The organism is Streptomyces plumbidurans, assembly GCF_019857225.1.
GTDB classification, from domain to species: domain Bacteria; phylum Actinomycetota; class Actinomycetes; order Streptomycetales; family Streptomycetaceae; genus Streptomyces; species Streptomyces plumbidurans.
On the sequence record NZ_JAFJSY010000006.1, the window covers coordinates 168,611 to 224,556 of the forward strand.

The window sequence follows — 55,946 nt, forward strand, 5'->3', positions numbered from 1 at the left end:
GCCCCTCCGCGGTCGTACGACAGTTTTGCTGCTAGTTCGATAACCGTGCCGCTCGATGGGGTGAAAGACCGATAAGCCATAACCCGGATGGTTCGCCCGCGTTTTAAACCATGCGGGCAGGTGCCCGCTTCTCCGGCGCGGGGTACGTGCCCGCGACCATGTCTGGAAGGCAGGGAACCTATGAGAAGGGTTACCCGAAACGGTCTGATCGCCGTCGCCGCTGCGTCGGGCGCGATGGCGCTGACGGCGCCGGTGACGGCCTTTGCGGCCGACGGCGCCTCCGCGAACGGTGCCTCGGCCGACTCGCCCGGCGTGATCTCCGGCAACACCGTCCAGCTCCCGGTGGACGTCCCGGTGAACGTGTGCGGGAACACGGTGAACGTGGTGGGGCTGCTCAACCCGGCCGTGGGCAACAGCTGCACCAACAAGAGCACGGGCGATGAGCACGCGACGGACGGCGCCGCCCGCGGCGGCAGTTCGGCCGAGGGAAGCGGAAAGGATTCGCCGGGCGTCGTCTCCGGCAACACCGTCCAGCTGCCGGTTCACCTGCCGGTGAACATCAGCGGGAACAGCGCGAACGTGGTCGGCGTCGGCAACGCGGCCACCGGCAACGAGTCCACCAACGCCTCGGGCCACCACTGCACCGAGCCCACCCCGCAGCACTCCGCCCCGCCCAAGGCGCATCCCCGTCCGGTGACCGCCCAGCACGCAACCCCACCGCGCCCCACGGCCACCCTCGCCCACACCGGCACCGACCGCACCCTGCCCACCGCGGTGGCGGGCGCCGCGCTGGTGCTGGGCGGAGCCGCGCTCCACCGCGGGGTTCGGCGCCGGGTGATGCGCTGATCGCGCGGCTCGCGGCAGCGGTCGTCGAGGGGCCTGTCGGTCGTGATGGCCGGTGGGGTCCTTGGTGGTCGTGGACTGGGCGGGTGTCGGGTTGATGGCCGGGCGGTGTCTGCCGCGGTGGTGGGTGTCGCGCTGGTGTTTGGCGGCGCCCTCGGCCGTGGGGTTCGGCGCCGGGTGATGCGCTGATCGCGCGGCTCGCGGCAGCGGTCGTCGAGGGGCCTGTCGGTCGTGATGGCCGGTGGGGTCCTTGGTGGTCGTGGACTGGGCGGGTGTCGGGTTGATGGCCGGGCGGTGTCTGCCGCGGTGGTGGGTGTCGCGCTGGTGTTTGGCGGCGCCCTCGGCCGTGGGGTTCGGCGCCGGGTGATGCGCTGACCGCGCGGCTCGCGGCAGTGGTCGTCGAGGGGCCTGTCGGTCGTGATGGCTGGCGGGGTCCTAGGTGGTCGTGGACTGGGCGGGTGTCGGGTTGATGGCCGGGCGGTGTCTGCCGCGGTGGTGGGTGTCGCGCTGGTGTTTGGCGGCGCCCTCGGCCGTGGGGTTCGGCGCCGGGTGATGCGCTGACCGTGCGGTTCGCGGCAAGGGTCGTGGAGGGTCCTGTCGGTCGTGATGGCTGGCGGGGTCCTTGGTGGTCGTGGACTGGCCGGGTGTCGGCTTGAAGGCCGTGCGCTGTCCGTCGCGGTGGTGGGTGTCGCGCTGGTGCTGGGCGGCGCCTTCCGCCGTGGGGTTCGGCGCCGGGTGATGCGCTGATCGCGCGGCTCGCGGCAGTGGTCGTCGAGGGGCCTGTCGGTCGTGATGGCCGGCGGGGCCCTTGGTGGTCGTGGACTGGTCGGGTGTCGGGTTGATGGCCGGGCGCTGTCCGTCGCGGTGGCGGGTGCCGCGCTGGTTTTGGGCGGCGCCTTCCGCCGTGGGGTTCGGCGCCGGGTGATGCGCTGATCGCGGTGCCCGCGGCAGTGGTCACGGAGGGTCCTGCCGGTCATCAGGCCCGGCAGGACCCTCCGTGGCCATAACGCTGCCGGGCATCGGCTCAATCCCACCGTGACGCGTTCGTCAAGATCCGCAAGGATGCTGCGGGCGCGGTCGATCACCGCGCGCCGGATTCGCCGTCCCGCCATGGAATGGAGCGCACGCATGACCGCCGCCGCCCTCGAAGACCTCGTCGTGACCCAGGCTGGTCCCGACGACTGGCCGGTCATCGCCGGATGGGCCGCGGACGAAGGCTGGAACCCGGGCGTGGCCGACGGACCGGCCTTCTTCGCGCAGGACCCGGAGGGGTTCTTCCTCGGCCGGATCGACGGGGAGCCGGTGTCGGCGATCTCCGTCGTCAACTACAGCGACGGCTACGCCTTCCTGGGCTGCTATCTAGTACGGCCTGACCTGCGCGGGCGCGGACACGGCCTGACGACGTGGAAGTCCGCGCTGGCCCACGCGGGCACCCGCACCATAGGACTCGACGGGGTGGTGGCCCAGCAGGACAACTACCGCCGCTCCGGCTTCGAACTCGCCCACCGCACCGTCCGGTTCACGGGCGTCGCGTCCGTCACGGACGTACCGGCCGACGTCCACATCCTGCGGCCCGGCGACCACGCCGACGTCACCGCCTACGACGGCGCCTGCTGCCCGGCCGACCGCCCCCGCTTCCTGGCCCACTGGCTCACCGGCCCCGGGCACTACGCCGTCGTCCGCCGCGCACGCGACCGTGTCACCGGCTACGGCGTGCTCCGCCCTGCCCAGGACAGTCTCCGTATCGGCCCGCTCTTCGCCGACACCCCCGAGGACGCGCAGGCGGTGTTCGCGGCCCTCGCCGCCGAGGCAGCCGGTCGGGAGGTCGCCTTGGACGTGCCCGGGACGAATGTGGCAGGCATCGCCCTGGCGGAGCGGGCGGGGCTTCGGCCCTCCTTCGAGACGGCCCGCATGTACACGGGACCGGTCCGGCCGCACGCCCGGGAGCGCGTCTTCGGCGTCACGACGCTGGAACTCGGCTGAGGGTCTGAACTGCGGCGGACGGTAAAGGCGTTGCTCCGGTGGCCCCCGGATGCTGGAGTGAGGCCATGGACCATGAGGCTGTGCTCTCGCTCTTCGACCGTGACATGCGCGAAGGCGCGCAGCCGGACGGTCCCGACGCGCGCGTCGAGCGGATCGGCGGAGTGGTTCGCCAGGTCGCCTCGGCCCGCGGCTGGAACGGGGTCGTGTGGTCCGACCTGGACGAGACCGACGCGGACGCGGCGATCGCCGCGCAGGTCGCGTACTTCTCCGGGCTGGGCCACGAGTTCGAGTGGAAGGTGTACGGGCACGACCGGCCCGCGGACCTGGGGCAGCGGCTCGGGGCCGCCGGCTTCACGCCCGAACCGGAGGAGACGCTGATGATCGCCGAGGTCGCGGAACTCGACCTCGACGCCGAACCGCCCGAGGGCATCCGTCTGCTTCCGGTTACCGACGCGGCGGGCGTGGACCTGGTGGCGGACGTGCACCAGAAGGCCTTCGGCACCGACGGCTCCCGGATGCGCGACCAGTTGCTGGCCCGGCTCACCCGGGAGCCCGACACGGTCGTCGCCACCGTCGCGCTCGCCGGTGACGTGCCGGTGAGCGCCGCGCGCATGGAGTTCGTGCCCGGCACCCGCTTCGCGGGCCTGTGGGGCGGCGGCACCGTGGACGCCTGGCGTGGCCGCGGCATCTACCGCGCCCTGGTCGCCCACCGCGCCCGCACAGCGGCCGACCGCGGTTACCGCTACCTCCAGGTCGACGCCTCCAACCAGAGCCGCCCCATCCTCGAACGGCTCGGCTTCGAACCGCTGACTACGACGACTCCGTGGGTGTATGTGCCGTAGGGGGCGGGTCCCGGGTAGGTCCCGGGTTTGACCGGGGCGCCTGGTTCGTGGCGCCGGCCAGGATGACGGCTGTTGCCAGGCGTACGGCTGTCGCCGGGATGACGTGCTCGTACGGGCGTCGAGTGCTGGGGTGGAGGTGCCGCGTGCGGCGCGGTGTGCTGATCGTCCGCTGGTCGATGGAGGTTCCCGGGGGCGGGGCGCCGGGAACATGAGGGCCGACGCAACGATTACGCCCGTCGGTCCGGTGGCGTGCGCGTCGCCCTGAACGTCGGCCGTCGCCGGGGCGGTGAGCGTCAGCGCGGCGGCGCTGTCCGCCCGTTGCCTCTCGTCGGGTCCGCGCTAAGTCGCCGCCCGCACGGCGCCTCTCGCCGAGTCGGCGCAATGCTGCCGCCCGCCCGCTCGTTGCCTCTCGTTGGGTAGGCGCAATGCCGCCGGTTGCTCGCGCGCCGCCTGTCGTCGGGTCGGTGCAATACAGCTGTCCGCCCGCCCGCTGCCTCTCGTCGGCTCGGGGCAAAGCCGCTGCCCGCTCGCACGCTGTCTCTCGCGGGTCGGCGCAATGCTGCTGTCCGCCCGAACGCTGCCCCTCGTCCGCTCGGGGCAAGCCGCCGCCCGCCCGCACCGTGCCTCCCGTCGGGTCGGCGCAAAGCCACCGCCCGCCGGCCCCCACCCGCACGGCACAAAGCCCCCGACCGCCCGCCGGCCCCCCCCCATCCGCGCAGCGAAAAAACCACCGCCCGCCCGCCCGGCACCCCTATTCCACCCGGCGCAAAAAACCACCACCCTCCCCCTCAATCCAACCCAAACGCATCCCCCAGCACATCCATCTGCGCCGTGAGCAGGGTGTCTCCGCCATGGCCCATGCCCTCGAACTGGCCGGAGACCTCCAAACCGATGGCCCCGTGCATATGGGACCAGGCGAGAACGGCACCGGCCAGGGCGACGCCCGCCGATCCGCCGGGCGTCCGGGGGCGCGCCCACTGTGCGACGGTCGTGTCCCGTTCGGCCCAGGCCGTCATCTGCTCGACCACGGGGCGGACGGCAGCAGACGGTTCGGCCCCGTCGAAGACCGCCAGGAACGGTTCGAGGACAGCTCGCGCGCTGTCCAGCGTGTCGGCGGGAGCGGTGTAGCCCGGCACCGGCGTGCCCTCGATCAGCAGATAGCGGTGCGGCTGCGCGACCGCCCAGGCGCGGCAGGCTCCCGCGAGTGCCCGCGCCCTGGCGCGCGGTGACGTGTCCGGGGGCAGGGCGTCCGCGGCTGTCGAGACGGCTGTGGCCAGGTCCGCGTAGGCGTCGCGGATCAGGTCGGTCAGCAGCGCGTCGCGGCTGTCGAAGTAGCGGTAGAGAGCGGGCCCGGACAGGCCGACCTCCTTGGCGATCCGGACCAGCGCCACCGCCGCCGTGCCGCCCTCGGCGAGCTGACGGAGCGCGACCTCCTTGATCTCCGCGCGTGTCTGCTCGCGGTAGCGGGCTCTGGGGCTCTGTGCGGTTCCGGCCACGGACGGGCTCCTCTCTGGGCGGGTGACACACCTTAACTACGGGCCGGTCGTCCCACTCTTGCTAGCTCCTATCGGAACAGTTACAGTCTATAACGCAAGCTATAGACAATAACGAACGCGGGAGTTGACCCATGACCACTTCCACCTCCGACCCGCACGCCCAGCACACCCACCGCACCCAGCACACCGTCCTAGGCTCCGGCCCCGCGGGTACCGCCCTCGCCAGGGAGCTGGTGCGCAGGGGTCACTCCGTGCGCCTCGTCGACCGCAAGGGAGACGGCCCCGACCTGGACGGCGTCGAGCGCTTCGCCGCCGACGTCGGCACCGTCGAAGGGGCTCGCGCCGCAGTCAAGGGCGCCGAGGTGGTGTACCACTGCGTGAACGTCGCCTATCACCTGCAGGTAGAGGTGATGCCCCGCATCCAGGAGGCGGTGCTCGGCGCGGTCGAGGCCGAGGGCGCCCGCCTCGTCGTGCTCGACACCCTCTACCCGTACGGCGAGACCGGGGGAGCGGTCATGACCGAGGACTCCCCGTGGAAGACGACCAGCCGCAAGGGCCGTATGCGCGCCGAACTCGACGAGAAGTACCTTGCCGCGCACCGAGAGGGCCGCGCCCGGGTCGTCCTCGGCCGTTCCGCGGACTTCGTCGGCCCCGGCGTGCTCAACTCCACCCTCGGCGCGACCGTGTTCCCCGCCGCGCTCACCGGCGGAGAGGTCCTCGGCTTCGGCGACATCGACCTGCCGCACAGCTACACCAACATCGAGGACGTGGCCGCCGCTCTGGCCACGCTCGGCGAGCACCCCGAGGGCGACGGCCGGGTCTGGCACCTGCCGACGTCTCCGGCAGTCAGCACCCGCGCGATCCACACGATGATCGAGGAGCGGATCGGCCGGCCGCTGAACGTCGGCGTCCTGGCGGAGCCCCGCCCGGTGGGGCCCTTCGACGAGCAGTTCATGGCCGAGTACGCGGAAATGTTCTACCAGCACACTGAGCCCCAGATCATGGACTCGTCCGCGTTCGAGCAGACCTTCGGTGTGGCACCGACGCCGCTGGGGGCGACCCTCGACGCCACCCTCGCCTGGTACGGGGAGTGGCTCGCGCAGCAGCGGTGACCGAGGTCCCGTGCGCCCGGATGTCACATCCGGGGCCGCCCGATCCGTCGCAGGGGCATGACGACGAGCCAGAAGAACCAGAGCATCCTCCTCGCGGGCGCGAGCGGCGTCCTCGGCGGCCACATCACCCGCGCCCTGACCGAGGCCGGGCACAAGGTCACCGGACTCGGCCGGGGCGCGGCGAACGGCGTCCGGGCCGACCTCATGGACCGTGACGCGCTACTGAGGGCCGTGGACGGTCGGCACTTCGACACCGTCATCCACGCCGCGACCGCCCTGCGCAAGCCACCCATGCGCCACCGCGACATGTACGCCACCGACGCGCTGCGCACCGCCGGCACCACCCACCTCATCGAGGCCGCCCGCGCCACCGGCGCCCGGCGCTTCGTGGTGGAGTCGATGGTCTTCGGCTACGGCTACGGGGACTTCGGCGACCATGTGGTCACCGAGGACGACACCTTCGGCCCGCGGGGCACCACGGTGCAGCTGGAGCGGCACCTGGAGGGCATGCGCGTCAAGGAGCAACTGACCTTCGAGGCAACGGGGTTGGAGGGCATCGCCCTGCGCTTCGGCCTCTTCTACGGCCCCGGCGGCACCGATGCGCTCCTGCCCATGCTGCGCAAGCGGCAGTTGCCCCTTCCCGGCGACCACGGCCGGGTTCTGCCGTGGGTCGAGCTCACCGACGCCGCGCGCGCGACGGCGGCCGCGGTCGAACGCGGCCGCCCCGGCCGGGCGTACAACGTCGTGGACCGCACGCCGCTGGGGTTCCGGGCCCATGTCGTGTGTGTGGCCGAGGAGTTCGGCGTGCCGAAGCCGATGACCGTACCCCACTGGATGACCCGCCCGATGCCGTACGCGCACACGATGATGTCGTCGAGCATGCGTGTCTCGTCGGCGAGGGCGGAGCAGGAACTGGGCTGGACGCCGCGCTACACCTCCTCCCGGGAGGGTCTCGCGGCGCTTGCGGCCCGGAGTTGACGGCCAAATTGCCCGTGCCGTCACCGTGGCCCCAGGCACGGGGCGGCGGAGTGCGGAATGCGGCTGCTGTACGCCGATTCCGGGCAGCCGTCGTCGCGGCCGGGCAGGGTGCCGGCGCACCCCGTCCCGGCCGCGAACAAGGCCGTCAGCGACGGGCCTTCGACCGGTCCAGTGCGGCGACGCCGAGTGCGGCGAGGCCGATCTGGATGAGCCATTCGATCCAGTCGATGCCGTTGGTGTCGGCCACGTCGAAAGCGTTGGCGATCGCCGAACCGATCAGCGCGGCCACGATGCCGACGAGGATCGTCACCAGAATGCCGATGCGCTGCCGTCCCGGGACGACGAGCCGACCGAGCACACCGATGACGATGCCGATCACGATGGCGCTGATGATGCCTGAGATCTCCATCTCCGCCCCTCTTGGTCAAGTCCCCCGCACTATCCGGATGCCCGCTGGAGACGGGGACAGTCCGTTCCGTTTCAATCCCGGGTCTCCGGCTGGGGTCAACGGCGGGTCAATCTCCGGCCCTGTGCGCCCCATGACGCCTGTTCACACCTGTCCCTGCCATGTACCGTTCAACCGTTCCGCCGCACGGCAGTCGTACGGCTGAGCTTCTACGCGCGCAGACGCCTTGTTTCTACGCGTGTAGGTCCGGCCCCCCACCGCACTGCCCCCCGCACTTCCCCCACCCCACACGGAGGTACGCCGGATGCCCGGACCCACCCCATCGCGCCACAGACTCCCCACCGCTCTCGCCGCGTTCGGCCTGCTCGCCGCGGCTGCCGCCGCCCAGGCAGGCGTCACCGCGACGCCCGCCCACGCGGCCACCACGCACCGCGTCCTGTTCGACGACGGTCACGCCGAGGAGGCCGGCAACGCGGACTGGATCGTCTCGACCAGCAAGCCCGACCCGCTGGGCCAGGACTCCTCGCCGTCCTCGGAGACGGACTGGACCGGTGCGCTCTCCTCCTGGGGCGTCGCCCTGCAGAAGACGGGCGACTACAGCCTCAAGACGTCCACCGGCGCCCTCACGTACGGCGGTTCGTCCTCGACCGACCTGTCCAACTTCGACACCCTGGTGCTGCCCGAGCCCAACACCCTCTTCACCACCGCCGAGAAGACGGCGATCATGAACTTCGTGAAGAACGGCGGCGGCCTCTTCATGATCTCCGACCACACCGGCGCCGACCGCAACAACGACGGCGAGGACGCGGTCGAGATCCTCAACGACCTGATGACCAACAACAGCGTCGACTCCACCGACCCGTTCGGCTTCTCCATCGACACCCTGGACGTCAACTCCGGCTACCCGGCCGCGATCAGCGACAGCAGCAACCCGGTTCTGCACGGCTCCTTCGGGACCGTCACCAAGAGCCTGATCGCCGACGGCACGACGGCCACGCTCAAGCCCTCCGACAACTCGTCCGTCAAGGGCCTGGTGTACCGCAGCGGTTACTCCGGGAACACCGGCGCCTTCTTCGCCACCAGCACCTTCGGCAGCGGCCGCGTCGCCTTCTGGGGCGACAGCTCGCCGATCGACGACGGCACGGGCCAGTCCGGCAACACGCTCTACGACGGCTGGAACGACACCGGCGCCACCAACGCCGCGCTCGCCCTCAACGCCACCGCCTGGCTCGCCGGTGACGGCACCAGCGGAGGCGGAGGCGGGGACGGGGGCGGCGGCTCGGACACCTGCACGGCCGGCCAGCTGCTCGGCAACAACGGCTTCGAGTCGGGCAGCACCACCTGGAGCGCCTCCAGCGGTGTGATCACCAACTCCGGCGACGAATCGGCCCGTTCGGGCTCGTACTACGCCTGGCTGGACGGCTACGGGCAGGCCACCACCGACACGCTCTCCCAGTCCGTGACCATCCCCTCCGGCTGCACCACCGCCGCGCTGAGCTTCTATCTGCACATCGACACGGCGGAGACCACCACCAGCACGGCCTACGACACCCTCAAGGTCCAGGTGCTCAACGGCTCCGGGACCGTCCTGGGCACCCTGGCCACCTACTCCAACCTCAATGCCACGAGCGGCTACACCAAGCGCAGCTTCAGTCTGGCGGGCTACGCCGGCCAGACAGTGACCCTGAAGTTCACCGGCACCGAAGGCTCCACACTGCAGACGTCGTTCGTCGTCGACGACACGGCACTCGACGTCGCCTGACACCTGTGGGGCCCGGCCCGCGCCGGGCCCCACAGCGTCATTCGCCGGGCACCGTCCGCTCGGGCGTGTTCCAGCCGGACACCCGCACCCGCGGCGCCGAGCCGTGCAGATCCGCCGTGCGGTAGGTGGCGGTCAGGGTGACCGACTCACCCGGCCACAGGCTCACCTCGTTGTCCGACCACCGCACCGGCAGCACGGGCCGGTCCTTTGCGTCCACGAGGTGCACGTCCGTGAACAGCGCGGGCGTCTTCCCGCGCCCGGTGTTGCGGAGGGTCACCGTGGTGGTCGCCGTGCCACCGGACGTCGAGGTCGACGCCGTCGCCGAGACCGGTACCTGCGCCATCGAACTCAGCCCCGTCAGATCGGCGTAGCTCGTCGTCGGCGTGTAGTACCAGTCGGTGTTCGCCCAGTCGAGCGTGTCCGGCTCGGTGGACAGCCAGTAGACGTTCCGGTCGATCTCCCTGCCCGCGGCGTCCGTCAGCGTCAGCCGCACCAGATAGGTCTTCGACACACCGCTGATCGAGGCGGGCAGCGTCAGGGCGGTGGTGTGGGCGCCGTCGCCCTCGACCCTCACCCCGGTGACGACCTTGTCGTACTTGCGGGTGCCGTCGGTGGTGAACACCGTGGCCCGGGCGGTGAGTCCGGAGACGGCCGCGTGCCGGTTGTCGGTCACGACCACGGAGCGGTCGTCGTACGAGTACTGCACATGCAGTGGCTCGTTCGCCTTCTTCGCGCCGAAGTACGCGCCGCCCTGGTCGAGATAACGGTCCATCAGCTGCCAGTGCAGGGAGGTCCAGCCACTGTTGAACATCCAGTAGACGACACCGGTCGAGGGCTTCGAGGCGTCGGTGGTGTTGCGCCCGTACGCCTCGAACTGGGCGCGCACGTTCTCGTACTGCGCGAGCTGCGCCTTGCGGACGTAGTCGGTCAGGCTCGTCGGGGCGCCGTAGCGGCCGGTGAGGGCGTTGTCGTAGATCTTGAGCGTGCCGAAGGTCGACGACGGTGAGCGGTGGTACTGCTTGGCGTCGGGGTCCTTCCAGAGGGTGTCGAGTTCGGCCGGGGTCATCATGCGCCGCAGGGTGTCGAGGGTGGGGATGTCGGGGCCCGCGCTGGTCTCGGAGTTGAAGCCCGTGGCACCGCCCTCACGCTTGGCGTACCAGTAGCCGGGCGGGACCCACTCGTAGGGGCCCGTCATCTTCATGCCCGAACTGCCTGACTGGGGCGAGGAGTTGTCGGAGGCGGCGGCGACGACCGGGGTCGGCCAGTCGGCTGCCTTCAGTGCGTCGAGATAGTTCTTCTCGATGGTGGCGTCGGGCGCGAAGTCGCTGCCGATGAGGAACGAGATCACGCTCGGGTGGTCGCGCAGCCGGGCGGCCTCTGCGGCCATCGACGCCTTGGCCACCGGGTAGTCGGCGGCGGTCCACTTCTCGCCGGACTCGTCGCCGTTGACCTGGCCCTCCCACTTGTCGCAGCACTCCCAGCCCGGCAGCGTGAGGATGCCGTAGCGGTCGGCGAGGTCGAAGAACTCGTCCGGTTCCAGGTGGCCTTCGAGGCGGATGGTGTTCAGGCCGATGTCGACTGCGTACTTCAGCCGGTCCTCGACGTACGTCCGGTCCCAGCGCAGGAACTCGTCCGGCGACCAGCCGCCGCCCTTGATCAGCAACTTGCGGCCGTTGATGCGGTACTGGCGCGCCCCGTCGGAGTCGAGCGGCGCCCGGACGTCGCGGATGCCGAAGGTCTCGTGCGCGATGTCCGAGACGGTGCCGGTGACGGACGCGGTGAGCCGCAGGCCGTACAGGGGCTGCCCGCCCATCCCGGCCGGCCACCACACCTTCGGCGAGGTGAGATGGAGACCGGGCACGTCGGACGGGGTGAAGGAGACGGGCCTCGTCTCGTGCGCGGCCAGCGTCACGGTCTTCGCGAACGTCGTCGGGCCGATGCGGCCGGAGACCGTGGTCGTCACCGGTGCGCCGGTCTCGTTGCGGGCCTTCGCCTTCACCGTCAGATCCGCCGAGGCGAGCGAGGGCACGTCGAGCTTCGTCACGACGTGCGCGTCCCGCAGGGCGACGGGGCCGCCGCGGCGGACGAGGACGTCGCGGACGATGCCCATGTTCTCGTCGGGCGGCGGCCGGAGCCAGTCGATCCAGCCCATGGTGAGGTTCTTGTTCGGATCGTTGGGCTGGATGCGGAAGGCGACGGTGTTGGTGCCGGAGCGGACCAGCGAGGTCACGTCCAGCTCGTGGTGGGTGTAGGCGCCGGTGACGTCCTGCGCGGTGGCGATCCGCTTACCGTTGACATAGACGTCGGCCGCCGAGATCACACCGCTGAAGTCAAGGTAGGTGCGCTCGGAGGTGTCGGCGACCGTGAAGTCCGAGCGGTACCACCAGGGCACCTGGAAGTCGGCCTTCGGGATCTTCCGCTGGTTCGTCGAGCGGAACGGGTCGGCGTACACGCCGTCGGCCAGCAGGGCGGCGAGGACGGTGGAGCGGGGGCCCGCCTGATACCAGCCGGAGGCCGGGTAGCCGGGGGAGGAGACGTCCGCAGCCGGGTCGGAGACCTTGGCCGTCGACTGCACGGAATAGCCGGCGAGCGCGGTCGAACTGCCGGGCGCGGACGAGACCTTGGTGCGTCCGCCCGGCGGGGCGGTGGATCGGTGGCCGTCGGGCTCGGCCCAAGCGCCGGCCGTCAGCGAACCCAGGAGACCCAGGACCACGGCGGCCGTGGTGAGACGGTGTCTGATCACGGAGGTCCAGCCCCTTCGTAAAGTTAGGAAACTTTACTAATTCTCGGTCACGCTAGGGTGCCGAGGTAAAGGTGTCAATCACCCCGGCCGGGCCGGGACTTGATCAGGACTCGGCCGAGCGGCGCTCGAACACCACGTCCCGTGCGGTCCCGAGCGCGGTGGCCACGGCGCCCAGCAGCACCGCGTCCTCGCCGAGCCGACTGGGCGCGACCTTCGGCCGCAGCGGTGTGAGCGCCTTGAGGTTTTCGCGCACCGGGTCGAGCAGCAGATCCACGCTGTGGCCCACGCCGCCGCCGAGGACCACCAGATCCGGGTCGAGCACGGCCGCGGCCGCGGCCACCGTATGAGCGATGCGCTCGCCCTCCAGCCGGACCGCCCGGACCGCGGCGTCATTGCCCTGCCGGGCCGCGTCGAACACGTCCTTCGCGGTGAGCTGCCCGCCCATGCCGAACCTGCGTGCCGCCTCCACGACCGCCACCCCCGACACGGCGTCCTCCAGCCGGTCGGGCTTCTGCTGCCCCGGCCAGGGCAGGAACCCGATCTCCCCGGCCAGCCCGTGCGCGCCGGTGAACAGCCGCCCCTCGCTGACCACGCCCATGCCGAGACCAGTGCCGATCAGGATGTACGCGAACAGCCTGCTGCCCGCGCCGACGCCGTAGGTGTACTCACCCAGGGCCGCCAGATTGGCGTCGTTGTGCACCTCCAGCGGTACGCCCAGCTCCTCGCGCATCCGGTCGAAGAGCCCGGCCCGGCCCCAGCCCGGCAGGTGCATCGCGTAGCGCACCCGGCGCCGCCTCTCGTCGTAGACACCGGGCGTGCCCACCACCGCGTGCACCACCTCGTCGGGCGCCACGCCCGAGCCGTCGACCACCTGGCGGGCGGTGGACACCACCAGCTCCGCCATCGCGCCCGAACTGCGCGCGCGGTTGCGCACCTCGGAGCGGGCGACCACGGAGCCGTCCAGATCGGCCACGGCGACCCGCAGCCAGCCGCGGCCGACGTCGATGCCGAGGACATGACCGGCCGCCGGGTCCGGCGCGTACAGGACGGCGGTGCGACCGCGCTCGGGGGCCAGTGTGCCGGCCTCGCGGACCAGTCCGGCCTTCTCCAGTGCGGCGAGCGCGCTGGAGACCGTGGGCTTGGACAGCCCGGTCTCACGGGCCAGTTGGGCACGCGACGCGGCGCCGCCGCTGCGTAGTCGGTCGAGGAGCAGACGCTCGTTGGTGCTGCGCAGCCGTCTGCGGTTCCAGGGCTGTGCCTGCTGGTCTACGGCATCAATGGCTGGCATCGCACCATTCTCACGTATCCGCTGGGACCTCTTGACGCATCTAGTAAGGCTCCTTAACTTTATCGGCCAACAGCCTTGCCGGGCCAGCCATGGGCAGCCCAGCGCCCGGTGCTTCAGGAGACCCCATGTCCGGTAGTCCGCCACCCACCGGTGGCTTCGTCCGTCGCGTCGGCCTGTTCCAGGCCACCACCATCAACATGAGCCAGATGTGCGGCATCGGGCCGTTCGTCACCATCCCGCTGATGGTCGCCGCGTTCGGCGGCCCCCAGGCGGTCATCGGCTTCGTCGCGGGCGCGGTGCTCGCGCTCTGCGACGGACTGGTGTGGGCCGAGATGGGCGCGGCGATGCCCGGCTCCGGCGGCAGCTACGTCTATCTGCGCCAGGCCTTCCAGTACCGCACGGGCCGGCTCATGCCGTTCCTGTTCGTCTGGACGGCGATGCTGTTCATCCCGCTGATCATGTCGACCGGCGTGGTCGGCTTCGTCCAGTACCTCGGCTATCTCGCCCCCGACCTGGGCCAGACGTCCGGCGACCTGATCGGCCTCGGCGTCATCGTGCTGGTCGTCCTGCTGCTGTGGCGGGGCATCGAGCACATCGCCCGGCTCACCGCCGTGCTGTGGGCGATCATGATCACCTCCGTCCTGCTGGTCATCGTGGCCGCGGCGACGGACTTCAGCGCGCACCTCGCCTTCACCTACCCGGCGCACGCCTTCGACCTGACCAGCAACCACTTCTGGATCGGCTTCGCGGGCGGCCTGACCATCGGCATCTACGACTACCTCGGCTACAACACGACCGCCTACATGGGCGCCGAGATCAAGGACCCCGGACGGGTGCTGCCGCGCTCGATCGTCTTCTCCATCCTCGGCATCATGGCGATCTACCTGCTGCTGCAGATCGGCACGCTCGGCGTGATCGACTGGCATCGCATGTCCGACGCGAAGGACATCGCGTCCACCTCGGTGGCCTCGGCGGTGCTGGAGGAGACCTGGGGCAAGGGCGCCGCCGACACGGTGACCGTCCTCATCCTGATCACGGCCTTCGCCTCGGTCTTCACCGGTCTGCTGGGCGGCTCGCGCGTGCCCTACGACGCGGCCCGCGAGCGGGTCTTCTTCCGGCCCTACGCCAAGCTGCACCCCAAGCACCGCTTCCCGATGCTGGGCCTCGCGACGATGGGCGTGATCACGGCCGTGGGGTTCCTGATCGGCCGGCACACGGATCTGGCGACGCTGATCCAGCTGCTGACGACGGTGATGGTGATCGTCCAGGCGCTCGCCCAGATCATCGCCCTGACGGTGCTGCGCAAACGCCAGCCGACGCTGCGGCGGCCGTACCGCATGTGGCTCTACCCGGTGCCGAGCATCCTCGCCTTCGTCGGCTGGTGCGTGATCTACGGCTACGCGGACAAGAACTCGCCCGGCCGCCATCCCATCGAGTGGTCGCTGGCCTGGCTCGCCCTGGGCTGCGTGGCGTTCGTGCTCTGGGCGCGGTTCGAGAAGGTCTGGCCGTTCGGCGAGAAGGAGATCGCGGAGGAGTTCCTGACCCCCGCGGAGCCGGACGCGTCACCGGCGAGCACGTGAAACCGCGGCCACCCATGCCACGCCTGCGCTAGAGTCCCGTCATCCATGAAGCCTCCCCGGCCGGACAGTTGTCCGCCCGGGGAGGCTTTTCGCATGCCCGAAAGTCCCCTCCCGGGACCGGTCGAGGGCGAGTTCGCTGATGTCTCCGGCGGCCGGCCGGTCGTGCTGTCGAACCTCAAGTCCCTTCTGGAGACGGGCAGTCCGCTGCCGCAGGACCCGTGGGCCATGCCCGGTCACTGACGCCCGGGACGGTGAGGACCGAGGCCGGGGCAGGGGAGAAGGGCCGGTCCGCCCTGTGCGCGGACCGGCCCTTCCGTCGTCCTTTCCCGAACTGCTCCCTACGGCGTGCGGGTGCTCCTCGCCGCCGTGACGGCGCACATCAGCCCGAGGATCACACCCAGGGCACCGATGATGACGTTGTTCAGCACGACACCGGTGTCCGGGCTGGTGCCGACCACCCAGGGCGCGATGATCATCCAGATCCCCACCGCGCAGAACGCCCAGCTGAGGCCGTACATGCGTTCCGGGGCCCGGGTGAACCCGAGCGCCAGCAGGCCGATCGCGATGCCCACGATCAGGTTGTGGGTCACGAGCGGGGGCTGGCTCGTCGTGTAGTGGAGTATCCAGGGGGACGCCGCGCAGTACAGGCCGAGCAGGAACACCGGCCCGTCCATGAGCGCCACGTCCCGACCGCCGAGCATACGGGCGTAGCGCGCCCGCATTTCGGAAACATCAGGGTGACTCGTGATGTCACCACTGGTGTGCGAGACATCGGCCATGACTCGTCTCCTTCTTGTAGCAGGCCCGACCGCGTGCGGTGCAGTGCGGTGTGCGGTGAAGCGCCGCTAACCAGCATTGTGCTCTTATTTCGTCTTTATGTGTAGAGGCCAAAGACGTGCCGAGCCCGGGCGACAGGGGTCGGCGCCGACTGCTCTCCGCCGCCGACCCACCGGCGCCCCCGGGGAGCGCCGACGCTCCCCGGAGGCCGTCGGGGAGAGAGGGGTCCCGACCGGTGGGGTCCTTCAGTCGGCTCCCCGACTCACCGGCACTTCCTGCGCGGACGGCGCGGCGGATGCACCACGGCGCGGAAATCTCCGGTACAGACGGGCGAGCACCAGGACCCCGGCGGCCGCCGCGAGGAGACCTACGACGATCGGGACGGCGGATGCGCGTCCTTCGGCGGGGTTCTGGGCGAAACCACCCTGCTCACGCAGTTGTTCGACGACGGCCGTCCATGCCCGGGCGGGAGGCTCGGTCGTCGCGTCGGCCGGTCGCGCCCAGCGGCCGGCCGCCACGGCCCGCAGCAGTGCGGCCAGCGCCGTACTGCACTGGACGCACGCGACCACGTGCTCCTCGGCCGCGACGATCTCCCCGGACGGGTGCAGCCGGTTGCCGTCGAGCGCGATCGCCGCGAGGACGTCCGGATGGACATGACCGTTCTCGTACGGGCCTGACATCCGCCACCTTCCCCTGCCGTAGCTCGGTAGCTCGGTAGCTCGAGTGCCCTCCCTCGCGTGCCCCGTGAGCGCACTGTTTCTGCATCGAAAAGAGGTGCGAATGAGGTGGACGGGGTCTCAGACGCACTCCTGCTGGAGGCAGCGCCGCAACTGGTGCAGGCCGCGGCGGGCGTGGCTCTTGACCGTGCCGAGCGGCCAGCCGGTGAGTTCCGCGATCTGGGTCTGCGTGAGGTCCTCGTAGAAGGCCAGCCGCAGCACCCGCTGCTGGGCGGAGGGAAGTTTGGCCAGTTCGTGCAGGACGAGGACGCGGTCGAGCGCCGTGTCGGGCTGCCGTACGACGGGGTCGGACAGGATCAGCGAGGATGCGGCGGAGACCACCAGGGCCAGCCGGCGGGTGCGGGCGGACAGCGCGTCTGCGATCTTGCGCCTGGTGATGCCGACGATCCAGCCGCCCAGCGTGCCGCGCTCGGGACGAAAGCCCCCGCGCCCGCGCCACACTCCGATGAACACCTGCTGGGTGACGTCCTCCGCCTCCCTGGCGTCGCCCAGGGAGCGCCGGGCCAGCGTGTACACCAGGGCCGACCAGCGGTGGTACGCCGCCTCCAGGCAGCCCTCGTCACCTGCGGCGAGGCCCCGGGCGAGATCCTCGTCGGCGAGCGACGCCTCCACCGGAGCCGACACGGGTGACCGGGGCGCCGGTTCCGGTCCTGACACCACGGGGGTCGGGGCGACGGCACTGCGCTGCGGGCTCATGACGACGGCTCCTCACGTCGACGGCGTCGGCGCCGGGCTCCCGCGCCCGGTGACCGGTGCGCTCATCGTCCGAGCCGGGATGAAAGGTCATCAACTTGCATTGTTTCTGCGTCGTATAGTCCCTTCATGAGCCGCTCGTCCGATTCCGGAGACTCCGCGCCGGGCGTGCCCCTGACCACCGGAGCCCTCGCCCGACGACTCGGGGTGTCGCCCACCACGCTGCGTTCCTGGGACCGCCGCTACGGCATCGGGCCCGCCGTCCGCGCCGACGGACGCCACCGCCGCTGGACCCCGCAGGACGTGGCGGTGCTGGAGGCGATGTGCCGGCTGACCTCGTCGGGGGTGCCGCCCGCGGAGGCGGCCCGCGCCGCCAAGGAGTCGGCCGGTGTGTTCCCCGCACAGAGCCCTCCCGTGGAGCCGCCGGCGCGGGACCGTTCGAAGGCGTCCGGCACACTGCCGCTCGGCGATGTGCGCCAGGAGTGCCGGGGGCTGGCCCGCGCCGCCGTGCGGATGGACGCCCCGGCCGTCGAGGAGCAACTGGCCGCCGCCGTACGGCAGTACGGCGTCGCCGTCGCCTGGCAGGAGGTGATGGTGCCGACCCTGCACGCGGTGGGCCGCAAATGGGCCTCGTCCGGCGACCGTTACGTCGAGGTTGAGCATCTGCTGTCCTGGCACGTGTCCACCACCCTGCGGCGCAGCACCCCGCCCCCCCTCTGTGGCGGCCGACGCGTCGGCCACCGGGCCGGTCGTCCTGGCCTGCGTTCCGGGGGAGCAGCACACGCTGCCGATCGAGGCCCTCAACGCCGTCCTGGGCGAACTGCGCCTGCCCACGCGGATGTTCGGAGCCGCCGTACCCGCGGAGGCGCTCGGCACGGCGGTGCAGCGGCTCGGGCCGTCCGCCGTGGTGCTGTGGGCGCAGGCACGCTCCACGGCGAGCCTGCCGCTGGCCCGGCACGTGGCCGGCACCCAGTGGGGAGTGAAGGGCGCGCGCGGCCGCCCCATGGTCGTCCTGGGCGGGCCCGGCTGGTCCGGCCCGCACGCCCGCGGGATGCACCGGCCGCCGACCCTCAAGGATGCCGTCGACCTTCTGTCCGGCCCGTACGGGACGGAGGCGTACGCGACCGAGGGGCACGCGAACAAGGCGCGCCGGGAGCAGCCGTAGGAGAAGGAGGCGTCCGGCGAACGGCCCTGATGGTTCGCCCGGTGGGTGGACGCGGTGCGGTGCGGCGCATCCGAACGGCGCGCCGCACGGGAAGTACCCCACACACCGCCGCCCCGCACGCCGCCGGGCGGCCCGAGACCCGAGGGGCTCCCATGTCCGCGCCCGCCCACACTCCCGACGCTCTGGTGATCGGAGCAGGTGCCGCCGGCCTCGCCTGCGCGCACGACCTTCTCGCGGCGGGCCTCGACGTCCAGGTCGTCGAGGCATCCGACGCGGTCGGCGGACGGATGCGCTCCGACCGGGTCGGGGAGTTTGTCGTCGACCGCGGCTTCCAGGTCTTCAACACGTCGTATCCCCAGGTCCGGCGGCGCCTGCTGCTGCGCCGCCTGGGCCTGCGGGCCTTCACGCCGGGTTTCCTCGTGCACACCGAGGAGGGCAGGGTCCGCTTCAGCGATCCCACGCGGCGTCCGCGCAGTCTGCCCGACCTGCTGCCGGGGCGGCTCGCCGGGCCGCGGGATCTCGCGGCGCTGGGTCTGCTCTCGGCCCGGGACATGCTCGCCCCCGTGCGCCTGGTGAAACGGTCGCAGGACCGCACCACGCGCACCGCGCTCGCGGACGCCGGGTTCTCCGAGGGCTTCGTCGAGCGGTTCTTCCGGCCGTTCCTGTCGGGCGTGTTCCTGGAGGACGGACTGGAGACGTCCAGCCGCTTCTTCCACCTCGTCTGGCGCAGCATGCTGCGCGGCACCCTGTGCCTGCCGACCGCGGGCATCGGCGCGGTGCCCGCCGCGCTCGCGGCCCCACTGCCCACCGGGGCCGTACGCTTCGAGACCCCCGTGACCGCACTGACCGACGACGGCGCCGTCACAGCCGACGGCACCGAACTGCCCGCACGCACCGTGGTGGTGGCCACCGGCCCGGGCCCGGCCCCCGGTCTGCTGCCCGGACTCGAACTGCCCGCCTACCGGACGGTGACGACGTACTACCACGTCGCCCCGCGCTCCCCGCTGGGCGAGCCGACCCTCCTCGTCGACGAGCGCCGCCGCTTCCTCAACACCTGCGTCCTCAGCGACGTGGTCCCTCAACTCGCCCCGCGCGGCTCGGCGCTCGTCGCGACCTCGGTGCTCGGTACCGACGGCGAGCAGCGCGAGGGGGCCGTGCGCGAGGCGGTGGCGGAGGCGTACGGCACGGACACCGCCGGCTGGGACCTGCTCACCACCCGCACCGTCCCGGACGCGCTGCCCGCCATGCCGCCCCCACTGCCGCTCAGCCGAACCACCCGCATGGCACGAGGCCGCTACGTGTGCGGCGACCACCGCGCCACCGGGTCGGTACAGGGCGCCCTGGCATCAGGAGCGCGCGCCGCCCGCGAGGTGCTGCGGGACCTGCACCGCGCGCGGCCGGCGGGGAGGTGACGGGCCCGGAGGGCAAGCTCGTCACGGAAGGCCGCCACCCGTCATGGAGGGTCGTCCCCTCGTCGTCCCTGCTCGCGCAGCAGTTCGTCCAGGTCGGAGAGGCGGTCCAGGCCGCGTACCGCCTGCGTCATTCGTGGATTGCCCTCCAGGCGGGCACGGTGGCGGTGCAGGAAGGCCCAGTAGCCCGCCGTGAACGGACAGGCCCGGTCGCCGACGCGCTCGGTGGGACGGTAGGCGCACGGGCCGCACAGATCGCTCATGCGGTTCACGTAGGCGCCGCCCGAGGTGTACGGCTTGGTGGTCATGCGCCCGCCGTCGGCGTACTGGGACATGCCGACCACGTTCGGCAGCATCACCCAGTCGTAGCCGTCGACGAAGCAGCGGTGGAACCAGTCGGTCACCGCCGCCGGGTCCCAGCCCCGCTGCAGGGCGTGGCTGCCGAGCAGCATCAGCCGTGGGATGTGGTGGGTCCAGCCGGTGTCGCGCACCTGCGCCAGGACCGTGGCCAGACAGTGCGCGGTGACCGCGTCGGCGTCCAGCTCCAGGAACCACCGGGGCAGCGGCGTGCGATGGTGGAGCGCGTTGCGGTGCCGGTAGTCCTCGCCGAAGTACCAGTACAGCTGCCATACGTACTCGCGCCATCCGGCGATCTGCCGTACGAAGCCCTCGACGCTGCTGACCGGCGCCGACCCGGTGCGCCACGCATCCTCGGCACGTTCGACGCACTCCAGCGGATCCAGCAGCCCGAGGTTGAGCGAGGAGGACAGCAGGCTGTGGCTCATCACCGGGTCGGCGGTCAGCATGGCGTCCTCGTACGGCCCGAAGGCGGCCAGCCGGTGTTCCACGAACCGGCCGAGCGCGGCCAGCGCCTCCCGGCGCGAGGCGGGGAAGCGTCGCGGGCCGTCCCGCCCCAAGAACCGGATGCCCTCGTCGCGCTCCCACCGGTCGAGGTCATCGCGGACCTCCTCGTCCACGTCGTCCTCGCGCGGCCGGTAAGGAGCCGGAACCCCCAGCTTCTTCGCCCCTTTCGGCGGGGGTTCACGGTTGTCGTGGTCGTGGTTCCAGCGGCCGCCCGCGGGCTCAGCGCCGTCCATCAGCAGGTCGTGCCCGCGCCGCACCCAGCGGTAGAAGTCCTCCTGGCGCAGCCGCTGCCCGCCGTGTCCGTCCGCCCAGGCGCGGAAGTCCTCGTGCGGGACGAGGAAGCCGCGCGCGGGCAGCACCGTGAGACCGGGGAGTGACGACACCAGCCGCAGCGCGGCCCTCGACGTGGGGTGATGAACCGTCAAAGGCCCGTCGCCGACCGCCTTTTGGAGCGCCTCGCGGTACGTCTCGGCCTGCACGTACCGCACCCGGTCGCCTAGTTCGGCGGCGCGGTGCCGCATCGCGGACAGCACCAGATGGGCCTTGGCGCGGTGGAAGCGCCGACGGCGGAAGACCGAACGGGCCTCGACCATCACGACCGGTGCGCCACGATCGGGTCCGTCCTCGCCCGCGGCCAGGAAGTGCGGGCCGAGCTGGTCGCCGAACAGCCAGTGGGGGGTGGCCATGTGACGACTCCTCAGTCCCGGCCGCGGGCGTGCCTGAAGCGGGCCAGGCCGTCGGGGAGTTCGATGATCGGGGCCGGGTAGTCGCCGAGCGCGGCACGGTCCAGGCCCTGAAGCTTCCACGGCTCGTGCACCAACGGGCCGTCGATTCCCGCGAGTTCGGGCACCCAGCGGCGGACGTACGCGCCGTCGGGGTCGTAGCGCTTGCCCTGCGTGACGGGGTTGAGGACCCGGTTGGGGCGGCTGTCGGTCCCGGTGCCCGCCATCCACTGCCAGTTCATCTGGTTGTTCGCGATGTCGCCGTCGACCAGGAGCTGAAGGAAGTGGCGGGCGCCCACGCGCCAGTCGACGTAGAGCGTCTTGGTGAGAAAGCTCGCCGTCAGCAGGCGGCCCCGGTTGTGCATCCAGCCCTCGTGCCGCAGCTGACGCATCGCCGCGTCGACGACCGGGTAGCCGGTGCGGCCCTCCTTCCAGGCCTCGGCGTCCTCGTGCGCCTCGCGCCCGGAGCGCCAACGGTCGTGCTGGGTGCGGTAGTCGGACGTGGACGCGGCCGGCCGGGCCGCCAGGACCTGGCGGTTGAAGTCGCGCCAGGAGATCTGCCGTACGAAGGCCTCGGCGCCGGGGCCGCCCGCCTTCCGTGCCCGGTGCACGAGTTCGAGGGGGGAGAGCGTGCCGAAGTGCAGATGCGGCGAGAGACGGGAGGTGGCGTCGCCGGCCAGGTCGTCGTGGCGGTCGTCGTACGCGCCGATCCCGCTCCGCAGCCAGGAGGACATCCGCTTGCGGCCCTCGGCCTCACCGCCGCGCGCCAGGCCCTCGGACAGCCCGGTCAGCCCCGAGCGGGAGAGGAGCTTCTCGGAGCCGACACCGTCGGGTACGCGCACCGCGCGCGGGGCCGAGAACACGTCGCGCAGCCGGACCTGGGACCACTGCCGGAAATAGGGGGTGAAGACGGCGAAGTGGTCCGAACTCGCCGGGGTGACCTCGCCCGGCGTGACGGCCGTGGTCACCGTGTCGTGGACGTGCAGCCGCCGCCCCTGCGACTCCAGGGCCCGCCGCAGCCGCTGCTCGCGCAGGTGCGCGTAGGCGCTGACGTCGCCCGCCATGTGCACCTCGTCGGCGTCCGTCTCGGCCACCACCTTGCACACCTCGTCGACGACGTCCCCGGAGCGCACGATCAGCCGGCCGCCCCTCTCACGCAGACCGGCGTCGAGGTCGTGCAGACAGTCGGCGAGGAACGCCAGCCGGTTGGGCGCGGCGAAACCGGCGTCCGTGACGCCCCGGTCGCGTACGAACAGGGGCACCACCTCGTCGGCCCCGCCGGCAGCCCGCAGCGGGGGATGGTCGTGCAGGCGCAGATCGGCGGTGAAGAGGACGACCGAGACGTTCATGGTGCTTCTCCCGGGAGAGAGGAAGGGGCGGCCGGGGTGCGTGCGGCGCGGCGGATACGGCCGTCAGCCGCCGGCCACCTGTTTCTCGGCCCGTGCCGAGGGGGTCCGGGCCGCGGCGAGCGCGATGTTGCGGGCCATGCCGCCGAAGACCACGCCGTGGAAGGGGGAGATGCCCCACCAGTAGGCGTGGCCCGCGAGGCCGCGCGGGTGGAACAGGGCCCGCTGGTGGTAGCGGACGCGGCCGTCGTCGTCGGTCTGCGCGTACATCTCCAGCCAGGCGAGCCCCGGCAGCCGCATCTCGGCCCGCAGCCGCAGCAGCCGGCCGGGCTGGATCTCCTCCACCCGCCAGAAGTCCAGTGAGTCGCCGACCCGCAGATGCGCGGCGTCGCGGCGCCCCCGGCGCAGTCCCACGCCGCCCACCAGCCGGTCCAGCCTGCCCCGGACCGCCCAGGCGAGCGGGAAGGAGTACCAGCCGTTCTCCCCGCCGATCCCCTCGATCACCCGCCACAGGGACTCGCGCGAGGCGTCGACCGGCAGCTCCCGCTCGTCGGTGTACAGGCTGCCGCCCGCCCAGTCGGGGTCGGTGGGCAGCGGATCGCTGGGCGCGCCGGGCACCGAGGCCGACGACCAGCGGGTGGTGACCTTCGCCTCGCGGATGCGCTGCAGGGCCAGCCGTACCGCCTCGTCGAAGGGGATCGGATGCCCGTCGGAGTCGGGCACGTACCGCGCGATGTCGTGTTCGCCGCAGACCACCTCGTGGCGCAGCGACTCCGCCAGCGGCCGGGCGATCGACGCGGGGACCGGTGTGATCAGCCCGACCCAGTGACTGGACAGGCCGGGCGTCAGCACCGGCACGGGGAGGATGAGGCGACGCGGCAGGCCCGCCACCGCCGCGTAGCGCAGCATCATGTCCCGGTACGTCAGCACGTCCGGCCCGCCGATGTCGAAGCCGCGGTTGACGTCGGCCGGCATCCGGGCGCTTTCCACGAGATAGCGCAGCACGTCCCGCACGGCCACGGGCTGGATGCGGGTGTGCACCCAGCTGGGGGTGACCATCACCGGAAGACGTTCGGTGAGGTAGCGCAGCATCTCGAAGGAGGCGGAGCCCGAGCCGATGACGACGGCCGCGCGCAGCACGGTCGTGGGCACGCCCGAGTCCAGCAGGATCCGGCCCACCTCGGACCGCGACCGCAGATGCGGCGACAGCTTGCTCTCCGGCACGCCCGCCGGCGTCAGCCCCCCGAGATAGACGATCCGCCGTACGCCCGCCGCCCGCGCCGACTCCCCGAAGATCCGGGCCGCCTCGCGGTCGGTCTCCTCAAAGCTGTCGCCGGAGCCCAGCGCATGGACCAGGTAGTAGGCGACGTCGATGCCGCGCATCGCGTCGGCGACGGAGTCGGCGTCCGTGACGTCGCCCTGCACCACCTCCGCCTTCCCGGCCCACGGATGATCGCGCAGTTTGCCGGGGGAGCGGGCCAGGCAGCGCACGCGGTGGCCCGCGTCGAGCAGCTCCGGCACCAGCCTGCCGCCGACGTATCCCGTCGCGCCGGTCACCAGGCAGTGCAGGTCCGAACCGTTGTCGTCAGCGTTCATCAGCTCCGGGTCCTTCGCGTCGGCCCCCTCTGCATCACTTCCACGGCAGCCGCCGCCGTATCGGATGAGGGTGGTGTGTGACCTGCCGAGTACCCCCGCGCCGGTCGATCAGCACTTCCGCACGGTGCGAGTACCCGAAGCGATCCTGGCGCCGCGAGGACATGCCGGGGCGGATCGCGGGCAGCCGGGCTGCACGACAGTGAGCGTGCGGGGACAGAGGTAGCCATGGAGGTGTCGGCCGTTATGGGCGAGAAGGTGTTGGAGCGGTTTCCCGCGGGTTCTCCGCGCGGATCGTGGCCGGCGGAGGAGTACGCGGCTCAGTGCCGGGCCGAGGGTGAGTCCGCGACGGTCGTCATGGATCTGCAGTCCGACGCGTTCCTCGTGGTGATCCCGGCGGGCGACGACGACTGAAGGCGGCCGGCGCTCCCGGCGAGGGTGCCGTGCTCGATTCGGCGGTGTGTCACACCTTCCCGCCGAAGAAGACCTGCACCTCCCGGATCAGTCCGTCCCGGACGGTGATCGCCTCGACGTTGCGGTGCCGGTCGCCCGTCGTCAGCTCGTACAGGTAGTACACGAGGACGAGTTCCTCGTCGGCCGGTACGACGTGCAGCAGCCGCTGTTCCTTGAACCGCCCGGCGGTCGGGAAGCATCGCTCGAAGAAGGCCGACTTGTCGATACGGTCGTCCTGCGGACTGGTGAAGGTGAAGTCGTCGGCGTAGAGCGGCCAGGCCGCCTCCCTCTCCTGGGCCCGGTAGTGCCGGAACGCCGCTTCCACGATCTGTGTCGGACTCTCGCTCATTCGGGCTCCTCGGCCGGACGACGGGCCCCCGCCCCGTCACCGTAGGCCGCTCCATGTCGCACACGCATCAGATCCGGGCGAGTGCGGCGAGATGGGCCCGGCGCACCTCGGCCGTCTGCCCCTGCACCAGGAGGAACATCCCCTCGCGGGCCAGGCGCTGGGCGGTGCCGTCGAGCTGCAGGGCACGGCCACCCCCGGCCACGACCGCCGCGGTCGTGGCCGCGCGCATGACGTCGTAGGCCCGGGTCTTGAGCGCCACCCGTTCCTCGATGCGCTCGTGCGGCACGGGGTGCTCGGCCAGCTCGTACGCCCCCCGCCGCACCTCGTCGAGACGGTCGCGCAGGGCGTGGGCGGTCTCGGTCTCCCCGGCTTCGTCGAGCACGCGGAGCGCGGCCTCGGCGACCCCGAAGACGGCGGGGGAGGCGTTGGTGTTGCGGGGCCGGTCGACGACGGCGAACTCGGCCTGCGGGGTGCGCAGCACTACCGACTCGTCGGGCAGCCACAGGCCGTCCAGCTCCAGCGACACCGTACGGGCCGCGGTCAGCGCCGCCAGCCGCATCGGCGGCGAGGGGCGCAGCCCCGGCTGCTCGCGGGCCTCGGCGAAGGCGAACACCACCTCGTCCGCCTCCGTCACACCGGCCAGCAGCATCACGTCGTTGAGCCCCCAGCCCGTGTACCAGGGCACCGTCCCGTCGAAGCGCCAGCCGCCCCGCTCGGCACGCGCCCGCACCGGCACCCGGGGAAAGGCGCGCACATGCGCGTACGCGATCCCGGCCATCAGCTCACCGGTCGCCAGCGGACGCAACAGCCGCTCGCGCACCGGGAGTTCGGCCCGCGCGAGCAGTTTCACCGGCGTGTGGTGCTGGGTCTGCACGAACCAGGTCGAGCAGCAGGCCCCGGCCAGGATCTCTGCGACCTCCCGCGCCACCGCGTCGGGCGCTCCCGCTCCGCCGTACTCCTCGGGCGCCGCCACCCCCAGCAGCCCCGACCGCCGGACGGCCTCGACATGGCTCACCGGCACGCCCTCCCGGTCGACCCGCGCCGCGTCCGGAGCGAGGACGTCCTCGGCGAGGGACCGGGCGGCAAGAACGAGAGGGTGCGATGCGGGGGCCATGGAAAAGATTCTCCCGATCTCTTCGTGTGCCGTGTCGATCCGGGGGTGCGCCGTTCGTGTAGGAGGTGAGAGAACGAGACAACGGGGACAACGAGGAGGACGTCATGACGCACTACCTGCTCAGCGTGGTCACACCCGCCGACGGACAGCCGCCGACGCCGGAGCAGCTCGGCGAGATCATGCGCAACGTGGAGGCGTTCAACCAGGAGCTGCGCGATGCCGGGGCCTGGGTCTTCGCCGGCGGTCTGCACGGCCCCGACACCGCCACCATGCTGCGCCCCTCGGGAGACGACGTGCTGATCACCGACGGGCCGTACGCCGAGGGCAAGGAGTATCTCGGCGGGCTCAGCCTGATCGAGGCCCCCGATCTGGACGCGGCCCTCGAATGGGGCAGGAAGGCCGTGCGGGCCACCACCCTGCCCATCGAGGTGCGGCCCTTCATGGACCAGCCCTGATGCCGGACGCCTCCGAGGTCGAGGCCGCGTTCCGTGCCGAGTACGGACGCGCGGTCTCGGTCCTCGTCCGCTTCCTCGGCGACATCGACCTCGCGGAGGAAGCGGTGCAGGACGCCTTCATCACGGCACTGCAGAAGTGGCCGCACACGGGCGTCCCGCCGAGCCCGGCCGGCTGGATCATCACCACCGCACGCAACCGTGCGATCGACCGGCTGCGCCGGGAGGCGAAGCGCGACGAGCGGCAAGCCGAGGCCCTCCTGCTGCACACCGCCGACGCACCGCCCGAGGAGGGTCCCGTGCGCGACGAACGGCTCCGGCTGATCTTCACCTGCTGCCACCCCGCCCTCGCCCCCCAGGCCCAGGTCGCGCTGACCCTGCGCCTGCTGGGCGGGCTCACCACCCCGCAGATCGCCCGCGCGTTCCTGGTGCCCGAGCCGACCATGGCCCAGCGCATCGTGCGCGCCAAGGCCAAGATCCGCGACGCCCGGATCCCGTACCGCGTACCCCGTGACGCCGACCTCCCGGACCGGATCAAGGGCGTCCTGGCCGTCATCTACCTGATCTTCAACCAGGGCTACGACGGCACGTCCGAGCTGACCGCGGAGGCCGTACGGCTCGGGCGGCTGCTGGCCGCTCTGATGCCGGACGAACCCGAGGCCGTCGGCCTGCTCGCGCTGATGCTGCTCGTCGACGCGCGCGGGGAAGCGCGCCGGGGCAGTGGCGGCGAGTTCGTACCGCTGCCCGAACAGGACCGGGCCCGCTGGGACGGCGAGCTGATCGCCGAGGGGCAGGCGCTGGTGCGCCGCTGTCTGCGCCGTGGACGGCCCGGGCCGTATCAGATCCAGGCCGCCATCCAGGCGGTGCACAGCGACGCGGCCACCGCGGACGCCACCGACTGGGGCCAGATCCTGCGGCTGTACGACCAGCTCATGACCGTCGCGCCGAGTCCGGTCGTGGCCCTGAACCGGGCGGTCGCGGTGGCCGAGACCGAGGGCCCGCGTCAGGCCCTGGCCCTCGTCGACGCCCTGGACCTCGACGCGTACCACGTCTTCCACGCGGTCCGCGCCGACCTGCTGCGCCGCCTGGGCCGCGGCACCGAGGCGGTGCAGGCGTACGAACAGGCCATCGCGCGCAGCGACAGTGCCGCCGAACGCGGCTATCTGGACCGACGAAGGCGGGAACTGGTCCAACGGGTCCGTGGGTGAGGCCGGAATTTATTTGGGTACATGAAAGGTTGGTATATACACCCGACAGTCGGAGCCGTTCCGACCCTTCTGACCGTTCGGGCAGTTCCGACCGTTCCGCATCCCCCCGTGAGGCACCGTGAACCACCCCGCCCCCGAGCAGCCCGCCGACGTCGTGGCCCGGCTGCGCGCCACCTTCCGCACCGGTCGCACCAAGCCCGTCGAGTGGCGCACCGCGCAGCTGCACCGGCTGCGCGAGATGCTCACGGACAGCGGCCCGGAGCTGGCCGCCGCCCTCCACGCCGACCTGGGCAAGAGCACCGCCGAGGCTCAGCGCACCGAGATCGGCTTCACGATCCGCGAGATCGACCACACGCTGGACCACCTCACCGAGTGGCTGCGCCCCGAGCCCGCCCCGGTCCCGGCCCACCTCGGCGCGGACGCGCGCGCCTGGACGCAGTACGACCCGCTCGGTGTCGTCCTCGTCATCGCGCCCTGGAACTACCCCGCCCAGCTCCTGCTCACCCCGCTGGTCGGCGCGCTCGCGGCGGGCAACGCGGTGGTCGTCAAGCCCAGCGAGATGGCGCCCGCCACCTCGGCTGTGCTCGCCCGCCTGCTGCCCGCCCACCTCGACACCGACGCGGTCGCTGTCGTCGAGGGCGGCGTCCCGGAGACCACGGCCCTGCTGGCCGAGCGGTTCGACCACATCTTCTACACCGGCAACGGCACCGTCGGCCGCGTCGTCATGCGCGCCGCAGCCGAGCACCTCACCCCGGTCACCCTCGAACTCGGCGGCAAGTCCCCGGCGTTCGTCGACCGCGGCACCGACCTCGACGTCGTCGCCGACCGGCTGGTGCGCGGCAAGTTCCTCAACGCGGGCCAGACCTGTGTCGCCCCCGACTACGTCCTGACCGACCCGGAGACGGCTGCCGCCCTCGAACCGAAACTCGCCCGCGCCGTCGAGGCCGTCTACGGCACCGACCCTGCGACCGGTGACGAGTACGGCCGGATCGTCAACGAACGCCACTTCGACCGGCTCGTGGGCCTGCTCGACTCGGGCCGCGTCGTCGTCGGCGGTGACAGCGACCGTACGACGAAGTACATCGCACCGACCGTGCTGGTGGACGTCGATCCCGCGGCGCCGGTGATGCGGGAGGAGATCTTCGGCCCCGTCCTGCCCGTCGTGACCGTGCCCGACCTGGACGCGGCGATCGGCTTCATCAACGACCGGGACAAGCCGCTGGCCCTGTACGTATTCTCCGAGTCGGACGGGACGCGCGAGCGGATCGCCGCCGAGACCTCCTCGGGCGGCATCGGCAACGGCCTGCCGCTCGCCCATCTCACCGTCTCCGACCTGCCGTTCGGCGGGGTGGGGGAGAGCGGCATGGGCAACTACCACGGCCGCTACTCGATCGAGACGTTCAGCCACCGCAAGGCGGTGCTGGAGAAGCCGCTGCGCTGAGCCGGCCTCCGATGGCGTATCGGCTGTCGCTTATATAAGCGGCAGCTGATACGTTTGCCGCATGCACGCCTTCGATGTGCTCGGCGATCCCGTGCGCCGGCGGATTCTGGAGCTACTGGCCGACGGGGAGATGACCTCCGGCGCGGTCTGCGAGGTCATAGGAGAGGAGTTCGGGATCTCCCAGCCCGCGGTGTCGCAGCATCTGAAAGTGCTGCGGGAGAACGGGTTCGCGACCGTGCGCCCGCAAGGGACCCGGCGGCTGTACGCGGTCAACGCGGAGCCGCTGCGGGACATAGACGCCTGGCTCGACCGCTTCCGCCGTTTCTGGACCCCGCATCTGGACGCACTGGCCACCGAACTGGCCCGCGGCAGGCGTGCGCGCCGCCTCGGTGGCGGAGACGAAACCCCGAGGAGTACCTCATGACCGACGTGACCCACGACATCAACGACGTACGCCGACAGGTCGGCAGGCGCACCTTCAAGGCGGGTGAGGCGCGCGTGGTGACCGTGAGCAGGTCCTACGACGCGCCACTCGACGACGTGTGGGACGCCTGCACGAACGCCGAGCGCATCCCGCGCTGGCTGCTGCCGGTGTCGGGGGAGCTGCGGCTGGGCGGCCGCTATCAGCTGGAGGGCAACGCCGGTGGTGTGGTCGAGCGCTGCGATCCGCCCAAGAGCTTCTCCGCGACCTGGGAGTACGGCGGGGAGACCAGCTGGATCGAACTCCGGCTGACACCCGAGGAGGGCGGCACCCGCTTCGAGCTGGACCACATCGCCCATGTCGACGACACCAAGTGGGCGGAGTTCGGCCCGGGTGCGGTCGGGGTCGGCTGGGACCTGATGGTGCGGGGTCTGTCCCTGCACCTCGGCAGCGGTGGTGCGGTCGTCGACCCGAAGAAGTTCATGGCCTGGATGGTCTCGGACGAGGGGCGCCGCTTCGTGACGGACAGCAGTGAGGCCTGGTACGCGGCCAACGTCGCGGGCGGCGAGGACGAGGGGGTGGCGCGCGAGGCGGCGGACCGCACCACGGCCGCCTACACGGCCTCCGAGGACGCCGGCTGACACAAAACAGGGCAACAGGGCTGCACCGAGCGGTACTTGTCATTGTGGGGCGCCCGTCGTGCACGGCACGACGGGCGCCTCTGTGCACATTTCGGATCGGGAACAGTGATTGACTGGTCTACACCCTTGACTGGTACAGACCAAGGCGGTTGAGTGTGCTCCACACCCCCCACCACGGCCGTACCCCTTGCCGGGTGCGGCCGTGCTCCGTAGAGGAGTTGGTCTGTTTTGAGGCGCCGTATCGCCGCAATCCTGTCCTCGCTCGCCCTCGGTGGCGCCGTCGTGGCGCTCCAGCCGGCCCCCTCGGCCTCGGCCGCCGGCTTCGTCGTGAGCGAGTCGCAGTTCAACCAGATGTTCCCGAACAGGAATTCCTTCTACACGTACAGCGGACTGACGGACGCGCTGAGCGCCTACCCGGCCTTCGCCAACACCGGCAGTGACACAGTGAAGAAGCAGGAGGCCGCGGCCTTCCTCGCCAACGTCAGCCACGAGACCGGCGGGTTGGTCTACGTCGTGGAGCAGAACACCTCCAACTACCCGCACTACTGCGACGCGAGCCAGCCCTACGGCTGTCCGGCCGGACAGGCCGCCTACTACGGGCGCGGCCCGATCCAGCTGTCGTGGAACTTCAACTACAAGGCGGCGGGCGACGCGTTGGGCATCGACCTGCTCAACAACCCGTACCAGGTGGAGCAGAACGCGTCCGTGGCCTGGAAGACGGGCCTGTGGTACTGGGACACCCAGTCCGGACCCGGCACCATGACCCCGCACAACGCCATGGTCAACGGCGCGGGCTTCGGGCAGACCATCCGCTCCATCAACGGCTCGCTGGAGTGCGACGGCAAGAACCCCGCGCAGGTGCAGAGCCGCGTCGACGCCTACCAGCGCTTCACCCAGGTCCTGGGTGTCTCCCCGGGCGACAACCTCTACTGCTGACGCCGCTTTCTGCGTCATGGTGTCATGCACCTGTTTATTCCGACGGCCATCGGAAGGGCATCACCATGCGCACCCCCCACGTCCTGCTCGCGACGACCGCGGCGCTCGCCGCCGCGGTCGTCCCGCTTCCGGCCGACGCCACCACGGCGGTCCCGGCACCCGGCACCTACTACCTGCAGAGCGCCACGACCGGACTCGACGCGGCCGACAACGCGGGCGCCGTCGAGCAGCACAGACACAAGGGCGACGAGGACCACCAGCAGTGGCGCCTCGCCACGAGCGGCTCCTCGTACGTCCTCGAGAGCACCGACACGGCCGGCAGCTGCCTCGGCCGCTCGGGCGACCAGGCCCGCACCGTCGCCTGCGCCGGACCCGACGCGACCTGGGACATCACGCCCACCGGCGCCGATCAGTACACCCTCAAGGCCCCCGGGACCGAGCGCCACCTGACCGTGGCGGACAAGCCCTCCGGCGCCAACTACCCGGCCCAGCTGGCGATCGGCGCCTCGGGTGCCCTCGCCACCTGGTATCTCACCCCCGTCACCCCGGCGACGAACCCGATGCCCCCGCAGGACCGACGCACCCTGGACCAGGTCACGTTCCTCACCGCGCACAACGCCTACGCCAATGGCGTCGACGGCGGCTTCGCCCCACCGTTCGTCAATCTCGTCCCGAACCAGACCCGCGGCATCGACCAGCAACTCGCCGACGGCGTACGGGGATTCATGCTGGACATCCACCAGACCCCGGACGGCGCGATCCTCTGCCACGACAGCTGCACCCTGGTCAGCAGGCCGGTCGCCCTCTGGGTCGACCTCCAGCGCATGGTCGACTTCCTCAAGGCGCACCCCGACCAGTTCGTCACCGTATTCCTGGAGGACTACACCGACCCGGGCGTGCTGCGGTCCGAACTCGCCCGTGTCGACGGCCTGTCCGATCTCCTCTACCGGCCCGACGAAACCGGAGTGCGGCAGAGCGGCTGGCCGAAAATGGCCGACCTGATCGCGGCAGACCACCGCCTCCTGATCTTCACCGACCACAGCCGCTCCGCGGACGAGTCGGCGGGACTGACCCGGGACAGCTTCGGGGTCATGTACCAGCGCGAGTGGACCGTGGAGAACTACTGGTCCATGGGCCCGGGCATCGGCACGTCCGACTGGTCCTGCTACAGCCGCTGGTACGACGCGAACACCGACATCCCGCTGACGCACACGGAGGCCGGTTTCCGTCCGCTATTCGTCATGAACCACTTCCGTGACGTGGCCATAGCCGGCACGGCGTCGACGGACAACACCAAACTGGCCGACCGGGCCCGGCGGTTCTGCCAGCCGGCCGCCCGCAAGAAGCCCAACTTCCTGGCCGTGGACCACTACGACCTCGGCGACCCGGCCTCCGCCGTCGATGAACTGAACAGCTACACGTATCCGTAAAGTCCGCGCGGCGCACAGCGGTGCGTGTGCGACACTCCGCCGATGACCACCGAAACGATCACCGCGGACTCCGCGGGCACCTTCAAGCTCGCCGACCTGACCGTCAACCGCATCGGCTTCGGAGCGATGCGGCTGACGGGCTCCGCCGCCTTCCACCACGGCACCCCGAGCGACCGGCGACGCTCGATCGCCGTGCTGCACAAGGCGATCGAGCTCGGCGTCAACCACATCGACACCGCAGCCTTCTACTTCTCCCAGCTGCGCTCCGCCAACGAGATCATCAACAGCGCGCTGGCCCCGTACCCGGATGACCTGCTCATCGCCACCAAGGTCGGCCCCTACCGCGACTACCACGGTGAGTGGGGCACCTCGGCCCGCCCCGACCAACTGCGCGGGCACGTGGAGGAGAACCTGCGCCAGCTCGGCCGGGACCATCTCGACCTGGTCTATCTGCGCCGAATGCGCCAGGAGTCCGTCGCCGAGCACTTCGGCGCGCTGGCCGAACTGCGCGAGGCGGGCCTGATCCGGCACCTGGGTCTGTCCGACGTCGAACCCCGCCATCTCGCCGAGGCGCAGGCGATCGCGCCGGTGGTGTCCGTGGAGAACCGCTACGGCGTGGACGCCCGCAACCCGGCCACCGACGAAATCCTGCGCATCTGCGGGGAACAGGGCATCGCCTTCGTACCCTTCTACGCGATCGCCGGCGCGCGTGCGGCGCAGCCCGCCGCCGACACGCAGGAGGAAGAGGTGCTCGCGATCGCCCGCGCCCACGACGCGACCCCCGCCCAGATCCGCATCGCCTGGACCCTCCACCAGGGCCCGCACATCCTCGCCATCCCCGGCACCGGCAACCCCACCCACCTCGTCGAGAACGTCGCGGCAGGCGCTCTGCGGCTGACCGAGGAGGAGGTGGCACGGCTGGAGGCACTGCGCCGCGTGGGGGATTGACGCCGGTTGGCGGGCGTTGGGTGCGGAGCTTTCGCCGGTGCGGGAGGTGGAGTTGAACCGTAGGCGGGTCCAGCGCGTCGGCGTCGTGGCCTCTGAAGCGAGAGCCTCGCTGTCGGCGTTTTGCGGTTGACCGGAGGAGGCGGCCCGGCTGGCGGCACTGCGCGGCGCGGGGGACTGACGGCGGCTGGCGGGCGCGGGGCGTGGGGCGCGGGTGGTTCCGCCGGCGTGGGAGGAGGGGTGGAGCCTTAGGTGGGCCCAGCACACCGGCGTCGTGGCCTCTCGGCGTGAGCGTCGCGGCCGGCGTCCTGTGGTTGACCGTCGAGGAGGTGGCACGGCTGGAGGCATTGCGCCGTGCGGCGGACTGAGGCCGGTTGGCCGGCGTTGGGCGCGAGTCCTTCCGCCGGTGCGGGAGGAGGAGTAGAAGCCATACGTGGGCGGGTCGCACCGGCGTCGTAACCTCTCGGCGCGCGCGACGCGGCCGCACCTGGTGTGCTGGTTCAGGAGCATTCCGCACCCTCCGGGAGACGCAGATGAGTACCTACCGAGTCGCCCAGGTCGACACCGTCGGCGGACCCTTGCGGATCGTCGAGCGTGAAGTGCCGAGGCCGGGTCCGAGGCATGTGCGGATCGCCGTGGAGGCCTGCGGGATCTGCCACAGCGACGCCGCCTTCGTGAACGCCCTGCTGCCGGGTGTCCGTTTCCCTCTCGTACCCGGACACGAGAACGCCGGGCGCATCGAGGAACTCGGCGAGGGAGCGGAGGACATGGGCTGGCAGGTCGGTGACCGGGTCGCCGTCGGCTGGTTCGGCGGCAGCTGCGGCCACTGCACCCAGTGCCGGCGCGGCGACTTCATCGTGTGCGACACCCTGAAGGTGCCCGGCTGGGCCTACGACGGCGGATTCGCCGAGTCGATGATCGCGCCCGTCGACGCGCTGGCCCGCATTCCCGACGCCCTCTCGGCGACCGACGCGGGACCCATGGCCTGCGCGGGCGTCACCGTCTTCAACGGGATGCGGCGCAGCTCCGCACGGCCGGGCGACCTGGTCGCGGTGCTCGGGCTCGGCGGACTGGGCCACCTGGGCGTGCAGTACGCGGTCGCGATGGGCTACGAGACTGTCGGCATCGCCCGCGGCGCCGACAAGGCCGACTTCGCCAAGCAACTCGGCGCCCACCACTACGTCGACAGCACCGCGGACACCCCCGTGGCGGAGGCCCTGCAGTCGCTCGGCGGCGCCAGGGTCGTCATCGCCACCGCCAGCAACTCCGACGCCATCACCGCCACCTTCGACGGGCTGGCGCCCCGGGGCGAGTTGGTCGTCATCGGGGCCGACGCCCAGGCCCTCGGCATCAACCCCAACCAGCTGCTGATGAGCGCCAGGATCATCCGCGGCCACCCCTCGGGCACCGCCCAGGACGTGCAGGACACCATGGCGTTCAGCGCCCTGCACGGCATTCGTCCCATGACGGAGGTCCTGCCGCTGGATCAGGCCGACGAGGCCTACCAGAAGATGCTCTCCGGCCGCGCCCGCTTCCGAATGGTCCTCACCAACCGCTGACACACGCCTACGCGGGCGGCCGTGTCACGACCGGGCGGTCGCGCTACGACCCGGGTGGCCGCGTCATGACTGGGGCGGTCGCGCTGCGATTGGGCGCTGGGCCGCGAATGGGGTGGCCGTGTGACGACCGAGGCGTCGCGCTGCGACTGGGTGGCCGTGTCACGACCCGGGCGCCGTGTCACGGCCCGGGGGCCGCGCTACGACCGGGGTGGCCGGGCCACGACCGGGGCGACCGCGCTGCGACTGGGTGGCCGTGTCACGGCCCGGGCGCCGTGTCACGGCCCGGGGGCCGCGCTACGACCGGGGTGGCCGGGCCACGACCGGGGCGACCGCGCTGCGACTGGGTGGCCGTGTCACGGCCCGGGCGCCGTGTCACGGCCCGGGGGCCGCGCTACGACCGGGGTGGCCGGGCCACGACCGGGGCGACCGCGCTGCGACTGGGTGGCCGTGTCACGGCCCGGGCGCCGTGTCACGGCCCGGGGGCCGCGCTACGACCGGGGTGGCCGGGCCACGACCGGGGCGACCGCGCTGCGACTGGGTGGCCGTGTCACGGCCCGGGCGCCGTGTCACGGCCCGGGGGCCGCGCTACGACCGGGGTGGCCGGGCCACGACCGGGGCGACCGCGCTGCGACTGGGTGGCCGTGTCACGGCCCGGGCGCCGTGTCACGGCCCGGGGGCCGCGCTACGACCGGGGTGGCCGGGCCACGACCGGGGCGACCGCGCTGCGACTGGGTGGCTGGGCCACGGCCCGGGCGCCGTGTCACGACCCGAGGGCCGCGCTACGACCAGGGTGGCCGGGCCACGATCGGGGCGGCTGCGTCATGACCCGGCGGTCGCGTCACGACCGGGGTGGCCGGGCCACGACCGGGGCGGCCGTGCCACGCCCCGGGGGCCGCGCCCCGACCCGGGTGGTCGTGTCACAACGAGGGCGGCCGTGTCACGACCGGGGCGGTCGCGCTACGACCGGGTGTACGCGTCACGACCCGGGCGCCGCGCCACGACCCGGGTGGTCGTGCCACAACGAGGGCGGCCGTGTCACGACCCGGGGCCGGACCGCGACCGGGGTGGCCGGGCCGCAACCCGGGCGGCCGCCTCGCGACCCGGGCGCCGCGCCCCGACCAGGGTGGCCGAGCCACAACCCGGGCGGCCGCCCCACGCCCCGGGCGCCGCGCCCCGACCAGGCGACCGCGCCAAAACCAGGGCGGCCGCTCCACGACCAGGGCGGACGCTCCACGCCCCGGTCGCCCTCCTCACGCCCCGGCCGACCGCCTCACACCAACCACACGCCGTCCTTCATGAGATGCCTCTTGGCCAGCTCCCGCTGCTCGTGCCAGGCCTGCACCGCCCGCGGGCGCACCCGGTAGAAGGCGTACGACGCGCTGTCACGCCGCGGATCCCACCCCGTCTTGGCGAGAAACGCCTCGGCCGCCGCATCCGGTACCTCCGCCAGGCCAAAGGTCTCGACGTCACCGTCGATGAGCACCACGTCGCGGGTGTCCCCGAGCGCCAACCTGGCGCGGCGCCCGGCGCTCAGATTGCGTCCGGTCGGATTCGTCGTCCGGGTCGCCAGCCACGCGGACGCGTCGTGCCACACGAACCAGAGCGGAACCAGACACGGCAGGCCGTCGGCGTCCGCCGAGGCCACCCAGATGTCGATTTCCTCGTCCAGCCGGCGCAGGACGTCCTGTCTGCGCCGGCGGGGGTCGCGGGGCGGCGTATCGATCTTCACGCCGGGGACGCTAGCGGCCCGCCGCCGCCCCGCGCGTCGGTCCGGAGCCCGGCTCCGGCTCGTACGCGGGACCTAGGACGCGCGGGCCCCCGGCCGAGCGAAGCCGCGGGGCGGGCCCTGGGCAATTCGAGCGCGGATCCGACTGGCGCCCGTAAGGTTTTACGTATAACCTCTCCCGTCAATCGCTCCTCCCGGAAGGCCGAAGGTCCTGATGAGACACGTCGCCCTGGTCACCCTCGTCGTCGACGACTACGACGAGGCGATCGGCTTCTACACCGAGGCCCTCGGCTTCCGGCTCGTCGAGGACAGCCCGCGCCCCGACGGCTCCCGCTGGGTCGTCGTCGCGCCGGGCGACCAGGGCACCGCGCTGCTGCTCGCCCGGGCCAAGGGCGACGAGCAGCGCGCCCGGGTCGGCGACCAGACCGGCGGGCGTGTCGGGTTCTTCCTGCACACCGACGACTTCACCCGTGACCACGCCCGGATGCTCGCCGCCGGCGTGACCTTCCTGGAGGAGCCGCGCCACGAGCCGTACGGCTCGGTCGCCGTCTTCCGGGACCTGTACGGCAACCGCTGGGACCTGCTCCAGCCCACCGGCTGATCCCCCCTCGCGGGTTGCCCGAACCGGGACTCGAACCCGAACCGGGACCAGGCTGACCGGGTCGGCCAAAGCCCACCCCGCCCCACCGTCCACCCCGCTCGACGAAAGACCCACCCATGACCGCTACGCGCGTAGACCAAGAACTGATCCGCCGCCTCCCCAAGGCCGTCCTGCACGACCACCTCGACGGCGGCCTGCGCCCCGCCACCGTGGTGGAACTCGCCGCAGCGGTCGGCCACGCACTGCCCACCAGTGATCCGGACGAGCTGGCCGCCTGGTACGTCGAGGCCGCCAACTCCGGTGACCTGGTCCGCTACATCGCCACCTTCGAGCACACCCTCGCCGTCATGCAGACCCGCGAGGGCCTGCTGCGCACCGCCGAGGAGTACGTCCTCGACCTGGCCGCTGACGGTGTGGTGTACGGCGAGGTGCGCTACGCCCCCGAGCTGATGCTGAAGGGCGGGCTCACCCTGCCGGAGGTCGTCGAGACCGTCCAGGAGGGGCTTGCGGCGGGCATGGCGAAGGCGGCGGCCGCGGGCACGCCGGTCCGCGTCGGCACCCTGCTGTGCGGCATGCGGATGTTCGACCGCACGCGCGAGGCCGCCGACCTCGCGGTCGCCTTCCGTGACGCCGGCGTCGTCGGCTTCGACATCGCGGGCGCGGAGGAGGGCTTCCCGGCCGCCGACCACCTCGACGCCTTCGAGCATCTGCGCCGCGAGAACGTGCCGTTCACCATCCACGCCGGCGAGGCGTACGGCCTGCCCAGCATCCACCAGGCGCTGCAGGTGTGCGGCGCCCAGCGCATCGGCCACGGTGTGCGGATCACGGACGACATCGTGGACGGCAAGCTCGGGCGGCTCGCGGGCTGGGTCCGCGACCGCCGTGTCGCCCTGGAGATGTGCCCGACCTCCAACCTCCAGACGGGCGCGGCGACCTCGATCGCCGAGCACCCGATCACCGAGCTGAAGGACCTCGGTTTCCGGGTCACCCTCAACACCGACAACCGGTTGGTGTCCGGCACGACGATGACGCGTGAGATGGCGCTGCTGGTGGAGCAGGCGGGCTGGACGGCCGAGGACCTGCGCACGGTCACGGTGAACGCGGTGAAGAGCGCGTTCATCCCGTTCGACGAGCGCAGGGCCCTCATCGAGGACGTCGTTCTGCCGGGCTACGAAGCCGCGCTCTGAAGCAGCCCGCGCACATAGGCGGCCTGTCCGACGTGCTGGTGATCGTCGGACAGGACGCTGACCAGCCGTACGCCCAGGGTGACCGGCGGGTCCCAGCGCTCGTCGACCACGCGCTCCAGATCCCCGGCGGCGAGACCGCGCAGCGCGCCGAGGGTCTGCTCGTGGACGGCGTCGTAGTAACCGGTCAGCAGGGTGCCGGAGTCGACCCGCACCTTGCCGACCTTGGTGGAGCTGTGGCCGTAGCCGGTGTCGTGGGGCGGCAGATCCAGGCCGAAGCGTTTCTGCCAGTCCTGCGTGAGCCAGACCTGGTCAAGGCCGAAGGCGCCGGCGATGTGGTCGTCCTGGACGCGGGTGAGGTGCCAGACCAGCCAGCTGATGGAGTTGGCGTCGTGGGAGGGCCGGGCGTTGAGCACGTCCGGTTCGAGTCCCTCGACGGCTGAGTGGACTTCTTCCTGGATGCGGTTGAACGCGTCGATGAGGATGTCCTTGGCATGCATCCATCCACCATCGCTCACTACGGCGTCTCGTGCGTCCCTTGTTCGAGAAGCGACATCAGCGCCCGGGCCGCCGGACTGGTCGCCTGCGGCGGCGGCAGCAGGGCCACGGTCTCGTAGACCGTCTCGCCGGTGCCCTTCACGGGCACGGCGCTGAGCGACTCGCGCTTGTGCCGGAAGTGCCGGGGCACGACGGCGATGCCGAGGTTCTCGTCGACCAGGTCCAGCAGACTGTGGACGTCGTTGACCTCCAGCGCGACGGTGCGCCGTACGCCCGCCGTGGTGAAGGCCGCATCCGTCGTGCGGCGCGGTCCCCAGTCCGGATGGAAGTCCACGAACACCTCACCGCCGAGGTCGTCCGGCGTGACCGCCGCACCGCCGGTCGCCAGCTTGTGGGAGGGGTGGCACAGCACGGTCATCGGCTCGCCGGTCAGCGCGACCGAGCGCAGCTGGTCGGTGTCGGCCTGCGTGCGGTAGGCGAAGGCGAGGTCCAGGCGTCCGGCCGCGACCTCCTCCGCCAGCGCGCCCGAGCCCTCCTGCCGCAGCCGTATCTCCACGTCCGGGTGCAGCCGCCGGAAAGCGGCGAGCAGCCCCGCCACATGGACTCCCGCGATGCACTGCTCGGTGCCCAGCGACAGCGTCCCGCGCAGGACGCCCTGTACGGCGGCGACGGCCTCGTGCGCCGAGCGCACCTGCGCCAGGATCCGCTCCGCCTCGCCCAGCAGCGCCCGCCCGGCCTCCGTGAGCGTGACCCGGCGGGTCGTGCGCACGAAGAGCGGGGTCTGCAACTCGCGCTCCAGCGCCCGGATCGAGGCCGAAAGACCGGACTGGGACACCATCAGCCGTTCCGCTGCCCGGGTGAAGTGCTGGTCCTCGGCGACGGCGACGAAGTGCTGAAGATGACGAAGTTCCACGATTGAGAAGCCTAACCGCTGAGTTCCATCGCATTCTCCTGTTGGACCACTGGCCGCAGGTCGCGCCAGAGTGGGTACTGGTTTCCCAGCAGTTCCCGGAACCTCACCTCTCGTGTGCCAACACCTCTGGAGTCGCGTTGTACACCGCACACCCCGACCGTTACGCGGACATGCCCTACCGGCGCACCGGACGCAGCGGCCTGAGGCTCCCCGCGATCTCGCTCGGCCTCTGGCACAACTTCGGACCCGACCGTCCGGTCGAGACCCAGCGGGCCATCCTGCGCCGCGCCTTCGACCTCGGCGTCACCCACTTCGACCTGGCCAACAACTACGGCCCGCCGCCCGGCGCCGCCGAGTCCGCCCTCGGCGAGGCACTGAAGGCGGACTTCACCGGCTACCGCGACGAGCTGGTCATCTCCACCAAGGCCGGCTATCTGATGTGGCCCGGCCCATACGGCGAGTTCGGCTCCCGCAAGTACCTGCTGTCCTCGCTGGACCAGAGCCTGACGCGGATGGGCCTGGACTACGTGGACATCTTCTACTCGCACCGACCGGACCCGGAAACTCCCCTGGAGGAGACGATGGGCGCCCTGCACTCGGCGGTCCAGCAGGGCAAGGCGCTCTACGTCGGCGTCTCCAACTACTCGGCGGAGCAGACCCGTGAGGCCGCCCGCATCCTCGGCGAGCTGGGCACCCCGCTGCTGATCCACCAGCCGCGCTACTCGATGCTCGACCGCCGCCCGGAGACCGAGGGCCTGCTGGACGCCCTCGACGAGCTCCAGGTCGGCTCCATCGTCTTCTCCCCGCTGGAGCAGGGCCTGCTCTCCTCCCGCTATCTCGACGGCATCCCGGAGGACTCGCGGGCGGCGAGCGACAGCCCCTTCCTGAACTCGGACGCGGTCACCGAGGAGCTGGTGGGCAAGTTGCGGGCCCTCGACGAGCTGGCCAAGGGGCGCGGTCAGACCCTGGCCCAGCTGGCCCTGGCGTGGGCGCTGCGCGGCGGCCGGGTGACCTCTGCGCTGGTCGGTGCGAGCAGCCCGCAGCAGATCGAGGACAGCGTCGCGGCCACCCGCAAGCTGGACTTCGACGCCGACGAGCTGGCCCGTATCGACGAGATCGTCACCGTGTGAGCAGTCGTTCGCTGACCTCCCAGAGGCGGGCCGCCGCCTCTGGGTCGACGGCGTAGGGCAGCACGCCCGGCGTCTCGGCCCCGGCACGCCAGGCGGGCTCGTCCTCGGCCGACACGAGGGGACTGATGTCGCAGTTCTCGCAGTAGACCCCGCCCAGACCGGTCAGTTGGGCGCTGGTGGCGCACCAGACGCTGGTGGCCGCTCCCTGCGGGATCGTCTTCAGCTGCCGGGAGGGGTCGCGCACGGTCCGGCCCTCGGCGTCCACGGCCCCGGCCGCGCGGAACGCCTCGGCGGGCAGATGCTTGGCGAGACCGGTGTCGATGATGGTGCCCGGGTGCACGGAGAAGGCCCGGATTCCCTCGGTCCGGCCGCGCCGGTCCAGCTCCACGGCGAACAGCGCGTTGGCGGTCTTCGACTGGCCGTAGGCGAGGAACGGTTCGTAGGCCCGGTGCTCGAAGTGCAGGTCGTCGAAGTCGACGTCGCCGAACCGGATGCCCCGCGAGGAGACCGACACGACGCGTGCGCCAGCGGCCGCGACGAGCGCCGGCCACAGGCGCTCGACCAGATGGAAGTGACCCAGGTGGTTGGTGGCGAACTGCGTCTCGTAGCCGCGGGCGTCCCGCGTCAGCGGCGTCGCCATGATCCCGGCGCTGTTGACCAGGATGTGCAGCGGACGCTCTGAGGCGAGGAACTTTTCCGCGAAGGCGTCGATCGACGCGGGGTCCAGCAGGTCCATGTGCTCGACCTCGGCACCGGGCACGTCCTTGAGCGCGTCCCGTGCGCGCTCCAGGTCGCGCGCCGGTACGACGACCTCGGCGCCCGCGGAGCGCAGGACGCGGGCCGTCTCCAGGCCGATGCCGGAGTAGCCGCCGGTGACGACGGCGACCCTGCCGGTCAGGTCGATGCCCTTGATCACCTCCTCGGCGGTGCTCGCGGCGTCGAAGCCGGAGGGCAGGGGGTGCTGTGCGGTGGTCATGGTGGGTAACTCCTCTGTCTGAGCCGTCCACGCCACCGTAGGTTCGCGGTTCCGTACGATGAATACTTGAGAATCCGCATTACTTGCGTGATAGTTCGAGCATGTCCGCTGATCCCCTCTCCGACGCCCTGGCCGTCGCCGATGCCCGCAGCGTGTTCTCCGGCGGCTTCACGGCCGGCGGGTCCTGGGCGATCCGGCTGCGCGGACGCGACAGGCTCAAGGTCAACGCGGTGGTGCGGGGCAGCTGTCTGCTCGTCCGCGAGGACGGCGGGGAGCCGCTGAAGCTGTCCGAGGGGGACGTCGTCGTCTCCGACGGCCGGCAGGCGTACGTGATGTGCAGCGAACTCGGCCCCGAGCCGGTCAACTCGGCCGACGTCGCCGTGGACCCCGCAACCGGCATGGCGCGGCTCGGCGGGGGAGAGGCCGAGGACGTCGTGTGCGTCTCCGGGCACATCGACCTGAGCCGGGACAGCGGCGAGCTGCTGCGCCGGGCGCTGCCCGAGATGATCCATGTGCGTGCCGACGCCGCCGAGGCGCCCGCGCTGCGCTGGCTGATCGGGCAGCTGACCGAGGAGATGCAACCGCACCGCGCCGGTGGGGAGTTCGCCTCGGACCAGCTCGCCCAGCTCGTGTTCGTCCAGGTGCTGCGGGTCTGTCTCGCCGAGGCCGACGGGCTGCCCGCGGGCTGGCTGCGCGCCCTCGCGGACGCGCGGCTCGCCCCGGCCCTGCGCCTGATGCACGGCGACCCGGCGCGCCCCTGGCAGCTGGAGGAGCTGGCCCGGGCCGCCGCGATGTCCCGGACCACCTTCGCCGTACGGTTCAAGGAGGCGGCCGGGGTGCCGCCCCTGACGTACCTGCTCAACTGGCGGATGAGCCTGGCCGCCCGCGCCCTGCGCCAGGACACGGTCCCCGTCGCCTCCCTCGCCCGCTCCGTCGGCTACACCTCCGAGAGCGCCTTCAGCAACGCCTTCAAACGCACGGTGGGCGTCGCACCGCGGCGGTACAGGGAGGCGGCCAGGGCGTGACGGGGCCGTAGTGGTGCAGGACGACGGCGCGGGATTCAGGCCCCGGTCGGCACCCGGTCCAGGAAGCCGAGGACGTTCCTGATCCGGCCGTCCTCGTCCAGGGTGATCACGTCGAAGCCGGCCACCGGGGCCGAGCCGTCCTCGGCGACCAGCTCCCAGGAGAAGCGCGCCGTGTCGTGGTGGCCGTCCACGGCGCCGCTCGGCCGGAAGGTGAAACCCGGGAACTGCTCGTGGGCCGCCGTGATCACGGCCGCGATCTGCTCGTGCCCGGCGACATCGGCGAGCGGGTCGGTGTAGGTGCCGTCCGCGGTCCAGGCGGCGGCGACCGCCTTCGTCAGTTCCTCGGACCCGGCGGAGTTCCAGGCCTCGAAGTAACGGGCGACGGCGTTCTCGTAACGGTCGGTGTTCGCAGACATGGCGGATCGGCCTCCATCGAGGTGGTCGGTGCTGGTCAGGACCCGGATGCGCGCCTTGGCGACCCGGTACGGAAACCATGCCCCGCGGCGTCCGGCCCCGTCGATTACCCCTCGGGTAATGGCGCCACCTGCAGGATTTCGGCCAACAGCCCCTGTGAATATGCCAGGAGACTGGCCGGAAAGTCATGGTGACAGTGTTTCAGTAGTGAACATACTCAACAGTTGAAGGACTTCACGCGGAGCGAAGGCGCGATCACTCACAGCACATGAGTGTGCAGAAGTTGCACCGGGGCCGCATCGAAAGCGAGGACAGACAACAGCCGACCGAACAGCGGGGGAGAGAAGCGTGCACGACGAGTTCTTATGCCACGTAACGGCCTACGGCACCTGTGCGGGCGAGCGCATCGGAGTGCCACTGGGCACCTACCGAGCCCCCACCCTCGCCCTCGCCCTGTGGTGGCTGCGCGACCGCGCGATCTGGATCGCCGACCGTCTCGACCCGCAGCCCGAGGCGGCGCACTTCCCGCCCGGCTCGCTCGCCCCCGTCGCCGACACCGTCCCGGACGTGCCCGCCGTGCTTCGATTATGGTGCGGCGATGACGCTCAACAGGAGCTCGTCGGCGAGCAGTTGGCCGCCGGACGCCTGGTGCGGATCGCCACGCGTGACGAAACGACCGAGTACGAACTGCTGGCGGAGTCCGTCGACGCCCTCCGTATGCAGCGCACCATCCCGGCCCTCGTCCTGCCGGTCGGCTGAACCCCGGCGGCACCCGCCGCGCCGGGCGCAGATGTGGGCGAATCGGTAGAATCCTGGTCATGGCAGAGCGGCCTGTCGCGCCGACTGCGCCCGAACTCGTCATGGAGACCGAGACGGGCTCCACCGTGATGAGCCCGGGCCGCGACTACCACGTGGGACGCGACCCGTTGAGCGACATCGTCCTCGACGACGTGCGGGTCTCCTGGCACCACGCCGTCCTTCGGCCCGACTCCGATCACTGGACCCTCGAGGACGAGCACAGCACCAACGGCACCTTCGCGGACGGCCGGCGCATCACCGCCTGGGGCGTGGGCCCCGGCAGCATCATCCACTTCGGCAGCCCGTCCGACGGCCCGTGCGCCGTCCTGACCAGCCGCCCGGCACCCGTCCCCAAGCGCCCCTCGGCGGTCGCGGCGGTCTCCATGCCCGGCCTGACCGCCACCTTCCGCCGCCCCACGAGCGTACGGCCGCTGCCCGCCCGCACCGTCCGCATCGGCCGGGCCGCCGACAACGACCTCGTCGTCGACGACCTGATCGCCTCGCGCCGCCACGCCGAACTGCGCGCCCTGCCCGACGGGACGTACGAGATCGCCGACCTGGGCAGCCACAACGGCACGTTCCTCAACGGCTCGCCCGTCACCGTCGCCCCCGTGGGCCCCGGCGACATCGTCGGCATCGGCCACTCGGCGTTCTGCCTCGTCGGCGACCAGTTGCAGGAGTACGTCGACACCGGCGAGGTCTCCCTCGACGTGCAGGACCTCACCGTGGTCGTCGACCGCGGCCGCAAGACCCTGCTCGACCATGTGTCGTTCCCGGTCGGGGAGAAGTGCCTGCTCGCGGTCGTCGGCCCGAGCGGCGCCGGAAAGTCCACCCTGCTGAACGCCCTCACCGGCCAACGGCCCGCCGATCACGGCACGGTGCTCTACGACGGCCGCGACCTCTACCGCGACTACGCCGAGCTGCGCCAGCGCATCGGACTGGTCCCGCAGGACGACATCCTGCACGCCCAGCTGACCGTCCGCAGCGCCCTGTCCTACGCCGCCGAACTGCGCTTCCCGCAGGACACCGCCAGGGCCGAGCGGCGGGCCCGGGTCGACGAGGTCATCCGTGAGCTGGGCCTCGAACAGCGCGCGGGCCAGCCGGTGCACAGCCTGTCCGGCGGACAGCGCAAGCGGGTCAGCGTGGCCCTGGAACTGCTGACCAAACCGTCGCTGCTCTTCCTCGACGAACCCACCTCGGGCCTGGACCCCGGCATGGACCGCTCGGTGATGCACATGCTGCGCGGTCTCGCCGACGACGGCCGGACAGTCGTCGTGGTCACCCACAGCGTGCTGAGCCTCGACGTGTGCGACCGGCTCCTGGTGCTCGCACCCGGCGGCACGATCGCCTACTACGGCCCACCCGACGACGCCCTCGCCTTCTTCGGCTTCGAGCACTGGCCGGAGGCCTTCGAGTCCTTCGAGCGGGACCGAGACCGCGACTGGGCGGGCGACTTCCGCTACTCGCCCTTCCACCGGCACTACGTCACCGAGGCGACGGCGCAGCCCCGTGTGCCCGACTCCGGCCCGGTCGCCGTCGCACCACCGCCCCGGCCGCGCAGCCGCGGCGCCCAACTCGGCACGCTGATACGCCGGTACACCGCAGCGCTCGGCGCCGACCGCACCTTCCTCGCCATCATGATCGCGCTGCCGTTCGTGATGGGCGCGATGGCCCGCGCCCTGGCCGGCAGCAGGCTGACCCAGGCGACCGCGATGAACGCGCTGCTCATCCTGTGCGTCGGCGGAGTCCTGACCGGAGCGGCCAACGCGGTGCGCGAACTCGTCAAGGAACGCACCATCTACCGGCGCGAGCGCGCCGTGGGCCTGTCCAGATCGGCGTACCTGATGTCGAAGGTCGTCGTCCTGGGCACGATCACCGTGCTGCAGGCCGTGGTGCTCACCCTGGTGGCCCTCCTGGGCGTCGACCTCAACGCACCAGGTGGCGAAGGCGTGTTGATGTCGCCCCTTGTCGAAATCACCGTCGCCGTGGCCTTGTTGGCGTTCACCGCGATGATGCTCGGTCTGCTGGTCTCCGCGCTGGTGCGCAAGGAAGAGGTGACGATGCCGCTGCTGGTGCTGCTGGCCATCGTCCAAGTCGTTTTCTGCGGCGCCCTGTTGAAGCTGCACGGCGTGCCGGGCCTGGAACAGCTGTCGTGGCTGGTGCCCTCGCGGTGGGCGCTCGGCGCGATGGCGGGCACGGTCGGGCTGGCACGGATCGTGCCGGGCGACCTGACCAGCGACCCGCTGTTCAGGCACTCGGCCGGCATATGGCTGCTCGACATCGTCATGCTGCTGGTCCTCTCGGCGCTCTTCGGATTCCTGGTCTCACGGCTGCTGCGCCGGCGCGAACCCGCCGTGATGCGGAAGTAGGAGCGACGATGACGACCGAAGGCTTTTGGCCCACGCACGTGGTGCCCCAGCACGGCATGCCGGCCTGGGAGGAGCCCGATCCCGCCCGGAGCACGGTCCCGCTGGACCCGCTGCTGCCCGTCCAACTCGTCGAGCGACGCGGTGACTGGGCGCATGTCCTGTGCTCCAACGGCTGGTCGGCGTGGGTCGACGGCCGCCATCTGGTCGCCGTACCGCAGGACCCGCCCGCCACCGGCGGCCCCCAGGACCGCACGGCCGACCCGCGTCCCCTGCTCGCCCGCGCCGAACAGACCCTGGCGCGCTACCGGGCGGCGGTCGAGGAGCGGGCCCGCGGCGGGCTCGACGGGGAGTCCTTCCAGGGCCGTACCCGAGGACTGCGCATCGGTGTCGTCGTCGACGGCGAGAACGTGTGGCTGTACGACAGCGAGCAGGGCCGGTGGGTGTACGGCGACGGGACGCGCCTGAGCACCTGCGCCACCGACGGGCCGCCGCGCGCGGCGACTGCGGAGCCCAGCCACCCGCCCACCCAGGTCGTGACGCCCGATGGCCCATGACACCGGCCTCTTCTCGGGACGGCCCTCCGAACTGATCGGCAGACAGGTCGCGGGCTACCGCATCGAGCGCGAGATCGGCCGCGGTGGCATGGCCGTCGTCTACCGCGCCCGGGACCTGCGCCTGGAGCGGACGGTCGCCCTCAAGCTGCTCGCCCCGGAACTCGCCCGCAACGACACCTTCCGGCTGCGCTTCACCCATGAGTCCCGGGCGGCCGCCGCGATCGACCACCCGCACATCGTGCCGGTCTTCGAGGCGGGCGAGACGGACGGCATCCTCTACATCGCCATGCGCTACGTCGAGGGCAGCGACCTGCGTCATCTCCTCGACCGGCGTGGCCCGCTCGCACCCGCCGCCGTGCTGCGGATCGCCGCGCAGATCGCCTCCGCGCTCGACGCGGCCCACGAGCACGGCCTGGTCCACCGGGACGTGAAGCCGGGCAACATCCTGGTCGCCCGCGGCACCGACAGCGACCACCCCGAGCACGCCTACCTCACCGACTTCGGCCTCACCAAGAAGTCGCTCTCCCTGACCGGATTCACCTCCGTCGGCCAGTTCGTCGGCACCCTCGACTACGTCGCCCCGGAACAGATCGCCGGCCGGCCCGTCGACGGGCGCTGCGACGTCTACGGCCTCGCCTGCGTCGTCTACGAGTGCCTGACCGGCCGCCCGCCCTTCCGACGCGACGACGACATGGCCCTGCTCTGGGCCCACCAGTACGACCAGCCACCTCCACCGACAGAACTCCGCCCCGACCTACCCCCCGAGTCGGACGCGGTCCTCACCAAGGCCCTGGCCAAAAACCCCGAAGACCGCCACCCCTCCTGCCGCGCCTTCACCACAGCCCTCCGCAACACCACAACCGAAGCCCCACCCCCCGAACACCCCCCGACGGAGGTCGACCTACACCTCCCGAACACCGCCGCTCGTCCTGAGCAGCCGCCACGGTGGGCGGCGCCGGTGTTCCGCGACGGGGGCTAGTGCTAGCGCCGTGCGCTCTCATCGGCCGTCGCCGAGTGGGTCTTCGGTGACCGGAGTTGAAGCATCCCGCTGGCCTTGGCCGCCGCGCCCCCGCCGTCGCAGCGGCTGGGCCAGGAGTGCGCCGAGAGGCTGGCCGTCAGGCCTTCCGGCACGGGGGGCCTTCGGGGCGGGGGCTGCCGGGGAGCCGCCGCGAGCCGCCGCCGCGGTGGGCTGCGCTGCTGCTCCGTGGTTGGGGCTAGGACAATCCGCTCACTTTGGTCCCGCGCCGAATCGGTTATCGGTGACCAGAGTCAGAGCATCCGCCATCCCCGCCGCCAAGCCCCCGCCGTAGCGCAGGCCGCGCCCGAACGGGCCGCGAGGCTGGCCGTCGGGCCTTTCGGTACGGCTGACATCTGGGGCGGTGGTTGCCGGGGACCGTCGCGAGCCGTCGCGGGGGTGGGCGGCGCCGGTCTTCCGTGGCCGGGTACAGCTAGCGCAATCCGCTCACCTCACCCGCCGCGCCCCGCCGTCGCATCGGCCGGGCCAGGAGTGCGCCAAGGAAGCCGGTCGCCAGCCCCCAGACGACAGCTAGGCCCATGGCCGCCCACAGGTCCGGCCTCAGGAACAGTTCGCCGGACAGGTCACCCCCCAGGTTTCCGATGCCGAGCAAGGAGAGTCCGTAGTGGGCGGAGATCCGGCCCAGCAGGCAGATCATGAGGACCGTCAGGGTGAGGGCGGCGGCCATGTGTACAGCGTGCTGCCAGGCCGTGGTTCGGGAGGGGGAGCGGGCTGCCATCAGGAAGGCCGCCGCCAGCAGCAGCACCGCGTCGACCGCCACGAGCCACCACACCCGTCCGTCGTGCTCGGCGAGCGTGTGCAGGTTGAGCGTGGAAACGTCCTTCGTGCGCAGCACCTCGTCCAGGACATGGGGCATCGGCAGACCGAAGGGCCCGTGCACCCGGCCGTGCCAGGTGGCGCCGAGGCCGAGCGTGAGGGTGAGCCAGACCAGGTTCGGCATGCCCAGCAGGATCACCGCGAGGGTCTCGGCGGCGTGACCGCGCGTCGCCGCCGTGATCAGGGCGATCACGACACCGAGGACGACGAACGCGAGCAGCAGCACGACCATGGCGTACGCGGCCGGACGTACCGACTCCTGGAAGCGCAGCAGCCGCCCCGGCAACGGCGCCCCCCGCGACACCAGCAGTGCCAGCACCAGCACACCCGCCAGCCACAGCACACCGAAGACCAGCGTCAGCGGTACGTCGGTCGTGAACCCCACCTTCGGCGTCACACCGAACACGTCACCGAGGTCGCCGAGAGTCCCGTTGCCCAGGGACACCGCGAAGGTCTGGCGGGCGCCGAAGGCCATCCCGAGCAGCGCGAGCAGCCACAGCACCGCGATCCTGGCCGCCCACCCCGCCAGTTCCGGACCGCCGGCGACCGCCCGGTGCCGCAGCGGACGCAGGAAACCGGCGCCGAGGACGAGCGCCCCGACCAGCGTGACCGACAGCGGCATCACAGTCAGCCCGGCCGCCGACTCGGCCAGCGCGCCGGCGTTCCCGGAGAGGTCGACCGTGCCGCCGACGGCCGTGACGACCGTGGCCACGACGACCCGGGGGAACGCACCGTCGGGAAGATCCCCCGCTCCCGCCGCCAGCAGTCCCACGGCGGCCACCACGGACATGGCGATCAGGGCGGCCAGTACCACCACCAGCGCCTGCACCCAGCCATGGCGGGCGACGACCGGGGCGGGGGCGGTTCGCAGGCTCACCCTCGTCACGCTAAGCAGCGCCCGCGCGCCCCGCCTGCCGGGAGAGCCGTCCGCGTCGGCACCTCGGCTTGCGGACGGCACGGGCTCGGACCACACAATGGGATCACTAGGCGACAAAATGACCTGAATCGGGGCAGGTCGCAGTGAACTCCTTCGGGGAGCAGAGCTCTTGAGCGTCGAACCGCCGTCCTCCGGCCGCCCCACGGGACCGCCCTCCGGTCCGCTCTCGGGCCCCTCCCAACCACCCTCGGGCCCGCCCTCGCCACCACCGGGCGGCAGCGGAGGCACACCGTCACAGCCACCCCGCACACCCTGGTGGAAGTCCGCGCCGCGCCTCGCCGTACTCGCCGCCGCGATCGTCGCCGCCGTGGTCCTGGCCGTCGTCCTCTCCCGCTCCGGCGACGGCTCCGGCAGCGGCGGCGAGCTCTTCGCGCAGTCCGCGGACAAGACCGGCCCCGATCCGTTCACGGAGTCGACGGCCAAGGACAGCTCCGCCCCGCCCGCCACCCTCTCCGCCTCCCCGGCCACCGGCTCGGCCTCCGCGAACGTGGTGCGGCGCGTCGACGGCGCGGCGGCCGGTCTGTACGGCGGCACCCGCAACGTCTCCAGCTGCGACGTGGAGAAGCAGATCAAGGCGCTGGGGGCGGACCCGGCGAAGAACCGTGCGTTCGCCTCGGTCGAGGGCATCGCCCCTTCCCGGGGCCCCGCCTATCTGCGCTCCCTCACACCCGTGCAGTTGCGCCTGGACACCCGGGTCACCAACCACGGCTACCGCAACGGCGCCGCCACCACCTACCAGGCGGTTCTGCAGACGGGCACCGCCGTCCTCGTCGACGGCCGCGGGGTCCCGCGCGTCCGCTGCGCCTGCGGCAACCCGCTGACCCCGCCCATGGCGCTGACGAGCACGCCGAAGCTCAGGGGCGACAGCTGGCCGTCGTACCGCTCCTCGAACATGATCACGGTCACTCCCGCACCGCGGACGATCGACGTGTTCGTCCTCTACGACGTCGATCACGGCGGCTGGATCGCCCGGCACCGAGGGGACACCGGCCACCACGACCGCAGGACACATCCGCCCGCGAAACCCTCTCCTTCGGTGAGCGCGTCCACGGCCACGCCACCGTCGACGCCGTCGTCCTCGTCCGCCTGCGCCTCCTCGCCCGGCGCCGACGACGGCTCGACCCCCTGTCCACAGACGTCGACCGCTCCGTCCACCGCAGTTCCGAGCACGGAGCCGCCGTCCAGTGAACCCGTCACGAGCCCGCCCGACACGGTCCCGCCCGAATCGCCCGAGTCGTCCGCCGCATCCCCGGCGCTCTGAGTCGAAGCGGACACATCGCCCCGGATGGGGGACTGCGGAACGCGGCTCGGGGTACGAGCATGGTGCAGCAGCGTCCGGCGCAGCCGGCTTCCGAGAGAGTCATGCATGATCGAGCACGCGGGCGGGGCAGTGATACCGACTGGTTTCGACGTGCCCGTCGAACCGCTGAGGCGGGCGGCACATTACACCGGGGAACCGGGATGCATCGCGGAGGCCCGCGCCTTGGCCGCCGCCTTCGTGGACCAGCTCAGGACCGAGTGGTGCGCCGAGATCGAGGACCGCGCGCTCGAGGAGGTGCTGCTGGTGACCAGCGAGCTGGTCACCAACGCGGACCGGCACAGCAACGGCCCGTACATCCTGGAACTCGAAGGCACCGACACCACGGTCTCCGTGTGCGTCTACGACAGCAGCGCCGCCCTGCCGCGCCGCTTCCCGAAGGACCCCGAGCGCATCGGCCGGCACGGCCTGGAGATAGTCCACGCGCTGGCGAGGAAGGTCACCGTGGAGCGGGTGCCGGTCGGCAAACGGGTCTGTGCCGTGCTGGAGCTGGCCGGGGAGTGACCGCCGAAGGCGCCTGCGCCCTCGGCCCCCGGCGGCCACTCCGGTACGTGCCTGTCCTCAGGCGCAGCCCAGCTCGCCCAGCATCCCCTCGCGCAGTCGCGTGATGATCCGCTTGATCAGGCGGGACACATGCATCTGGGAGCAGCCGAGCCGCTCCCCGATCTCCGCCTGCGTGGCCTCCTCCACGAACCGCATGTGGATGATCTGCCGGTCGCGCTCGCCCAGCTCCGCCATCAGCGGGGCGAGCGAATGGAAGTCCTCGACGAGCCGCAGCCCGTCCTCCTCCACGCCGATGAAGTCGGCGAGCACCGACTCGCCGTTCTCCGGTCCGTCACCGGTGAGCGCGGCGTCCAGGGACGAGGAGTTGTAGCCGTTGGAGGCGATCTGCCCCTCGATCACCTCGTTCTCGGAGATGTTCATCAGGGTGGCGAGCTCGGCGACGGTGGGCTCCCGGTCCAGCCGGCTGGACAGCTCATCGCGCGCCTTGGCCAGCTCGACCCGCAGCTCCTGCAGCCGGCGTGGCACATGCACCGCCCAGGTGGTGTCACGGAAGAAACGCTTGATCTCGCCCACGATGTAGGGCAGAGCGAACGAGGTGAACTCGACCTCGCGGGACAGGTCGAACCGGTCGATCGCCTTGATCAGGCCGATCGTCCCGGTCTGGACGATGTCCTCCATGTCGTCGCCGCGCCCCCGGAACCGCCCGGCGGCGAACCGCACCAGCGAGATGTTCATCTCGATCAGCGTGTTGCGCGCGTACTGGTATTCGTGCGTGCCTTCCTCGAGCTGGGAAAGGCGGTGGAAGAACTGACGGGACAGCTCCCGCGCGTCACGCGGCGCCACCGCTCGGGGCTCCGCGATCCCCGGCAGTGCTCCCTCAGCCGTGCTGGTCCTGCCGGTCTCCTCGACGACCTTGGTCTCCGACCGTTCCACGGCGGTGTCCATTACCTCTCCCACGAAGTCACGGATCGACAGTTGTCTGCCCGGGCGAATACCCCGACTCCGCCGGTGCATGCCCAGCACGTGATTCCACCCAGGGCGGAACGCCGATCCCTTCCCATCGCGGCGACAAAATCTAGGCTGAGAGGGTGAGCAGCCAAGCGTCGAACGAAGCCCGAGTCATCGAGCTGCGCCCCTCGCAGGGTGCGCGCCCCGCCCCCGCGCCGCCGCCCAAGGAACCCCTGTGGCGGGACCTGGTCGGTGACGTGCTGCGGCGCGAACGCCTCGCCCAGGAGCGCACCCTGAAGGACGTGGCCGACGAGGCCCGGATCTCGATGCCCTACCTCTCCGAGGTGGAACGGGGCCGCAAGGAGGCCTCGTCGGAGGTCCTCGCCGCCGCCGCCCATGCCCTCGGACTCGGCCTCGGCGACCTGCTGTCGCTGGCGCAGGGCGAACTCACCCGGGTCACCAGCCGCCAGGTCCACCACGGCCGGACCGCGCCCGCCACCCCGTACAACGGCCTCTGCCTGGCCGCCTGACGGCGCGCCTCGTCCGAGCTCCGAGCTCCAAGCTCCGAGTTCCGCGTCCCGCCGCCCCCGGCCGGCGTCTCAGACCGTCACGAGACGCCGGCTCAGCACCTCGTCGGCCAGGCCGTACGCCACGGCCTCCTCGGCGGTGAACACCTTGTCGCGGTCCATGTCCGCGCGCAGCGTCGCGACGTCGTGGTGGGTGTGCCGTGCCAGCACCTCCTCGACCTGCGAGCGGATCCGCACCATCTCCTTGGCCTGCAGGGTGAGATCGGAGACGGTGCCCTGGCGGCCGCCGCTGGCCGGCTGCCCGAGCAGCACACGCGCGTGCTCCAGCACGAGCCGCCGCCCCGGATCGCCGCCCGCCAGCAGCACGGCCGCCGTCGAGGCGGCCTGGCCCACGCAGAACGTGGAGATCGGCGCCTGCACGAACGTCATCGTGTCGTAGATCGCCATCAGTGAAGTGAACGAGCCGCCGGGGGAGTTGATGTAGATCGAGATCTCCTGCTCGGGTGCCGCGGACTCCAGATGGAGGAGTTGGGCGATGACGACGTTGGCCACGCCGTCGTCGATCTCGGTGCCGAGGAAGATGATCCGCTCGGACAGCAGCCTGCTGAAGACGTCCGAGGAGCGCTCGCCGTGCGCGGTCCGCTCGACGACGTACGGAATCGTGTAGTTCCCCATGTCACAGCCCCATCCGTCGCTTCGAGGTGGTCGGGCGGACATCCGCGAGGGACTCCACGACCCGGTCGACCATGCCGTACTCCTTGGCCTGCTCGGCCGTGAACCAGCGGTCGCGGTCGCCGTCGCGCGAGATGGTCTCCGGGCTCTGGCCGGTGTGCTCGGCGGTGAGCCGCTCGATGGTCCGCTTGGTCTGCTCCAGGTTGTCCGCCTGGATCTCGATGTCCGCGGTGGTGCCCCCGATCCCCGCGGACGGCTGGTGCATCATGATCCGCGCGTTCGGCAGCGCGTACCGCTTGCCCGCCGTGCCCACGCTGAGCAGGAACTGGCCCATGCTGGCGGCGAAGCCCATGGCGAGGGTGGAGACGTCGTTCGGGATCAGCTGCATCGTGTCGTAGATCGCGAGGCCCGCGTGCACCGAACCGCCGGGGCTGTTGATGTACAGGCTGATGTCGGTGCGCGGGTCCTCCGCGGAGAGCAGGAGCAGCTGCGCGCAGACCCGGTTCGCGGAGACCTCGTCGACCTGGGTGCCCAGGAGCACGATGCGCTGACCGAGCAGCTGGGCCGCGAGATGGTCGTCGAACCGGCTGGGCGGGGTGTCGCCCTCCTCCGCGCGGGGCGAGAAGGCGGTGAGTGGAGTCATGGTCTCTCCTGTCGAGCGTCGAGCGGTGTTGCCGTCGACTCCACTGTTGACCTCGGGCGATGCCGAAATCCGCTTTCTCTGCCGGGAGCAGATTCGCCGAGGGCAGAGCCCGCGCTCAGCCCTTCTCGCGCAGCTGCCGGAAGAACGCCCGTACGTCCCCTACCAGCAGGTCGGGCGCCTCCATCGCCGGGAAGTGCCCGCCGCGTTCGAACTCCGTCCACCGCACGAGGTTCTCGGTGCGCTCCGCCTTGTGCCGCAGGGCGATCTGGGGTTCGGCGGGGAACAGCGCGAGCGCGGTGGGAGCGGTCGACGGCTCGGTCTGCAGGGCGACGCGGCCGGTGGCATGGGCGCGCTCGTAGTAGATGCGGCCCGCGGAACCGGCGGTGCCGGTCAGCCAGTACAGCATCACGTTGGTCAGCATCCGGTCCCGGTCGACGGCCTCCTCCGGCAGCAGCGACGAGTCCGTCCACTCCTGGAACTTCTCGACGATCCAGGCGAGTTGACCGACGGGCGAGTCCGTCAGCGCGTACGCCACGGTCTGCGGCCGGGTGGCCTGCAGGGCGGCGTAACCGGTGCTCTCGCGCGACCACTCGCTCCAGCGGCGCCAGGACAGCAGCGCCCGCTCCTGCTCCTCCGTGCCGAGCTCGTCCAGTTCGTCCTGCGTGGGTTCGGTCGCCTGCTGGGCCCCCGGCAGCAGGTTGAGGTGAACGCCGATCACCCGGTCGGGATGCGCGCGCCCCAGCTCGCGGGAGATCGCGGCGCCCCAGTCGCCGCCCTGCGCCCCGAACCGTGCGTACCCGAGCCGCCGCATCAGCTCGGCCCACGCGTCTGCGACCCGGCCCGCTTCCCAGCCGGTGTCCGCCGGGGGCCCGGAGAGCCCGAACCCGGGGATGCTCGGTACGACGACGTGGAAGGCGTCGGCCGCCTCGCCGCCGTGCGCGACGGGGTCGGTGAGCGGGCCGACCACGTCCAGGAACTCGACGATCGAGCCGGGCCAGCCGTGGGTGATGATCAGCGGGGTCGCGTCCGGTTCGGGGGAGCGGACGTGGGCGAAGTGCACGGTGGAGCC

Annotated in this window: 53 protein-coding genes and 1 pseudogene (1 of these 54 cut by a window edge); 32 read left to right on the top strand and 22 right to left on the bottom strand. The window is 71.6% G+C overall.

Annotation, left to right across the window (positions count from 1 at the left end; all coding sequences use genetic code 11):
* Positions 1-180: 180 nt before the first annotated feature.
* The 3 genes from JYK17_RS05300 to JYK17_RS05310 all read left to right on the top strand — a co-directional run bounded on the left by JYK17_RS05300 (position 181) and on the right by JYK17_RS05310 (position 3,668).
* Positions 181-846, top strand: coding sequence for a chaplin (locus JYK17_RS05300; protein ID WP_222809875.1), 666 nt, complete (start codon positions 181-183; stop codon positions 844-846).
* A gap of 1,125 nt (positions 847-1,971) precedes the next feature.
* A complete protein-coding gene (locus JYK17_RS05305) occupies positions 1,972-2,826 on the top strand; it encodes a GNAT family N-acetyltransferase (RefSeq protein ID WP_222809876.1) in 855 nt (284 codons plus the stop codon).
* A gap of 65 nt (positions 2,827-2,891) precedes the next feature.
* Positions 2,892-3,668, top strand: coding sequence for a GNAT family N-acetyltransferase (locus JYK17_RS05310; protein WP_128804035.1), 777 nt, complete (start codon positions 2,892-2,894; stop codon positions 3,666-3,668).
* 788 nt (positions 3,669-4,456) lie between these two features.
* On the opposite strand, the gene JYK17_RS05315 is transcribed toward JYK17_RS05310, so the two are convergent.
* Positions 4,457-5,164, bottom strand: a complete 708-nt coding sequence (locus JYK17_RS05315; protein ID WP_128804036.1) for a TetR/AcrR family transcriptional regulator — start codon at positions 5,162-5,164, stop codon at positions 4,457-4,459.
* Positions 5,165-5,295: 131 nt separating this feature from the next.
* Here JYK17_RS05315 and JYK17_RS05320 point away from each other — a divergent pair, with 131 nt between their 5' ends.
* The gene (locus tag JYK17_RS05320; protein ID WP_222809877.1) at positions 5,296-6,276 is read left to right on the top strand and encodes an NAD-dependent epimerase/dehydratase family protein; all 981 of its coding nucleotides are present in this window, start codon (positions 5,296-5,298) and stop codon (positions 6,274-6,276) included.
* 57 nt (positions 6,277-6,333) lie between these two features.
* Positions 6,334-7,254 (top strand): NAD-dependent epimerase/dehydratase family protein, encoded by a 921-nt coding sequence (locus JYK17_RS05325; RefSeq protein WP_108012798.1) that lies wholly within the window; start codon positions 6,334-6,336, stop codon positions 7,252-7,254.
* A gap of 145 nt (positions 7,255-7,399) precedes the next feature.
* On the opposite strand, the gene JYK17_RS05330 is transcribed toward JYK17_RS05325, so the two are convergent.
* A complete protein-coding gene (locus JYK17_RS05330) occupies positions 7,400-7,663 on the bottom strand; it encodes a GlsB/YeaQ/YmgE family stress response membrane protein (protein ID WP_108012799.1) in 264 nt (87 codons plus the stop codon).
* Positions 7,664-7,964: 301 nt separating this feature from the next.
* Between JYK17_RS05330 and JYK17_RS05335 the strand changes: the two genes are divergently transcribed.
* Entirely contained in the window at positions 7,965-9,422 is a 1,458-nt protein-coding gene (locus JYK17_RS05335) for a M6 family metallopeptidase (protein WP_108012800.1), read from the top strand.
* Between the two features lie 37 nt (positions 9,423-9,459).
* On the opposite strand, the gene JYK17_RS05340 is transcribed toward JYK17_RS05335, so the two are convergent.
* Together JYK17_RS05340 and JYK17_RS05345 are read right to left on the bottom strand one after the other, a co-directional pair.
* A complete protein-coding gene (locus JYK17_RS05340; RefSeq protein WP_108012801.1) occupies positions 9,460-12,165 on the bottom strand; it encodes a glycoside hydrolase family 2 protein in 2,706 nt (901 codons plus the stop codon).
* A gap of 103 nt (positions 12,166-12,268) precedes the next feature.
* On the bottom strand, positions 12,269-13,453 hold the full coding sequence (locus JYK17_RS05345) for an ROK family transcriptional regulator (RefSeq protein WP_222809878.1): 1,185 nt from the start codon (positions 13,451-13,453) through the stop codon (positions 12,269-12,271).
* A gap of 125 nt (positions 13,454-13,578) precedes the next feature.
* Between JYK17_RS05345 and JYK17_RS05350 the strand changes: the two genes are divergently transcribed.
* A complete protein-coding gene (locus JYK17_RS05350) occupies positions 13,579-15,033 on the top strand; it encodes an APC family permease (protein WP_222809879.1) in 1,455 nt (484 codons plus the stop codon).
* 93 nt (positions 15,034-15,126) lie between these two features.
* A complete protein-coding gene (locus JYK17_RS05355; protein WP_308011644.1) occupies positions 15,127-15,273 on the top strand; it encodes a hypothetical protein in 147 nt (48 codons plus the stop codon).
* A 98-nt stretch (positions 15,274-15,371) separates the two neighbouring features.
* Here the strand turns inward: JYK17_RS05355 and JYK17_RS05360 are convergent, their stop codons facing one another.
* From JYK17_RS05360 to JYK17_RS05370, 3 genes are all read right to left on the bottom strand, one after another.
* The gene (locus JYK17_RS05360; protein WP_108012804.1) at positions 15,372-15,812 is read right to left on the bottom strand and encodes an SPW repeat protein; all 441 of its coding nucleotides are present in this window, start codon (positions 15,810-15,812) and stop codon (positions 15,372-15,374) included.
* Between the two features lie 243 nt (positions 15,813-16,055).
* The gene (locus JYK17_RS05365) at positions 16,056-16,490 is read right to left on the bottom strand and encodes a hypothetical protein (RefSeq protein WP_128804040.1); all 435 of its coding nucleotides are present in this window, start codon (positions 16,488-16,490) and stop codon (positions 16,056-16,058) included.
* Between the two features lie 117 nt (positions 16,491-16,607).
* Positions 16,608-17,243, bottom strand: coding sequence for an RNA polymerase sigma factor (locus tag JYK17_RS05370; RefSeq protein ID WP_128804041.1), 636 nt, complete (start codon positions 17,241-17,243; stop codon positions 16,608-16,610).
* Between the two features lie 126 nt (positions 17,244-17,369).
* On the opposite strand from JYK17_RS05370, the pseudogene JYK17_RS40420 reads away from it, so the two are divergent.
* The 3 genes and pseudogenes from JYK17_RS40420 to JYK17_RS05380 form a co-directional block, all read left to right on the top strand.
* Positions 17,370-17,867: pseudogene (locus JYK17_RS40420) on the top strand (MerR family transcriptional regulator); the annotation flags it as partial.
* Between the two features lie 91 nt (positions 17,868-17,958).
* Positions 17,959-18,405: a cobalamin-dependent protein gene (locus tag JYK17_RS40425; protein WP_234548543.1), complete on the top strand. Its 447-nt coding sequence runs from the start codon at positions 17,959-17,961 to the stop codon at positions 18,403-18,405.
* Positions 18,406-18,557: 152 nt separating this feature from the next.
* Positions 18,558-19,817 carry an NAD(P)/FAD-dependent oxidoreductase gene (locus JYK17_RS05380; RefSeq protein ID WP_222809880.1) on the top strand — a complete coding sequence of 420 codons (1,260 nt, stop codon included), beginning with the start codon at positions 18,558-18,560 and terminating at the stop codon, positions 19,815-19,817.
* A gap of 41 nt (positions 19,818-19,858) precedes the next feature.
* Here the strand turns inward: JYK17_RS05380 and JYK17_RS05385 are convergent, their stop codons facing one another.
* The 3 genes from JYK17_RS05385 to JYK17_RS05395 all read right to left on the bottom strand — a co-directional run bounded on the left by JYK17_RS05385 (position 19,859) and on the right by JYK17_RS05395 (position 24,342).
* On the bottom strand, positions 19,859-21,364 hold the full coding sequence (locus JYK17_RS05385; protein WP_222809881.1) for a cryptochrome/photolyase family protein: 1,506 nt from the start codon (positions 21,362-21,364) through the stop codon (positions 19,859-19,861).
* Positions 21,365-21,375: 11 nt separating this feature from the next.
* A complete protein-coding gene (locus tag JYK17_RS05390) occupies positions 21,376-22,749 on the bottom strand; it encodes a cryptochrome/photolyase family protein (RefSeq protein ID WP_222809882.1) in 1,374 nt (457 codons plus the stop codon).
* 63 nt (positions 22,750-22,812) lie between these two features.
* The gene (locus JYK17_RS05395; protein WP_128804046.1) at positions 22,813-24,342 is read right to left on the bottom strand and encodes an SDR family oxidoreductase; all 1,530 of its coding nucleotides are present in this window, start codon (positions 24,340-24,342) and stop codon (positions 22,813-22,815) included.
* A 243-nt stretch (positions 24,343-24,585) separates the two neighbouring features.
* On the opposite strand from JYK17_RS05395, the gene JYK17_RS05400 reads away from it, so the two are divergent.
* Complete coding sequence (locus JYK17_RS05400; protein ID WP_234547353.1) at positions 24,586-24,753, top strand: DUF8839 family protein; 168 nt, start codon at positions 24,586-24,588, stop codon at positions 24,751-24,753.
* A gap of 49 nt (positions 24,754-24,802) precedes the next feature.
* On the opposite strand, the gene JYK17_RS05405 is transcribed toward JYK17_RS05400, so the two are convergent.
* Together JYK17_RS05405 and JYK17_RS05410 are read right to left on the bottom strand one after the other, a co-directional pair.
* Positions 24,803-25,141, bottom strand: coding sequence for a nuclear transport factor 2 family protein (locus JYK17_RS05405; protein ID WP_108012813.1), 339 nt, complete (start codon positions 25,139-25,141; stop codon positions 24,803-24,805).
* 67 nt (positions 25,142-25,208) lie between these two features.
* On the bottom strand, positions 25,209-26,255 hold the full coding sequence (locus JYK17_RS05410) for an acyl-CoA dehydrogenase family protein (protein ID WP_128804047.1): 1,047 nt from the start codon (positions 26,253-26,255) through the stop codon (positions 25,209-25,211).
* 104 nt (positions 26,256-26,359) lie between these two features.
* Here JYK17_RS05410 and JYK17_RS05415 point away from each other — a divergent pair, with 104 nt between their 5' ends.
* From JYK17_RS05415 to JYK17_RS05455, 9 genes are all read left to right on the top strand, one after another.
* Positions 26,360-26,710 (top strand): YciI family protein, encoded by a 351-nt coding sequence (locus tag JYK17_RS05415; protein WP_128804048.1) that lies wholly within the window; start codon positions 26,360-26,362, stop codon positions 26,708-26,710.
* The gene (locus JYK17_RS05420; protein ID WP_128804049.1) at positions 26,710-27,915 is read left to right on the top strand and encodes an RNA polymerase sigma factor; all 1,206 of its coding nucleotides are present in this window, start codon (positions 26,710-26,712) and stop codon (positions 27,913-27,915) included. The genes JYK17_RS05415 and JYK17_RS05420 overlap by 1 nt, the downstream gene beginning before the upstream one ends.
* A 118-nt stretch (positions 27,916-28,033) precedes the next feature.
* Complete coding sequence (locus tag JYK17_RS05425; protein WP_222809883.1) at positions 28,034-29,356, top strand: aldehyde dehydrogenase family protein; 1,323 nt, start codon at positions 28,034-28,036, stop codon at positions 29,354-29,356.
* A 61-nt stretch (positions 29,357-29,417) separates the two neighbouring features.
* On the top strand, positions 29,418-29,780 hold the full coding sequence (locus JYK17_RS05430; RefSeq protein WP_128804051.1) for an ArsR/SmtB family transcription factor: 363 nt from the start codon (positions 29,418-29,420) through the stop codon (positions 29,778-29,780).
* Positions 29,777-30,418 carry an SRPBCC family protein gene (locus JYK17_RS05435; RefSeq protein WP_222809884.1) on the top strand — a complete coding sequence of 214 codons (642 nt, stop codon included), beginning with the start codon at positions 29,777-29,779 and terminating at the stop codon, positions 30,416-30,418. The genes JYK17_RS05430 and JYK17_RS05435 overlap by 4 nt, the downstream gene beginning before the upstream one ends.
* A 228-nt stretch (positions 30,419-30,646) precedes the next feature.
* The gene (locus tag JYK17_RS05440; protein ID WP_128804052.1) at positions 30,647-31,354 is read left to right on the top strand and encodes a chitinase; all 708 of its coding nucleotides are present in this window, start codon (positions 30,647-30,649) and stop codon (positions 31,352-31,354) included.
* Between the two features lie 65 nt (positions 31,355-31,419).
* Complete coding sequence (locus JYK17_RS05445; protein WP_222809885.1) at positions 31,420-32,784, top strand: phosphoinositide-specific phospholipase C-related protein; 1,365 nt, start codon at positions 31,420-31,422, stop codon at positions 32,782-32,784.
* Positions 32,785-32,826: 42 nt separating this feature from the next.
* Entirely contained in the window at positions 32,827-33,732 is a 906-nt protein-coding gene (locus tag JYK17_RS05450; RefSeq protein ID WP_164932325.1) for an aldo/keto reductase, read from the top strand.
* A 530-nt stretch (positions 33,733-34,262) separates the two neighbouring features.
* Positions 34,263-35,288, top strand: coding sequence for an alcohol dehydrogenase (locus tag JYK17_RS05455; protein ID WP_108012823.1), 1,026 nt, complete (start codon positions 34,263-34,265; stop codon positions 35,286-35,288).
* Positions 35,289-36,558: 1,270 nt separating this feature from the next.
* Here the strand turns inward: JYK17_RS05455 and JYK17_RS05460 are convergent.
* Positions 36,559-37,017: a pyridoxamine 5'-phosphate oxidase family protein gene (locus JYK17_RS05460; protein WP_222809886.1), complete on the bottom strand. Its 459-nt coding sequence runs from the start codon at positions 37,015-37,017 to the stop codon at positions 36,559-36,561.
* 211 nt (positions 37,018-37,228) lie between these two features.
* Between JYK17_RS05460 and JYK17_RS05465 the strand changes: the two genes are divergently transcribed.
* Positions 37,229-37,615, top strand: a complete 387-nt coding sequence (locus tag JYK17_RS05465; protein WP_108012824.1) for a VOC family protein — start codon at positions 37,229-37,231, stop codon at positions 37,613-37,615.
* 116 nt (positions 37,616-37,731) lie between these two features.
* Entirely contained in the window at positions 37,732-38,802 is a 1,071-nt protein-coding gene (locus JYK17_RS05470) for an adenosine deaminase (protein WP_128804055.1), read from the top strand.
* Here JYK17_RS05470 and JYK17_RS05475 read toward each other — a convergent pair.
* On the bottom strand, positions 38,784-39,299 hold the full coding sequence (locus JYK17_RS05475; RefSeq protein WP_108012826.1) for a mycothiol transferase: 516 nt from the start codon (positions 39,297-39,299) through the stop codon (positions 38,784-38,786). The two genes, JYK17_RS05470 and JYK17_RS05475, sit on opposite strands and share 19 nt — an antisense overlap.
* A 17-nt stretch (positions 39,300-39,316) precedes the next feature.
* On the bottom strand, positions 39,317-40,210 hold the full coding sequence (locus tag JYK17_RS05480) for a LysR family transcriptional regulator (RefSeq protein ID WP_128804056.1): 894 nt from the start codon (positions 40,208-40,210) through the stop codon (positions 39,317-39,319).
* A gap of 137 nt (positions 40,211-40,347) precedes the next feature.
* Between JYK17_RS05480 and mgrA the strand changes: the two genes are divergently transcribed.
* Positions 40,348-41,340, top strand: a complete 993-nt coding sequence (gene mgrA, locus JYK17_RS05485) for an L-glyceraldehyde 3-phosphate reductase (RefSeq protein WP_108012828.1) — start codon at positions 40,348-40,350, stop codon at positions 41,338-41,340.
* Here the strand turns inward: mgrA and JYK17_RS05490 are convergent.
* A complete protein-coding gene (locus tag JYK17_RS05490) occupies positions 41,330-42,316 on the bottom strand; it encodes an oxidoreductase (protein ID WP_222809887.1) in 987 nt (328 codons plus the stop codon). The genes mgrA and JYK17_RS05490 overlap by 11 nt on opposite strands.
* A gap of 101 nt (positions 42,317-42,417) precedes the next feature.
* On the opposite strand from JYK17_RS05490, the gene JYK17_RS05495 reads away from it, so the two are divergent.
* Positions 42,418-43,341 carry an AraC family transcriptional regulator gene (locus JYK17_RS05495; protein WP_222809888.1) on the top strand — a complete coding sequence of 308 codons (924 nt, stop codon included), beginning with the start codon at positions 42,418-42,420 and terminating at the stop codon, positions 43,339-43,341.
* A gap of 35 nt (positions 43,342-43,376) precedes the next feature.
* Here the strand turns inward: JYK17_RS05495 and JYK17_RS05500 are convergent, their stop codons facing one another.
* On the bottom strand, positions 43,377-43,757 hold the full coding sequence (locus tag JYK17_RS05500) for a nuclear transport factor 2 family protein (RefSeq protein WP_222809889.1): 381 nt from the start codon (positions 43,755-43,757) through the stop codon (positions 43,377-43,379).
* A gap of 346 nt (positions 43,758-44,103) precedes the next feature.
* On the opposite strand from JYK17_RS05500, the gene JYK17_RS05505 reads away from it, so the two are divergent.
* From JYK17_RS05505 to JYK17_RS05520, 4 genes are read left to right on the top strand one after another with little or no spacing between them, the layout of a single operon-like run.
* A complete protein-coding gene (locus JYK17_RS05505; RefSeq protein ID WP_108012832.1) occupies positions 44,104-44,514 on the top strand; it encodes a hypothetical protein in 411 nt (136 codons plus the stop codon).
* Between the two features lie 59 nt (positions 44,515-44,573).
* On the top strand, positions 44,574-46,922 hold the full coding sequence (locus tag JYK17_RS05510; RefSeq protein WP_222809890.1) for an ABC transporter ATP-binding protein/permease: 2,349 nt from the start codon (positions 44,574-44,576) through the stop codon (positions 46,920-46,922).
* 8 nt (positions 46,923-46,930) lie between these two features.
* Entirely contained in the window at positions 46,931-47,476 is a 546-nt protein-coding gene (locus JYK17_RS05515; RefSeq protein WP_222809891.1) for a hypothetical protein, read from the top strand.
* Complete coding sequence (locus JYK17_RS05520) at positions 47,466-48,455, top strand: serine/threonine-protein kinase (RefSeq protein ID WP_108012835.1); 990 nt, start codon at positions 47,466-47,468, stop codon at positions 48,453-48,455. The genes JYK17_RS05515 and JYK17_RS05520 overlap by 11 nt, the downstream gene beginning before the upstream one ends.
* Before the next feature lie 469 nt (positions 48,456-48,924).
* Here the strand turns inward: JYK17_RS05520 and JYK17_RS05525 are convergent, their stop codons facing one another.
* A complete protein-coding gene (locus JYK17_RS05525) occupies positions 48,925-50,205 on the bottom strand; it encodes a streptophobe family protein (protein ID WP_222809892.1) in 1,281 nt (426 codons plus the stop codon).
* A gap of 169 nt (positions 50,206-50,374) precedes the next feature.
* On the opposite strand from JYK17_RS05525, the gene JYK17_RS05530 reads away from it, so the two are divergent.
* Entirely contained in the window at positions 50,375-51,526 is a 1,152-nt protein-coding gene (locus tag JYK17_RS05530; RefSeq protein WP_164932326.1) for a DUF6777 domain-containing protein, read from the top strand.
* A gap of 105 nt (positions 51,527-51,631) precedes the next feature.
* Complete coding sequence (locus JYK17_RS05535; protein WP_108012838.1) at positions 51,632-52,087, top strand: ATP-binding protein; 456 nt, start codon at positions 51,632-51,634, stop codon at positions 52,085-52,087.
* Between the two features lie 57 nt (positions 52,088-52,144).
* On the opposite strand, the gene JYK17_RS05540 is transcribed toward JYK17_RS05535, so the two are convergent.
* Complete coding sequence (locus JYK17_RS05540; RefSeq protein WP_108012839.1) at positions 52,145-53,032, bottom strand: RNA polymerase sigma factor SigF; 888 nt, start codon at positions 53,030-53,032, stop codon at positions 52,145-52,147.
* A gap of 143 nt (positions 53,033-53,175) precedes the next feature.
* On the opposite strand from JYK17_RS05540, the gene JYK17_RS05545 reads away from it, so the two are divergent.
* The gene (locus JYK17_RS05545) at positions 53,176-53,565 is read left to right on the top strand and encodes a helix-turn-helix domain-containing protein (protein WP_108012840.1); all 390 of its coding nucleotides are present in this window, start codon (positions 53,176-53,178) and stop codon (positions 53,563-53,565) included.
* A 69-nt stretch (positions 53,566-53,634) separates the two neighbouring features.
* On the opposite strand, the gene JYK17_RS05550 is transcribed toward JYK17_RS05545, so the two are convergent.
* The 3 genes from JYK17_RS05550 to JYK17_RS05560 form a co-directional block, all read right to left on the bottom strand.
* Positions 53,635-54,237, bottom strand: coding sequence for a ClpP family protease (locus JYK17_RS05550; RefSeq protein WP_108012841.1), 603 nt, complete (start codon positions 54,235-54,237; stop codon positions 53,635-53,637).
* Between the two features lies 1 nt (position 54,238).
* Positions 54,239-54,877, bottom strand: coding sequence for an ATP-dependent Clp protease proteolytic subunit (locus JYK17_RS05555; protein WP_108012842.1), 639 nt, complete (start codon positions 54,875-54,877; stop codon positions 54,239-54,241).
* A gap of 115 nt (positions 54,878-54,992) precedes the next feature.
* A protein-coding gene (locus JYK17_RS05560) for an epoxide hydrolase family protein (RefSeq protein WP_128804063.1) crosses the window boundary here: on the bottom strand, positions 54,993-55,946 show its 3' portion. It continues 264 nt past the right edge of the window; the window shows 954 of its 1,218 coding nt (coding positions 265-1,218); the start codon falls outside the window, past its right edge — the gene reads right to left on this strand; it ends in the stop codon at positions 54,993-54,995.

Bases quoted from the DNA above. Each gene is read 5' to 3' on its own strand.
- JYK17_RS05300 (WP_222809875.1), top strand. From the start codon at position 181: ATGAGAAGGGTTACCCGAAACGGTCTGATCGCCGTCGCCGCTGCGTCG.
- JYK17_RS05305 (WP_222809876.1), top strand. From the start codon at position 1,972: ATGACCGCCGCCGCCCTCGAAGACCTCGTCGTGACCCAGGCTGGTCCC.
- JYK17_RS05310 (WP_128804035.1), top strand. From the start codon at position 2,892: ATGGACCATGAGGCTGTGCTCTCGCTCTTCGACCGTGACATGCGCGAA.
- JYK17_RS05320 (WP_222809877.1), top strand. From the start codon at position 5,296: ATGACCACTTCCACCTCCGACCCGCACGCCCAGCACACCCACCGCACC.
- JYK17_RS05325 (WP_108012798.1), top strand. From the start codon at position 6,334: ATGACGACGAGCCAGAAGAACCAGAGCATCCTCCTCGCGGGCGCGAGC.
- JYK17_RS05330 (WP_108012799.1), bottom strand. From the start codon at position 7,663: ATGGAGATCTCAGGCATCATCAGCGCCATCGTGATCGGCATCGTCATC.
- JYK17_RS05335 (WP_108012800.1), top strand. From the start codon at position 7,965: ATGCCCGGACCCACCCCATCGCGCCACAGACTCCCCACCGCTCTCGCC.
- JYK17_RS05345 (WP_222809878.1), bottom strand. From the start codon at position 13,453: ATGCCAGCCATTGATGCCGTAGACCAGCAGGCACAGCCCTGGAACCGC.
- JYK17_RS05350 (WP_222809879.1), top strand. From the start codon at position 13,579: ATGTCCGGTAGTCCGCCACCCACCGGTGGCTTCGTCCGTCGCGTCGGC.
- JYK17_RS05355 (WP_308011644.1), top strand. From the start codon at position 15,127: ATGCCCGAAAGTCCCCTCCCGGGACCGGTCGAGGGCGAGTTCGCTGAT.
- JYK17_RS05360 (WP_108012804.1), bottom strand. From the start codon at position 15,812: ATGGCCGATGTCTCGCACACCAGTGGTGACATCACGAGTCACCCTGAT.
- JYK17_RS05365 (WP_128804040.1), bottom strand. From the start codon at position 16,490: ATGTCAGGCCCGTACGAGAACGGTCATGTCCATCCGGACGTCCTCGCG.
- JYK17_RS05370 (WP_128804041.1), bottom strand. From the start codon at position 17,243: ATGAGCCCGCAGCGCAGTGCCGTCGCCCCGACCCCCGTGGTGTCAGGA.
- JYK17_RS05380 (WP_222809880.1), top strand. From the start codon at position 18,558: ATGTCCGCGCCCGCCCACACTCCCGACGCTCTGGTGATCGGAGCAGGT.
- JYK17_RS05385 (WP_222809881.1), bottom strand. From the start codon at position 21,364: ATGGCCACCCCCCACTGGCTGTTCGGCGACCAGCTCGGCCCGCACTTC.
- JYK17_RS05390 (WP_222809882.1), bottom strand. From the start codon at position 22,749: ATGAACGTCTCGGTCGTCCTCTTCACCGCCGATCTGCGCCTGCACGAC.
- JYK17_RS05395 (WP_128804046.1), bottom strand. From the start codon at position 24,342: ATGAACGCTGACGACAACGGTTCGGACCTGCACTGCCTGGTGACCGGC.
- JYK17_RS05400 (WP_234547353.1), top strand. From the start codon at position 24,586: ATGGGCGAGAAGGTGTTGGAGCGGTTTCCCGCGGGTTCTCCGCGCGGA.
- JYK17_RS05405 (WP_108012813.1), bottom strand. From the start codon at position 25,141: ATGAGCGAGAGTCCGACACAGATCGTGGAAGCGGCGTTCCGGCACTAC.
- JYK17_RS05410 (WP_128804047.1), bottom strand. From the start codon at position 26,255: ATGGCCCCCGCATCGCACCCTCTCGTTCTTGCCGCCCGGTCCCTCGCC.
- JYK17_RS05415 (WP_128804048.1), top strand. From the start codon at position 26,360: ATGACGCACTACCTGCTCAGCGTGGTCACACCCGCCGACGGACAGCCG.
- JYK17_RS05420 (WP_128804049.1), top strand. From the start codon at position 26,710: ATGCCGGACGCCTCCGAGGTCGAGGCCGCGTTCCGTGCCGAGTACGGA.
- JYK17_RS05430 (WP_128804051.1), top strand. From the start codon at position 29,418: ATGCACGCCTTCGATGTGCTCGGCGATCCCGTGCGCCGGCGGATTCTG.
- JYK17_RS05435 (WP_222809884.1), top strand. From the start codon at position 29,777: ATGACCGACGTGACCCACGACATCAACGACGTACGCCGACAGGTCGGC.
- JYK17_RS05445 (WP_222809885.1), top strand. From the start codon at position 31,420: ATGCGCACCCCCCACGTCCTGCTCGCGACGACCGCGGCGCTCGCCGCC.
- JYK17_RS05450 (WP_164932325.1), top strand. From the start codon at position 32,827: ATGACCACCGAAACGATCACCGCGGACTCCGCGGGCACCTTCAAGCTC.
- JYK17_RS05455 (WP_108012823.1), top strand. From the start codon at position 34,263: ATGAGTACCTACCGAGTCGCCCAGGTCGACACCGTCGGCGGACCCTTG.
- JYK17_RS05465 (WP_108012824.1), top strand. From the start codon at position 37,229: ATGAGACACGTCGCCCTGGTCACCCTCGTCGTCGACGACTACGACGAG.
- JYK17_RS05470 (WP_128804055.1), top strand. From the start codon at position 37,732: ATGACCGCTACGCGCGTAGACCAAGAACTGATCCGCCGCCTCCCCAAG.
- JYK17_RS05475 (WP_108012826.1), bottom strand. From the start codon at position 39,299: ATGCATGCCAAGGACATCCTCATCGACGCGTTCAACCGCATCCAGGAA.
- JYK17_RS05490 (WP_222809887.1), bottom strand. From the start codon at position 42,316: ATGACCACCGCACAGCACCCCCTGCCCTCCGGCTTCGACGCCGCGAGC.
- JYK17_RS05495 (WP_222809888.1), top strand. From the start codon at position 42,418: ATGTCCGCTGATCCCCTCTCCGACGCCCTGGCCGTCGCCGATGCCCGC.
- JYK17_RS05500 (WP_222809889.1), bottom strand. From the start codon at position 43,757: ATGTCTGCGAACACCGACCGTTACGAGAACGCCGTCGCCCGTTACTTC.
- JYK17_RS05510 (WP_222809890.1), top strand. From the start codon at position 44,574: ATGGCAGAGCGGCCTGTCGCGCCGACTGCGCCCGAACTCGTCATGGAG.
- JYK17_RS05515 (WP_222809891.1), top strand. From the start codon at position 46,931: ATGACGACCGAAGGCTTTTGGCCCACGCACGTGGTGCCCCAGCACGGC.
- JYK17_RS05520 (WP_108012835.1), top strand. From the start codon at position 47,466: ATGGCCCATGACACCGGCCTCTTCTCGGGACGGCCCTCCGAACTGATC.
- JYK17_RS05535 (WP_108012838.1), top strand. From the start codon at position 51,632: ATGATCGAGCACGCGGGCGGGGCAGTGATACCGACTGGTTTCGACGTG.
- JYK17_RS05540 (WP_108012839.1), bottom strand. From the start codon at position 53,032: ATGGACACCGCCGTGGAACGGTCGGAGACCAAGGTCGTCGAGGAGACC.
- JYK17_RS05550 (WP_108012841.1), bottom strand. From the start codon at position 54,237: ATGGGGAACTACACGATTCCGTACGTCGTCGAGCGGACCGCGCACGGC.
- JYK17_RS05555 (WP_108012842.1), bottom strand. From the start codon at position 54,877: ATGACTCCACTCACCGCCTTCTCGCCCCGCGCGGAGGAGGGCGACACC.